The following is a 57,671-nucleotide window of genomic DNA, read 5'->3' as shown; positions in this document are numbered from 1 at the left end:
CGCACTGCCCGCGGCCCAGCTGGACCTCGGCTTCTCCAATGCCGACCGGCAGTGGGTGGTCACCGGATACGCGCTGGCCTTCGGCAGCCTGCTCCTGCTCGGCGGCCGGCTCAGTGACCTGTTCGGCAGACGAACCACATTCATCGTCGGCCTGGTCGGCTTCGCCGTCGCCTCGGCGGTGGGTGGTGCGGCCAACGGATTCGAGATGCTGGTCATCGCACGCGTCGCACAGGGCGTGTTCGGCGCATTGCTGGCCCCGGCTGCCCTGTCGCTGCTGACGGTCACCTTCACGCAGCCCTCGGAGCGGGCCAAGGCATTCGGCATCTTCGGTGCCGTGGCGGGTACCGGTGGCGCACTCGGCCTGCTGCTCGGCGGCGCGCTCACCGAATGGGCGTCCTGGCGCTGGGTGATGTACGTCAATCTGCTCTTCGCCGCCGTCGCTCTCATCGGCGCGGTCCTGCTGCTGGCCAAGCACACCGCCGACAAGCGGCCCAAGCTCGACATTCCTGGCACGCTGGCAGTCAGTGCCGCTCTGTTCGGCATCGTCTACGGCTTCTCGCACGCCGAATCGCACGGCTGGACCGACGGTCTGACCCTCACGTTCCTGATCGGTGGCGTGGTGCTGCTGGGTGTGTTCACCTGGCTGCAGACCCGCGTCGCGCATCCGCTGCTGCCGCTGCGCATCGTGCTCGACCGCACCCGCGCGGCGTCCTACATGACCGTGTTCGTCATGGGCATCGGAATGTTCGCGATCTTCCTGTTCCTCACCTACTACATGCAGCTCACGATGGGGTACTCGCCGATCATGACCGGCGTGGCCTTCCTGCCGATGATCGCGACCATGATCCTGTCGTCGACCACGGTGCCGTCGCTGGTGATGCCGAAGATCGGGCCGAAGATCACCGTCACCGCCGGATTCCTGGTGGCCGCGTTCGGTATGGCGTGGCTGACCCGGATCGGGCTCGACACCGGCTATGCCACCCACATCCTGCCGGCCCTGCTGCTGCTGGGCCTGGGTCTCGGTGGTGCCATGTCGACCGCGTTCCAGGGCTCGACCGCAGGCGTGAACCACGACGACGCGGGTGTGGCCTCGGCGATGGTCAACACCAGCCAGCAGGTCGGTGGTTCGATCGGTACCGCGCTGCTGAGCACCATCGCCTCCTCGGCGGCGGCGAACTACCTGTCGGGCCGTGCGCCCAGCGAGGTGGCGGTCGCGGAATCGCTGATCAAGAGCTACACCACCAGTTTCTGGTGGGCCGCAGCGATTTTCGTCGCCGGCGCGATCGCCGCGGCGGTGCTGATGCCCAGTACCGCACCGGCGCCCGCGGAAGGTGAACCGGTACTCGCGCACTGATCACGGCACGGCCAGTGGGTGAATAGTCCTGTATGGCCGATGAATACGGCACCTGTGCCCCGGACCACTGGTCCGGGGCACAGGTGTATCCGGGGCCTTGCCCGCGTGCCGGTGCCGTCGCGGGCCGATCGAGATATCGAGGACCGATCCGGATCGGCGCACCGATGACGGGGCGGCGCCGGTCGGCGGCGTGGGTCGACTGTCCGGTTCGGACACGCCGATGCCGTACGCGCAATGGATGATCGAGCGGGCGTGCGCGAATTCGATGTGGCGCGGTGTCGTATTCGAGCAAATGGTTAGCTAGCAGTGGTTGGTAGTCGCAGGGTGGGACCTGGTACGGGTGACGCCGTGCGGGGCCGGGACAACTCGCTGCACGGACCCGCCCGGTCCCGGACGACTTCCGGCCTGGACGGCGATTCGGGGTGTCGATGCCGCCCCGCGGCGGGATCGCTGACAGTTAGCATGACTCCACACATTCGGTCGGGCTGGGAGGTGTACCAGGTGGGTTCGCGATCCGGTGCCGCGGTGCTGCGAAGCCCGGCGGCACCGAACGAATTCCCGGCGAGTTTTTGCTCGTGGCAAGCGAATCCGATAGTCTGGACAGCTCTCTGTGGCACACGCGGCCGCTGGTCCGCCCTCCCGGCCGACGCTCTAGACTGCACGGATCGGGTGTGGCGCTCGGATGTCCGAGCAGACGGTGGTGACTTCGCGCAGCGCGGCAGATCGGACAACTGGTACGGCACGACGACAGGGGGCAGGCGATGAGCGAAGCAGCGGACGAGACCGCGATGCAGATCGTCACCGAAGCCGATGCGTGGCAGCCCGATCCACGCTGGCGGTCCGCGGCCCGGTTGACGGTGCTGCTGGGCGAGGACGACCACTTCAAGCACCGACCCCGCTATCACGAAATCGTGCGGCGCGCCCGGGATGCGGGTCTGGCCGGCGCCAGCGTGTGGCGCGGTGTCGAGGGCTACGGCGTGTCCTCGCGCATCCATACCACCCGCATGCTCGATCTGGCCGAGAACCTGCCGGTGATGGTGATGATCGTCGACGATTCGCAGCTGCTGCGCGATTTCGTCGTCGCCAACGGCGAACTCTTCGCGTCCGGCACCGTGACACTGTCCGCGGTCCAGGTGTGGCAGTCGGACGGCACGGTGTCGCCGTGATCGTGATGACGAGCCGGACACAGGCGACGAGGAAGGGAGGCCCGAGCATGGCCCACGATCGTGCCGGACGACCGGCGCGGGCCAGCGATCTCGAGGATCTCCCGCATCTGGTGACGGCCTACTACAGCCGCATTCCCGATCCGGCCGAACCCGCGCACCGGGTGGCCTTCGGTACCTCCGGTCACCGCGGTTCGAGTCTGGACTGCGCGTTCAACGAGGCGCACATCCTCGCGATCACACAGGCGATCGTGGAATACCGGGCCACTCGCGGTATCACCGGTCCGGTCTATCTGGCCCGCGATACGCACGCGCTGTCGGAGCCCGCCTGGACCACCGCGCTGGAGGTGCTGGCGGCCAACGATGTCACCGCGGTGATCGACACCCGCGGCCGCTACACGCCCACCCCGGCCCTGAGTCATGCGGTACTGCGCCACAATCGGGGCGGTACCCGCCATCAGGCCGACGGGATCGTGGTCACCCCCTCCCACAATCCGCCGCGGGACGGCGGCTTCAAATACAACCCGCCGCACGGCGGGCCGGCCGATACCGTCGCCACCGATGCCATCGCCGAGCGCGCCAACGAACTGCTGCGCGGCGGGCTGGCCGGTATCAAGCGCACGACGCTGCAACACGCGCTGGCCACCGGCGTACAGCGCTACGACTACCTCGACCACTACATCGCCGATCTGCCGAATGTGCTGAATCTGGACGCCATTCGCGGGGCCGGTATCCGGCTGGGCGCGGATCCGATGGGCGGGGCGAGTGTCGACTACTGGGAGGAGATCGGCCAGCGCTACGACCTCGAAATCGAGGTGGTCAATCCGTTCGTCGACCCCACCTGGCGGTTCATGACGCTCGACAGCGACGGCAAGATCCGCATGGATCCCTCCTCGCGCTATGCGATGGCCTCGCTGGTGGCCATCCGCGACGACTACGACATCTCCACCGGTAACGATGCCGACGCCGACCGGCACGGCATCGTCACTCCCGATGCGGGACTGATGAATCCGAACCACTTCCTGGCGGTGGCGATCGAATACCTGATCGCCAACCGGATGGGCTGGGATGCGCTGACCAAGATCGGCAAGACCGCGGTGACCTCCTCGATGATCGACCGGGTGGTCGGAGTGCTGGGCCGCCAGACCCACGAGGTGCCCGTCGGGTTCAAATGGTTCGTTCCCGGATTATTCAGCGGTTCACTGGCTTTCGGCGGTGAGGAGAGCGCCGGCGCGTCGTTCCTGCGGCACGACGGCACGGTCTGGACAACCGACAAGGACGGCATTCTGCTGGCCCTGCTGGCCGCCGAGATCACCGCGGTCACCGGGCAGAGTCCGTCCGCGCGCTACGCCGAACTCGAAAAGCGCTACGGCACCCCGGCATACGCACGCATCGACGCGGGGGCGAGTGCCGAGCAGAAGCGGCGGCTGGCGGCGCTGACCCCCGACGACATCGTCGTGGCCGAGGTCGCGGGTGAGTCGGTCCTCTCGGTACAGACCCGCGCCCGCGGCAACGGCGCGGCGCTGGGCGGGGTCAAGGTCACCACCGAGAACGCGTGGTTCGCCGCTCGCCCGTCGGGTACCGAGGACAAGTACAAGATCTACGCCGAATCCTTCGAAGGACCCGAGCACCTGGCCCAGGTGCAGGCCGCCGCCGAGGACGTGGTCGGGCGTGCACTGGGGATCGACGAGCCCGTGCTCGAGGACTGATTCGCGGCCCCTGGGCAGGGCACTCCTGCCTGGTGGGAGCATCGGGTTTCGTGCTCCGAACCGGCCCTATCCTGTGCGGATCTGTTGACCCCACCGATCGGAGAATGGCTGTGTTGGCTCGTCGAATGCGAAATCCGGTGCGGATCGGCGCCGGTCTGCTCGCAGTGGGATTACTCGCCGCCTGTTCCGGTACGGCCGACTCCGATCACCCCGCACCAGCGGGGGAACTGCTCACCTCGGCACCGCTGACCAGCGGCGCCGCACTACCCAGCGCGGCGAGTACCCGATTGATCACCTATCGGTCCGATGACGCGCAGGGCAGGCCCATCGTGGTCTCGGGCACGGTGGCGGTACCGAAATCGCCGCCGCCGAAGGACGGCTGGCCGGTGCTGAGCTGGGCGCACGGCACGACCGGCTACGCCGATACCTGCGCGCCGTCCGTGGATACCCCCGACGGCCTCGACCACGACTATCTCGGTCCGGTCGACAGCATTCTCGACACCTGGGTGGCCAAGGGGTACGCGGTCGTGCAGACCGATTACGAAGGTCTGGGCACACCCGGTGGCCACACCTACATCAACGGCACGAGTGAGGCGAACACGGTCACCGACATCGTTCGCGCGGCTCGCACCCTGGACACCTCCATCGGCAAGAACTGGGTGGTGGCCGGGCACAGCCAGGGTGGGCAAGCCACCCTGTTCACCGCGCAGAACGCCGCGCAACGGGCACCCGAACTCGACCTGAAGGGTGCGATATCGATCGCGCCGGGCGGGGTGGGACTCAGCAGCACCGTCGACTATGTGCGCGGCAACCGGCCCGGCGCGGCGGCCGCCGAGGCGTTCCTGCCGCTGATTCTGCTCGGTGCGCAGGCCGCGGATCCGGCCATCGACCCCGATCGATTGCTGACCGCGCAGGCGGCGCCGCTGCTCACCGCCGGGCGCACCGGCTGTCTCGCGCAGATCCGGGCCGTGCCGCCGGTCCCGCCGGAGCGAGTCTTCGCTCCCGACGCCGATGTCCGACCGCTGACCGAGTATCTGGACCGGCAGGACCCGTCACGGGTCGTGCCGTCGGTCCCCACGATGATCGCGCAGGGGACGGTTGATACGGCCGTGGCGAAGCCGGGAACCGATGCGTTGGTGAAAACCTTGTGCGACAAGGGAGTTCAGGTCGACTACCGGGTCTACGACGGGCAGGACCATCGCGGCAGCGTGCCCGCATCGTTAAGTGACGCACAGGATTTCGCCGATCAGGTGCTCTCCGGCCACGCTCCGGCGGTGACCTGCACGCGCTGATCACCACTGTGTCGCCCATCACCTCACCCCCGGCCCCGGCGCCGGGGGTGAGGCGTTCGTGGGTCACTTCCGATTGCGCCTATTTCGTGCACGCGTCGTGAAAAGTGCAGGTAGAAGCCCTTGATCCCGCTGAATGAGAGCGGCGAACAGTGCCGGTCCGTCCTGTGACATGTTGCACACGCATCTTTTTTGCACATCACCGATGCCCGGAGCGGCTCTGTTCTTCGTGTGTCGGTGACCTTCGAGAGGAGACCCGATGAGGGTTCAACGATGGGTATCCGCGGCCACACTCGCCGCCGCGGTCGTGACCGCCGGAACCGGCTTCGCGACGGCAGATCCGGCGACGGCAGCCGATCCGGAGGTGCATTACCACGCGAGCAATACCGGTGCGGCAGCGGTGATCACGACCGATTCGGGCACCATGGCGGTGGCGGACGGCGTCTTCGAGATCAAATCGGCATCCGGCAAGGTGCTCGCGGGAATCCCGCTGGCCTACCGCATCGATGACGTGACCTATCCCGTCGCCGCCAGGATCGATGGCAATACCGCGACGCTCACGCCGACCGCCATGCCGTTCCAGAACGAGGCACCGTGGCGTACCCGCTACGAGCGCGAGCAGGCGGCCTTCTCCCGGGCGGCCATGCAGATCACGACCGCCGCGGCCGGCGGGGCGGCGATGGGCACCGCGCTGGGCGGTGTCGCCGGATGTGTCGGTGGTGCGGTGGTCGGCACCGTCGTCACCGGGATACTCGCCGCGTTGTTCGGTGCGGGCCCGCTGGCGGGTTGTCTGGCCGGGATCGCGATCGGTGCCGGGATCGGTGCCTTCGCCGGCGCTCTGCTGGTCACCGCCCCGGTCGCGGTCGCCTCGGTGGTGCAGTACTTCGCGACGATCAATGAGCCCTTCGTGCCACCGGCGCCCGCCGGAAAGTAGTTGTGCCGGAACCGGATGCGCCGCGGTCGATACCGCGGCGCATCCGGTTCTACTCAGCGAATGGTGCCGGCGCCCGGAATCAGCGGCAGGTCCAGCGGGGTCACCCAGCCGGGTGGCAGCTCGTTGACCGCCGGGACCGCATTGAGGGCGCGCATCCCGGTCGCCAGACATCCCGCCACGGCGGGGGTGCGGCCGGAGCCGTCGGTGAACCGGAAGGCCGTCTCCTGTGAAATCGACGGGGAGCCCACGATATCCACCCGATAGACATCGTCGGTCGTACCCGCCGGCCAGTCCGGCGCCGCGTCGGTGCCGATCCGGTTCACATGTTCGAGCGTGATGACCTCCCGCCCCCGGTACACGCCGTTGATGGTGAACCGGATCGCCGCCACATCACCGGCCGAGATGACTCCCTTGGCCGACGGACGATCCACCGGGGTCACCCACTTCTCCCATGTCGTGGTGATGTCGTCGAGCTCGATGCCGACGGCACTCGCGATCATCGGCACGGTGGCGCCCCACGCCATGATCAGCAGGTCCGGCGTCTCGAGCATGGCCTGGAATTCCGGCGGGCGGCCGATGCCCATCTCGAACTCGTAGTCGCCTTCGTAATCGGCGTAATCGAGCAGTTCGCAGGCGCGCACCGACTCCACCTCGCCACACAGGCCGAGCAGTGTCATCGGGAACAGATCGTTCGCGAAACCCGGATCGATCCCGGTGGTGAAGCAGGACGCACCGCCCTCGGCGCAGGCCTGGGTGATCGGATCACGCCAGACCGCCGGTGTCTGCGCCATATCCGGCCACACCCACGGTGTCATCGCCGTGGAACACACATCGATCCCGGCGCGCAGGAACGATCCGATCACCCGGATGTTCTCGTCCGCCAACGCCGCGGTCGGTCCGTAATGGACCACCGCGTCCGGCCGCAGCGCGATCAATTCTTCGACCGAATTCGTTGCCCGGACGCCGGTTTCGCCCGCACCGCACAACTCGCCGGCATCGCGGCCCACCTTCTCGGGATTGCTGACCCCGACCCCCACCAGCTCGAACCGCGGATGGCCGATGATCTCGGCCAGCACCATGGACCCGACCACGCCGGTACCCCACAGGACGATTCGCTTCTTCTCGTTCGGCACCGGAACTCCTTGCTGCCGTGCGGATCTCGGATACATCTGTCAGTTGTGGTACTCGCCGCAGTCGACCGTGAGGATCTGCCCGGTCACCGCGGCGGCCAGATCGGTGGCCAGGAACAGCGCCGCGCGCGCCACCTCCTCGGGGGAGGCCAGTCGCTTGAGATCGGTGGGCTCGGCCTTGCGCCGGTAGATCTCCTCGTGGGTGACGCCGTCCTGTGCGGCCAGCCAGTCGAAGTAGGCCTTGTTCACGTCTTCGTAGATATAGGACGGCGCGACGCTGTTGACCCGGACACCGCGCGGTCCCAATTCGGTGGCCAGCGACGACGCCAGATGCGCCAGGGTGCCCTTCGACAGCTTGTAGCCGGAGTAGATCGGCTCGGAGTCGAAGCTCACGCACGAGTTGAGCATGATGATCGAGCCGTGCGATGCGGCCAGCGCATCCGCGAACAGCGTCGAAAGACGCAGTGGGGCATAGACATTCGTCTCGTTCGCGGTCCGCAGCGCGTCCAGGTCGATACCGGTGATCGGCTCCATCGGGGGGATGGCGAAGGCATTGTTGATCAGGCAGTCCACCCGGCCGAATTCGGCGAGGGCGCGGTCGACGAGGGCCTTGCGCTGCCCCTCGTCGGTGATGTCGGTGGGCACCACCAGCGCGCGGCGGCCGTAGGACCGGACCACCTCGGCCATCTTCTCCAGTCGCCGCTCGGTGCGGCTGACCAGCACCAGATCCGCGCCCATCCGGGCGGCCTCCGCGCCCAGGGCCCGGCCCAGTCCGGGGCCGACGCCGGACAGCACCACGACCTTGCCCTCGAGCAGGGGGAGAGGGCGGTAGGTATCCGCGGCGGCGATCTGCTGGTCGGTAGTGGACACGACAACTCCTCGAATCTGTCCGCCTCGGCGGGATCCGCCTCAGCGGTTACAGTGTGTAACGACTCAGATGTGACAGACTGTAACGACTGATGCACGCGCAGACAAGGACGGTTGCCCGGTGAATGTTCGCCGCCGGCTCGGGCCGCATCGCGATCCGGAGGTGGATCGCGCGGTGCTCGACGCGGCTCGCAGTCTGCTCACCGAGCGCGGCTACGCCGCCGCCTCGATCGATGCGATCGCCACTCGGGCGGGGGTGAGCCGGCCCGCCATCTACCGGCGCTGGCCGTCCAAGGCGCATCTGATCGCGCGAGCGGTTTTCCCGGATGTCGGCAGCGACGAGCGAGCCGGGAATCTGATCGAGGAGATTCGCAAGGTCATCCGCGGCACGATCCAGCTGTTCGGCGCCCGGGAGGCGCGAGCGGCGATGCCGGGCCTGATGACCGAGATGCGCGCCGATTCCGGTCTGTATCAGAAGCTTTCGGCCCGTTTGGACGCTCCTACCCGCCGCGAATTGGCGCAATATCTGGAATCCGGTGGTGGGCGCGGCGGCGTCGATTCGGACACGGTGCTGGATATGATCGCCGGCGCGGCATTGTTCGCCATGTGTATTCGCGATATCGACGATGTCGACGGTTTCGCGCGATCACTCGAGGATCTGGTGCTCTACGGCCTGGTCGGGGTGCCGCCTGAGCACGATCGCTGAATACGGCCGCCGGATTCCGGTGGCGGCCCGGCTTTGGCAGAGTGGACGCCGTGAATTCCTCCGGATCGAAATACACGCCGAAGCCGATGTCCAATCGCACCACCTACGGGCTGGGCGCGGTGGCGCTGGTGGTCGTCGCGGTGATCGTGTTCCTCGTCGTGCGCTGGAACAGCAATCACGGTTTGACGGTGCAGGAAGACGGATACGGTGCGGTGCACGATCCGGCGGTGACGGCCCTGTCGGATTCCGACGGCGCGATCGTGCTGGGGAAGACGTCCGCGCCGAAGACGATCGACATTTTCGAAGATCCGATGTGCCCGTCCTGTGGTTCGCTGGAGCACTACTTCGGGCAGCAGATCTCCAAGTACATCGACCAGGGCAAGTTCGCGGTGCGCTATCGGCTGGTGAACTTCCTGGACAGCAAATCCAGCAGTAAGGACTATTCGACGCGAGCGGTGGCGGCCAGTGAATGTGTGGCCGACGCGGGTGACGGGCCGGTGTTCTCGAAGTTCCACACGGCGTTGTTCACCACGAAGCAGCCCAGCGAAAGCGGAGGCAATCTCACCAACGACGAATTGGCGGCGATCGCCAAGGAAGCCGGGGCGTCGAATGAGGTGCAGCAGTGCATCGCCCGGGGGGATCGGGTGGATTCCGCACGCAACCACGCGCAGTCCGCGCTCGGCGCGTTGAAGGACGCGGTCGGTCAGGTGCAGACGCCCACCGTGCTCGATGGTGGTAAGGAAGTCGATGTGGAGCAGTCGGATTGGGTCACCAAGGTGGCGGGCTGAATGTCGTCCGGCCTGGGCGGTATCCCCATCCGCCCGGGCCGGAGTTCTTCGATCGGCGATCAGTTGGTCTCGTCATCGCCCAGAAGAACCTCGTAGATTCGATTGCGGGCGTCGGCGATCGCGTTCACGGTGTCGCGTAGCTGCCCGGCCATCGCGGCGTATCCGCTACCCGCGGCCGTTCGGTCGAGTTCGGATTCGAGGCGGATGCGGAGCAATTCGAGCGCGGCGATCCGCTCCCGTTCCACGCCGGCATCGATGATGGTCGGTGCGGGTGGACGATCCTGACAAGTCATGGCGTTCGCGGTGTCCTCCGATCACTCGTTGTTCTCGTCTGTCGAATAGCGTTCAGTAGCAGACACTTTCGTCCCCGGCGGTGCAGTCTTCGGGCGTCCCCTCCGTGAGCCGCCGATGGATCGGTGCGTGGACTCCGATCGGATATCCTGGATCCAGCGCGGAAACAGCCACTGCCACAATCGAAGTGGAGACTGGCGTCGGATCGATCACCGGCATGTCGGAATCGCGATACGGAAAAAGGTAATTCGCGTCTTCGTCGACGGTCATCCGTACATCCCCGGTTGGACTGGTCCACTCTACGCGATCGGCATCCAGCCATCGCACCTGCCAGCGTGTCTTTCCCCGAGCGATGAGCGATGCGAGTCGATGGTGATGTGTGCACAGCGAAAGTGATTGTGCCGCTGACAATTCGGGTGAATTTTCGCGGTCGCTCGACACCGGGAGATCGGCTGGCTCGGCGAGGGCCCACGGCGCCGGCACCGTCACCGCGGGCACGCGGCTCGACGCTCTGCTTCCACCATGCGGCGCCGCCGCTGCGACGACTGTTGTGCAGCCCGGAAACCGACAGGTGCGGTCGAGGATTTCCAGAGGTGCGCCGGACCGAGGTTGTCGCTGTTCGGCGTGATCGGCTCGATGTGTCCCACGGCCACGGTGCCGTTGCTCGGCCACCAGTACGAAATCCGCGCGCTCGGCGATCCGGCGCACGAGTTCCGCGTCGATGGGCCCATAGCCGTGCAACTGGCCGGGGTCGTCGCCCGTACCGGCCAGGGTGCGGGCGCTGACTCCGATCTGGATGAGTGGCCGCCGAGTGCCTGTCGTCGCGGAGCTCCTCGCTCCCGGTGCCGGAGCTATTGCGGTACAACGTTTTCCGCGACCGCACGCGCAGTGCAACCACCCGGTGCCGTCGGCGAGCGCGACCAGAGCGTCGGCACGCCGTTGCGGCATACTGCGCGGATCGTCTGCGCAGACCTGCAGCGCCATCTCCCGTAATCGCATCGCGACGGTCTGTGCGCCCTCGGCCGGCAGAAGTCCGGCGACCACCGCGGCGCCGTCCTGGACCGCGGTCAGGCGAATATCGCGGCAGTCCTCCCGCTGTTCGCGCCGGCGTTGTTCGCCCGGGCCGTCCAACCGGGTGAGCCAGCGCCGTGCCGTCTGCCGCAGCCGCGCCGGTGTCGTCCGTGCCGCGGCCTCCACCATCGGCTTCTCGAGATCGGCGAGCAGATCGCTCGACAGTCCCCGGGCACTGTCGACGATGACCTGCACCCGGGCCAGATCGATCCGCCCCGACCCGAACGCCTCCCGCGTGTGCGGTAGCCGCTCCAATGTCAGCCCGATATCGATCAGCGCCGCCGCGACCTGCTCGGATATCTGAACCGCCATCGAGATCTCCGCCGCAGCGAACTCGCCGGCCCGCACGCCACCGGGTCCGGGAGTTGCATTACCGGCTCGATGCCGGCGATACAGCTCCCGCACCGCCCGCACCTCCGCCGCCTGTGCGAAAGCCGCCGCCCCGTGTGCCCGCCGCAGCGCATCGACCAGCCCCGCATCGCTCATCGCCTGAAGCTCTCCGCCATCGAACATGCGTTCGAGTCTATCGTTCGAACATGTGTTCCACCAGCCTTTTGCGCAGGCGATTTGGTACCGCAACGAGGGGTGGTGTAACTTCTTTCAAGCACGCGGAGAACATCTCCGAGTGTGAAATCTGGGGCTATGGCGCAGCTGGTAGCGCACCACACTGGCAGTGTGGGGGTCAGGGGTTCGAGTCCCCTTAGCTCCACAGGAAAACGCAGGTCAGGACCGATATTGTATCGGTCCTGACCTGCTTTATTTGGTCCAGCCCTACGGAAACCCCGCGTTTTGGGTTTTGTAACGTCGTTTGCTTCGGGCGTGAATCTGGCTGACGTAGGGCTTGGGGTCTGATCCTGGGCTTCGACCTGCTGCCGCGGATCAAGCGGATCAACAAGTGCAAGCTGTACCGGCCCGCGGCCGGTGAGTCTGGGCTGTGGCCTGGTCTCGGACCGGCGATGACGCGCCCGATCAGGTGGGAGTTGATCGCCGGCAGCGTGCACCACCGGTGCGGTGGGGGGGCGCGGGGGCCGCACCATCCGCAGCGGAGGCGGCGCCTGTCAAGGCAACGCCGTCCGGGGAGTGGCAGTTCGAGTTCACTGCCATGCATTACGTGACGCTGTCGTGCTACTTCGAAAACCTGTACAGGACCGATGCCACGGGGCCTTTCAAGTACACAGGAAGCGGGAAGAACAAACCAGCGGCGGAGAAGGCAGCCTGGAACAAGGCGCAGGCGGCCGTTCCGCAAGGAAAGAGGGTGAAGCATTGCCGGACCGAGAAGGCATGGAAACGCTGACAAGCAAGGTTCCGATAGAAAACGACGAACACCAGGTGTGGGAGCTCGCAGTAGATCTCGGAGTGCCCGATCCCGCAGGACCCGGTTCCCTCGCTGGCGAGGGTATCCACCCCATTGCTCTGGCACTCGAAGACAGCGCGCACAAGATCCATGGAGCCAACCGGATTCCCTGTTTCACCGCATTCGGGCCGATCAGCGCGCTCGACGAGTTCGCCCAGCGCGCATGGGGTGATGGTTACGACCCGGCGGATGTCCCGGTCGAATGCCGTCTCACCGTGTACGTGACCGACGACGAGCTGGACCAGCTGGTGCAACTCATCGTGGAAGACCTTGGCATGGACAAGACCGGATACTCGACTGCAGCTGGCCGAAAGGTCACCGTGTGCCTTCGGCCCATCTCCTTGGCGGACCCAGAGAACGGCTTCTACCAGCACCTGGTTGATCAGTACCACAATCTGGACTCGGCGGACTGACAGCGTCGCCTGCAAATCAGGCCACCGCCGACCCGCATCTGCATTTTGCGGGGATGGGAGAGCGAGGGTGGTCGGTCGAGTTGAGCGCCCGGGTCGTTCTACTTCCAAGGAAGTGGAACGACCTATGCCGCGCGGAGCCAAGTTGACACTGGCGGTAGGCGACCTGGGTGAACCTGAACAACCTTCGTTCCAGAAGTCGTTCCACCAAGTTCGTTCCGGAAGGCCCGTACGCTGACGCACACCACCGGCCCCGACGGGTTGCTCATAGCTACCAGCCGTAGGCGGAAAAGGGCCGACTGTGTGCGATATGCGCCATGGCCTCGCGACAGTAGTCGATCATGTGTTCCGGCATTGTGTCGGCCGAAACCCATTGCAGCTCTGTGCATTTCTCCGGCTCTCGGTTCTCGGGATCACCCTGCCAGGCCCGCACTGTGAAGAAGAACGCCATGCGACCACCGGAGGACGAGTTGTGCATGATGTGGGCGAAGTGGACATCTTCGGGCTTGATGGTGATCCCGATTTCCTCCTCGGCCTCGCGAATCAGCGCGTGGATGACGGACTCGTCAGCTTCGAGATGTCCGCTTGGCAAGTGCCAAGCTCCATCCTCGAAGCCGGTGTTCTGGCGCTGACCGAACAGAACGTCGCTGCCGCGGCGCAGTACAAGATGCACATCTCCTGTCACCTTGTGGCGCTGGGATTTTGAGCTGTCGGTCTGTGGCGCAACAGTCTTGGTCATGAATATCCTTCCTTCAGGGTAGTTGACCTGTGGTTTTGCGATAAGACGAAAGCAAGCTGAGCTTATTCGCCGACCGCCCGTCGTCATATACACCCGGCGTATACCGACCAATGGGTTCGCGCATGGATATCGCCGCGCCTGCCATTCACCCTCGTTACCAGGCATTTTGGCCAACCAACGGAACGGAGATGGTGGGCATGCGCCGAGTACGCCACATCCACATCGAATCCGGCGCGTTGACGCTGGACTATCAGGCCAGCGCCGAACAGGTGCTACACGTCGCAGCTCAACTGGCCAGCGAGCGACTGGTCGGGCTGCAACTGGTCGTCAGTATCGACGACAACGTAACTGCCGATCTGCCTTCTCTGCCGTGTGCTGAGTTATGGGACTGAATCATGAAATATGCAGCACACCAAGATTTTTCAAGATTCATCCGCATCGAAGGGAAGCACCATCCCATGCCCGATGATCTCCCTGTCGCACCGTCTACCACGGCGTCGATCCCATACGGCTGGCGGCTTTCGCAGTGCCACCGGTGGAAGCGACGCCGGAACAACCATTGCCGGATGCGGGGCCGTTCCTACGGGTATGTGCGGGGGTGACAGGACGGCGGCGCTGACCTGGGCACTGTAGCCCGGGGCGGTGGTGCTGACGGCTGTGCTGAGTTACCGGGTCGGGGCACGGCGGGTGGTTGTCCGACAGCTTGGCCGCCATGGGTTCACGCCTGGGGTCAGCCCGAAGGTCACGAGACATTCTTCGAGAAGTACGAGTGGACGGTGCAATCTCAGCCGACCTTGGTGAAGCCTGATTATTCGCGGAGCATGGACGCAGACACCGAAATCCTCCCGCGGTTGCAAGACATCCGGCCTCCAATACGATCGACGCCGATTCGATGCCCACCGTGGCTCATGAGGAAGTAGGCGTAACCGTTGGGGCTGCTGCACGGGGAGGTGACACTGTGACCTGATCGTGCAGCGGCCCCCATCGGGTCGTCGCGCTCGGGGAATGGGTGGTCTCGATCCGGAGCTGTTCGCGAATGCCGATACGCGGCTGCTTCTTTCGCGAGAAGTGTGCGGTGCCAGGGAGACGGCACAATCAGGTATCGCGAGCGAAGGCATGAAGCAGGTACTCGGTGTTGTGTGTGTGGTCCTGGAATGCGCTGACTGTTCCAGCGATGTGCGCTGACAGGCTCTGCGCTGCTCTGGTCCGGTCGTTGCAGCCCTGCTGAGCTTTGGGCATTGCATCGGCCAGTGCCAGCAGCACGTTGATGGCCGAGCCCGCGGACTCGGCTGGAGCGGCAGCCAACAGGCGCTGCGCTTCGAGCAGTTGGTCGTGTCCGCGGCGGTCCAGATTCTGCGCCGCTTCCGTCCCGTCGGCCCAAGCGGACAAGCTGTCGGCGACGCCGTGGGCGTTGGGGGCGGGATCGGCGGTGTGCTGGGTGAGTGCCTGCATCACGCGGATGGCGCTCGCGGCCGGCTGTGCGGTCCAGTGCGCGGGCAGGTTCTGCTGTTCGGCCGTTGCCAGGCTCGCGAGTTGGTCCAGGATGTTCCGGCCTGCTGCGGATTCGGCGGTAGCTCGCTCTTGCAACGACTCGGGCGAGCTCGGCAGCAATCCGGGCACCAGCGCCTGTCTGATCGCGAGGGCGATTACCTTTTGTGCGGACAGCGGATGCTGGAGTGCGCTGTCGATCAGGTCCGTGGCCTCGTGCAGCTGCGTGATTCTGTCTTGCAGCGGATCCTCGCCGGTGGCTCGCGGCGTCGCCGTGCCCCCGGAGTCGGGGCTTTTCGTGTTGCCGGGTTGCTGCGGTTCCGCCGCGGGATTCTGCCGCGCGGCCTTGTTCTGTGGCGGATCTTGTCCGATTGCCGCGAGCTGGGGCAGGGCATTCGCCGCCTCGGAATGTTCCGCGGCCGCGGGTACCGCCGCCAGGTCCTGCGGGGCGGTCACACCCGGGTGCGACTGCGGGGCGGTCACACCCGGCTGCAGCGTGTGGCTCACGCCTGGTTGCGGCGCCACGGCGGTCACACCCGGTTGTGGGTTGGTAGGCGATACCTCCGACCGCTCCGGCACGGGGGACACCCCTGGCTGCGTCGTTTCGCTCTCGACCGGGTCTTCGCCCTGGTGTGCCTGAGCGAGCCTGGTATGCAGCGAATCCCAGCTCTCCGTCACCCGGCAATCCTCACTTCTGAAGCGGGTGTACGCCACATGCGATGGCCTCCGGCCGCACGATCGCTACCTGACCACTGCGGTGTTTCTCCGTGCGCATTAGGGGTACTCCGTTGTGCCAGTAAGGGTATGCGGGTCGAAGTCGTCAAGGAAAAGCCCGACTTTCACTGGCGGGGACTCACCCATGGCCGACGTGTCGCCGAGCGTGATGGGCGCCTTCGCCGAGTTCGACCGCGCGCTCATCCTCGAACGTCAACGCGAAAACATCGCCGCCGCCAAGACCCGGGGGTCGCACCGGCCGCGGTCACCGTCGGGTGAGGGGTACCTCGGCGGCGACGCGGGTCAGCTTTTCCGGATTGCGCACGTAGTAGAGACCGATGATTCGAGCGGCTTCGACATGAACAGCGATGACACCGTCGATGACGCCGTCGGCACGGACGATGAGCGCCGGGTTGCCGTTGACGACGGTTGTCTCACCGGTGAGCTCGACCCCATGCTTGCCCGGGCCGCCGATGATGTAGCGCACCACTTTCTCGGCTCCGGTGACCGGATGCAGAGCGGCCCGCTTGACGCCGCCGCCGTCGCTGACCAGGACGACGTGCGGTGCGAGCACGTCGAGCAGTCCCTGCGGATCTCCGGTTTCGATCGCCTGCCGGAACGATTCCAGTGCTGCCCGAGTCTGGCTCGGGGACACCACCTCGCGGGGCCGGCGGGCGTCGACGTGCTTGCGGGCCCGGTAGGCGATCTGGCGAACGGCCGTCGGCGTCTTGTCGACGGCGTCCGCGATCTCGGCATAGTCGAGATCGAAGACCTCGCGCAGGACGAAGACAGCGCGCTCGGTCGGCGTGAGTGTCTCGAGAACGAGCATCAGCGCCATCGACATGCTTTCGGCGAGTTCGACGTCGTCGGCCACATCGGGTGCGGTGAGCATCGGTTCGGGAAGCCACGGGCCGACGTAGGACTCCTTGCGGCGGCTGAGAGTTCGCAGCCGGTTGAGCGTTTGGCGAGTGGTCATCCGGACCAGGTACGCGCGCCGTTCGCGCACCTGATCGAGGTCCACCTCGACCCACCGCAACCAGACGTCCTGCAGGACGTCCTCGGCATCGGCGGCCGATCCGAGCATCTCGTAGGCGACGGTGAACAGCAGGTCTCGATGCGCGATGAAAATATCGGTCGCGACATCGGCGGCGCGGCCTCGGCTCGGGCCCGTCGGCCGATCGTCAGGGGTCACGTTCACAGGATCCTCTTCTGGTCGTCGCCGTCGGACCGCAGCACCGGCGGGAGCGCCCGTGACGATAACGGAACGGCGGGTACGCGGGCTGCCGACCACGCACGGCGCAGCATCGTGCACCAGCCAGGTCACCAGCACGATGGACTGTTCGGTCAGGTCATGGCCGGCGCCGATCGGGCCGGTGCCGGCCATGAGCGGCCGGGTGGTGGGCCGCGTCAGCGGCCGGTGAGTGCCTTGTCGCGCTTGGCCCGCAACTTCTCCTGTCGATGCGTCTCATCGGTGGGAAAAGTGTGCGAACCCGGCTTGCCCGCTTCCTTGATCAGATGATCGATCGAGCTCTTGCAGGCGAATTCCTTGAGCTTGGTGCCCGCCCGTCCACTCACCCGGATCCCGATCGCGGTGTCGTCCTTGTCGGCGAGCTGGAACACCCCCAGACCGCGCCCGACGCTGACACACATCGCGTTCATCTTCAGATCGCGTAGCGACTCGGGTTGTTCGCCGGCGATCCGGGCGAGGATGGTGTCGGCTGCCTGCGCGCCCAGGCAGCCGGCGTTGTATGCGCTCATCCGGAACGGCATATCCGACGGCGCCGACGAATCACCGGCTGCGAAAACGCGTGCGTCGTCCACACTCGTCAAGGTCTCGTCGGTCAGCAGCCGACCGGCGGCGTCGGTGGTCAGCCCGCTGCGAGCGGCCAGGTCCGGCACCCCGAACCCAGCGGTCCACGCGGTCACCGCGCTCGGCAGTGCGCGTCCATCAGCGAGCCGCACGGTATCGCGGGTCGCCTCCATCACTTTCGTCTCGCCGCCCTCGAGCACATTCACCCCGAGCTTCGCCAACCGCTTGGCGACCGAGCGACGCCCCTTGGGATGCAGGTACGGGCCGAGCACCCCACCACATGCCAATGTCACGGAACGGCCCTGCTCTGCCAGTTCCCCCGCAACCTCGATACCGCTCGGACCGGCACCGACGACGATCACCGGCGCGGTGATCGGGGTGCTGTCGAGTACCGACCGCAATCGCTGCGCATGTTCCAGTGTCGCAATCGGATACGCGAACTCGGTCGCTCCGGGCACCGACAGGTCGGAGTTCGCGCTGCCGACCGCATAGACCAGGTAGTCGTAGCCGAGCATGCCGCCGCCGGCCAGCTCGACGCGGCGTACGTTCGCGTCGATTCGTGCCACCGTGTCGACCATCAGCCGAACTCGCTCGCTCAGGACCCTGTCATATCCCGCGACGGCGTCGTAGCCGCCGACGGCTGCCTGATGCAAACGAAGTCGCTCGACGAAACCCGGACGCGGGTTGATCAGGGTCACGCTGATGTCATCGCGCTGAGTGAGGCGGTTGGCCGCCATCACTCCGGCATATCCGCCGCCGATCACGACCACATCGATGTTGCCGGTCATGGTGTCTCTCCTTCGTTCGAGGGTTCGGGCATGAGACACCGGGCAGCCGCCGACCATAACAAACGAGTGGTGCGGATCACTGTGGACGGCCCGACGATGGCGTGGTCGGCACGCCCAGAGATGGTCCGGGGCCGAATACCCGTTACGGCAATTGCCATTTCAATTCGGGCACCTCGAACCGCGGGCCGGTGTCGCCGTGCAACTGGCGGTCGAGCCACCCGTCGATCACCGCGCGGCATATCGCGGTCGCGCGGTCCGGTTCGATCGTGCCGCACAGTTCCGGTGCGCCGCCCAGGCCGCACAGGTCGGTGGCCGAATAGTGTGCCGCTCCGGCGAGCGTCACGGCATCCGCCGCGGGTTGCCGGCGCGCATCCGCAGGCCATGGGTCGGTCAGCTGCAGCGCCAGCACCGGCCGATCGGTCACGGCGGGGCCGGTGACGCCGGGCCATCCGGCGGACGAATCGACCATCACCGCGTCGCGGATCCGTGAGTCGGCGCTCATGGCGTGTGCCGCGGTGAGTCCGCCATAGCTGTGCCCGAGCATCGCGACCCGCTGCAGGTCGACCATCGGCCCGACGACCGGCAACATCGGCAGGCGGTCGAGCACGAGGCGGGTGTCGGCCAGCCGGTCCTCGAGGCGAGCGCGCATGTACCCCGCCTCGTCCGGTCGAGTGCCTTTTCCGACAACGATCCGGCCGTCGGGGAACTCCACGGCCGGACTCTCACCGGTGTGGTCGATGACGATCACGATGTGGCCGCGCGAGGCGATTTCCGCGGCCAGTCCGGACAGGATCCATCGCGGTGTACCGAGGCCTGGCGACATCACGACAACCGCGAGGTGGCCGAGCGACACGTCGATCGGCGCACCCTCGGTGGCAGCGACCGTCGCGGCCACCATTGTCACCGCGGCACTCGGCGTGTGCATCCACTGTGCGGCCAGGCCAGCGATCTCGACCGCGGCAATCGGTCCCGTCGCCGGAATGTAGGCGGCCGTGCCGACCACCGTGGTCGGGTACCAGGCCGACACCATGACATCGCGATCGCCGTCGTCGAGCTCGGCCTCGGCGCGGCCGACCGGGTGCGCGCCGGCGGGTGCGACGACAGGGGCGGGAAGCGGTGCGCACGGGCATCCGCCGGCCCCTCCGGCGCCCATGCACAACAGGGCGACGGTCGCGAGTCCGACGGCGATCAGGCGGCGGGTGATCACAGGACCCTCTCCCACGAGGCGCGGCCGACGACGCACCACACGCGGACGCGGCACGATTTGCCGCCGTATCGCAACGTGGGCAGTTCAGGCTGCCATCAAGATCTCCGCGACCGGCCGGCGTGCACGCAAGTGCGATGCCAGGGTGGCGCAAGAGCACGGTGTGAGGGTTGCCGGTATGACATGGGACAGCGGCGGTCGAGGCGACGGGAAGACCGTTCTGGTGACCGGCGCCAGCGCGGGTATTGGATATTTCGCCGCGGAGCAACTCGCGGCCGAGGGCGCCACCGTTGTGCTGAGCTGTCGCGACACCACCAAGGCCGATCTCGCGATACGCGCGATCCGCGCACGGGTTCCGGCGGCTCGACTGCTGTCGGTGCGCTCGGACCTCGCGGATCTGTCCTCACTGCCCGCGACGGTGGACGCCCTCGGCGTCGAATGCCTGGACGCGGTCGTGCTCAATGCCGGAGTACTGCTGTCGGAACCTGAACGCCGCGTGAATGCCCAGGGGCACGAATTGATGTTCGCGACAAACCATCTCGGGCACTTCGCGCTGGTCGCTCACCTGGCGCCGATGCTGACGGCCGCTCCGCACAGCCGGGTGATCACGGTCGGCAGCTTCGCCGCCCGGTCGGAACTGCTGGATCTCGGCGATCTGCAATCGGAGCGCGACTATCGGCCCAAGCGCACCTACGGGCGATCGAAACTGGCTCAGATGCTGTTCGGTTTCGAATTGAATCGCCGACTGGCCGCACAGGGTGCCGACATCGCCAGCATCGTCGTCCATCCTGGTGGCGCGCTGGATGCACTGACCCCGTCGCGTCCACCACTGTTCGTCCGCACCACCGCGCAACGTCTGCGCGGGTTACCGGCAGGCGTTGCGCTGCACGGCAAACACGCCGGCGCCGCCGGTATCGTCCGGGCAGTTCTGGACACCGAGGTCGCCGGTGGGCAACTGTGGGGGCCACGGATTTTCGGCCTCCGTGGCCGACCACACCGCGAAACACCGCACGCGCACATGACCGACCTCGAGGTCGCCGACCGGCTCTGGGCCGCCAGCGCCGACCTCACCGGCGTGGATCCGCTGCGGCGTCCGGCCCGCCGGGACCACCGCCGCTGACGCACCCGAATCGCGTCGTCGACGATGACATGGCGTCCATCGCCCGGGTGGAATTCGTGGCCGATGCTCGGGGCGATTGTGGTTGGATTTCTTTCGGCTGCGGGGACCGCGGTGACGATCGTTCGATGACCACATCGCGTGTGGCTGTCCGCAGTCCGCCCGGCTGGATCTCGCGCCGGGGGGAGTGCATGAGGAACCGTGCGCATCGAGCGCCCCGGTGGCAGTGCACCGAGTACCGAACGCGACCATGAGGAGAGCGGTATCAATGACCGAGCCCGAAATCGAACGCCGAGAAGCACCATCATCGGCCGGTCCGGTCGTCGGTGCGAGCGCCGCGGCCGAGCCCGGCAGCTGCGTGATCGATCCGCGGACCGCGCGATGAGCGTTCGGTCCGGGCGCTTCCACACGATCTACGACCCGAGCGTCGGCGAATCGCAACCTTGGTACATCAACGACCACACCATCGTTCGTGACGAATCGGGCCGCTGGCATCTGTTCGGCATCACCCACACCGAACCGGCGGATCCGTTCGACGAAATCGAATTCGCCCACGCCACCGCCGACGACCTGCACGGCCCGTGGACCAAACACCGTCCGGCGTTGACCGTGGACCGCGACTACGGCGAGACGCATCTGTGGGCGCCGTACGTGATCCGCGCGGACGGGCGTTACCACATGTTCTACGCGGGCGGCGGCGAGGACCGTACGGCGGCGTCGATCTGCGTGGCCACCTCCGGCGATCTGTTCGAGTGGACGCGTGAGCCGAACGGGCCGGTGTTCCGCGACGGGTACGACGCCCGCGATCCCATGGTTGCCTGGATCGACGACCGCTGGGTGATGTACTACGCGGCAACGAGTTCACCGACCGGCGGCAACTATGTGGTCGCGTACCGCACGAGCACCGATCTGCGCACCTGGAGCGAGCGGCGGATCGCGTTCACCGACCCCACCTCGGGAACGGAGGCGGGTAACACCGAGTCCCCGTTCGTCCTGTGCCACAACGGTTCCTGGTATCTGTTCATCGGTCCGCGCCCCGATTACGTCGGGACCGACGTGTTCCGAAGCGACAGCCCCTACCACTTCCGGATCGACGACCGTGCCGGCCACATCGCCGCTCACGCCGCCGAAGTGATCGACGACGGCGATCTGTGGATCACCAGTTGCGGCTGGGGACAGGGCGGAGTGTCGCTGGCAGCCCTCGAGATCGGGAGAACTCCACCGAGAACCGCGCCCTGAGTGATATGTCTAGGCGAGTAGTCCGACCGTTCGTCTCTTGGAGGGATCCGGCGTGGCACGTATCGGGGTTATCAGCATTTCCGACGGACGCGACTATGTGCACGACGGCATAGCCGAGTTCATCCGTACCAACGAAGACCGGCTCGTCGCCGAATTGAACTCCGCCGGACATGAGGTGGTGCGCGGCTCCGCGCCGGTCAGCACCAACACCCTCGCCGTCTCGGTGGCCCGCGAAGTCGCCTCGGCCGGAGTCGATCTCACGGTGCTGCATTACGCGGTGTGGGCGTTCCCGCACTTCACCATGCTCGTCCAGGGAGCGACGCCGGGAGCGCTACTGCTGCTGTCCAATATCGATCCGGTGCAGCCCGGAATGGTCGGGATGCTGGCGGCCGGGGGAGCGCTGGATCAGATCGGCCGCACGCACACCCGGCTGTGGGGCGATCCGGCCGATCCGGAGCTGATCGCGAAGATCGGCGTGCAGGCGGTGGCGGCGTCGGCGGTGTCGAGTTTGCGTGGCTCGACGTTCGGCCGGTTCGGTGGCCGGCCGATGGGGATGAACACCGCCGTCGCGAATACCGATCAGTGGCAACGCATTTTCGGCGTCGACGTCGAGGAGATCGACCAGTGGGAGATCGTGCGCCGCGCGGAGCTGGCCGACGCTGCCGAGGTCGCCAAGGCCCGGACATGGCTGGAGGAGACCACCGCGGGCGTGCATTACGACGGTGACAAACTCACTCCCGAGCTGCTGGAGCGCCAGATTCGTTCCTACCTCGCGGTACGCGAGCTGATCGACGAATGGAATATCGACTTCTCGGGCATCAAGGGGCAGCCCGAGCTCACCCAGTATTTCGCCACGATGGACATCACCGAGGCGTTCCTCAACGACCCGTACGACTGGAACGGTCCGAAGCCGACCCATGTGTGCGCGACCGAGGCGGACATGGACGGCGCGCTGACCATGCAACTGCTCAAGCAGATCTCGAAAACGCCGGTGCTGTTCGCCGATGTCCGCCACTACCACGCGGACCGCGACATCTGGGATCTGTGCAACTCCGGCCAGCACGCCACCTGGTTCGCCGCTCGCAGCGACGATCCGGCGGAGAACCTGTCCCGGGTGCATCTGTTCCCCGAGGTGTTCTTCTTCCCGGCCGGTGGCGCTTCCGTGCACCATCTCGCGGCACCGGGGCAGATGACTTTCGGACGGCTCACCCGCAACGACGGCAACTATCGAATGCAGTTGATGCTCGGTGATTTCGAGACCTACGACGAGGCCACCAACGACGAGCTGATGCGCCAGTCGACCCGCGAATGGCCGCACGCGTTCGCGCGACTGGACGCTCGTGCCGAGGATTTCCTGTCCCGGTTCGGCGCCAACCACATCCACGCGGTGCCCGGCGACCATCGCGGGACCGTGCGTGCCGCCTGTGATCTGCTGGGTGTCACCGTGGACGAATTCACGCGCTGAGCCATGTTCATCGGAATCGACATCGGCACGTCGGGTTCCAAGGGCGTGCTCACCGACACCGACGGCGCGGTCCTCGCGCGGGCCGAGCGTCCGCACGAGGTGTCGGCGCCGCGACCGGGCTGGGTCGAACACGACGCGGAAACCGTGTGGTGGGCCGACTTCGTCGCCATCGCTCGCGAACTCGTCGATGCCGCCGCCGGCGCGCGGCTGGACGGGCTCGGCATCAGCGGTATCGGCCCGTGCCTGCTGCCCGCCGACGCGCAGGGAAATCCGTTACGACCGGCGATCCTGTACGGCGTCGACACCCGGGCAGGAGTCGAAATAGCCGAGCTGACAGCCGAATTGGGCGCGGCAGCGGTGCTCGAACGGGCCGGATCGCCGCTCACCAGCCAGGCCGTCGGACCGAAGTTGCGCTGGCTGGCGCGGCACGAGCCACAGGTATACGAGCGAACCCGCATGCTGCTCATGGCGAGTTCCTTCCTCGTGTACCGGTTGACCGGGCGATACGTGCTCGACCATCAGTCGGCGAGCCAGTGCGTGCCCATGTACGACCTGCGCGGGAGGCAATGGGCACGCGACTGGGCCGAGCAGTGCGCTCCGGGCCTGGCCCTGCCCGAACTCGCCTGGCCCACCGAGATTGTCGGCCGGGTGAACGCGGAAGGTGCGGCCGCGACCGGCCTTCCGGAGGGACTGCCGGTCACCACCGGCACCGTCGACGCGTGGGCCGAGGCCGCCAGCGTCGGCGTGCGCGCTCCCGGTGATGCGATGGTCATGTACGGCACCACGATGTTCCTGGTCCAGATCCTCACCGAACCGCGTCCACATCCCGGCCTGTGGGGCACCTGCGGCGCATGGCCGGACACCTATTCGCTCGCGGCGGGAATGGCGACATCCGGTGCGGTCACCGATTGGCTGCGCCGTCTGGTCGGGGGAGATTTCGGCGACCTGGTCGTCGAGGCGGGCACGGTCCCGGCGGGTAGTCGGGGCCTGCTGATGCTGCCGTACTTCGCCGGTGAGCGAACCCCGCTGTTCGATCCCGATGCCCGGGGCACGGTCGCCGGTCTCACCACGAGCCACGGCCGCGGCGAGCTGTATCGCGCCGCGCTGGAAGGAACCGCGTACGGGGTGCGGCACAATCTGGAGGCCATGTCCGACGCCGGAGGTCGTGCTCGTCGGCTGGTCGCGGTCGGGGGTGGTACCAAAGGTGGCCTGTGGACCCGGATCGTGTCCGATGTGACAGGGCTGGCGCAGGAACTACCGGCGGAAACCGTCGGCGCCTGCCTCGGCGACGCCATGCTGGCCGCCACGGCCTCCGGAGTCGACACCTCCGAGTGGAACCCGGTGACCTCGATCGTCGAGCCGGACGCCGAGCGGCAGGCGATCTACGACCGGTACTACCGGCGCTATCGCGAACTCTACGAATCGACGGTGGATATCGCGCATTTCCTTGCCGCGGAACAACACAGGACGGCGGATCATGGCTGAACTCTGGCGACTCGACCAGGCACGCACCCGCTCGATCAGCCCGGAGAACCCGACCGGCGCCCCGGGAGCGGGCGGTCGAGCCGACACCGGCACCGGCTCGCAGGCGGCACGCGATCTCGGTGTGGGGTGGAAGGTGTCACCGTCGATCGATCTGGCGGCCGGTACCACCGCGACCCTGGCCGACGTGTCCGGACCGGGAGTGATCCGGCACTTCTGGCTGACCACCGACCGCACCGTGCTACGCCGGTTGATCCTGAACTTCACCTGGGACGACGATTCGCAGCCGTCGATCGACGTGCCGCTGGGCGACTTCTTCTGCAACGGCTGGGACGAGCTGGCGCTGGTCAGCTCGGAGATGGTGGTGGTCGCGCCCGCGGGCGGCCTGAACAGCTACTGGCCCATGCCTTTTCGGCAGCGAGCCCGCGTCACGTTGCACAACCCGACCGACCTGTCGGTGCCGGTCTACTACCAGCTCACCTACGACGAGACCGAAGTGGGGCAGGACGCCGGCTACCTGCACTGCCAACGGCGACAGAGCAATCCGCTGGGCACCCCGGCGGTGCACACCATCGTCGACGAGGTGCGCGGCCGTGGGCACTACGTCGGCACCTATCTCGCGATCGCACCGAACGCGCCGGGCTGGTGGGGCGAGGGCGAGGTCAAGTTCCATCTCGATGACGACGACGAGTTCCCGACGATCTGTGGCACCGGCACCGAGGACTATTTCGGCGGCGCCTGGAACTTCGACCTCGACGGCGCCTACCGCGACTACTCCAGCCCCTATCTCGGCCTGCACCAGGTACTTCCGCACGACGAGATCTACACGCCGAAACAACGGTTCGGCATGTACCGCTGGCACGTCCGCGACCCGATCCGCTTCCACCGGGAGCTGCGCGTCACGCTACAAGCGCTCGGCTGGCAGGACGAGGATACGAACGCACGGTATCTGCCATTGGCCGACGCCGATGTCGCCACCACCGCGTGGTGGTACCAGGAAAGGGGACTGTGAATGCGCGCGTTGGTGATCGAGAAACCCGGCGAGTACTCGGTGCAGACCATTCCCGATCCGACGCCCGGCCCGGGCGAGGTGGTCGTTCAGGTTGCGGCGGTGGGGATCTGCGGGACCGACATCCACATCGTCGAAGGCGAATTCCCGCCCACGCCGTACCCGATAGTCCCCGGCCACGAGTTCTGCGGCGTGATCGCCGACGGTCCGAGGAGCGGGGCGAAGGTGGCCGTGGACCCGTCGCTGTTCTGCGGTGCCTGCCACTACTGCCGGATCGGCCGAGGCAACCTGTGCCAGCGATGGGGCGCGATCGGTGACACGGTGAATGGCGCCATGGCCGAATACGTCTCGGTCCCGGAGGCCAACTGCTACCCGCTGCCCGACGATCTGCCCGCCTCGCACGGCGCGCTGGTGGAACCGCTGTCGTGCGCGGTACACGGATTCGATGGGCTACCAAGAACATTGGGCGCGCATCATCTGATCTACGGCGCGGGCACCATGGGGCTGATGATGCTGCAACTCGCGGTGACCGCGGGCGCGACCTCGGTATCGGTGGTGGACCTCAACACCGACCGGTTGCAGGTCGCCCGCACACTCGGCGCCGACGCGGTCGCCACCAACGCCGACGAATTCGACCGCCCACAAGGCTGGGAAGTCGTCATCGACTGCACCGGAGCGATCCCCGCGATCGAAGACGGCCTGACCCGCGTCCGTCGCGGCGGCACCTACCAACAGTTCGGTGTCGCCCCCGGCGACGCGACGGCCTCCTTCTCACCCTTCCGCATCTACAACGACGAAATCACCGTCGTCGGCTCGATGGCAGTGGTCCACAGCTTCGGCCGCGCCGTCGACCTCATGTGCAAGGGCGCGATCGACGCCGACACCATGGTCACCCACACCTTCGGCCTCGGCCAGTTCTCGGAAGCGTTGCAGGCGTTCCGCGACGGGATCGGCCGCAAGATCCAGATCGCCCCGCGCGGATAGATGGCGACCGTCGCCGGAGTGGACAGCTCCACCCAATCCTGCAAGGTCGTGGTCTGCGACGCGGACAGCGGTGCGGTGTTGGCCCGGGGGCAGGCACCGCACCCGGACGGCACCGAGGTGCCGCCCGAGGCATGGTGGACCGCGTTGCAGCAGGCGGGGGAGGGGTTGCTCGACCATGTCGAGGCGGTGTCGATCGCCGGCCAGCAGCACGGACTGGTGGCACTCGACGACTCGCACCGCCCGGTGCGAGATGCCCTGCTGTGGAATGATATCCGGTCCGCCGGGGCGGCCGACGACCTCGTCGCTGAGCTGGGCGGGCCGCAGGCATGGCTGGACGCGGTGGGGAGTGTCCCGGTCGCCGCGTTCACCGCCGCGAAGCTGCGCTGGATGGCCGACCACGAGCCCGGGCTCGCCGACCGGGTCACCCGAGTGATGCTGCCGCACGACTACCTCACCTGGCGGCTGCGTGGCGGTGATGATGTCCTGCCGACCACCGATCGCAGTGATGCCTCGGGCACCGGATACTGGTCGGCGGTGGAGGACAGGTATCGAGAAGACCTGCTGACCAATGCCTTTCGAGGTCGAAGCCCGGAGCTTCCGACGGTGCTGGCTCCGTCCGAGAGTGCCGGACGGACCGCATCGGGCGCGCTCGTCGCCGCAGGCGCGGGGGACAACGCGGCAGCGGCACTCGGACTCGGGATCGGCGACGGTGACGTGGTGATCTCCCTGGGCACCAGCGGCACCGCGTTCGCACGGACATCCCAGCTGCACACCGACCCGTTCGTCAACGGATTCGCCGACGCCACAGGACAATTCCTGCCACTGGTGTGCACACTCAACGCCGCCCGCGTACTCGAGGCAGCGGCCACAGCCCTGGGAATCCCGCTGAGCGAACTCGACATGCTGGCCCGCCAGGCCCCACCAGGCGCCGACGGCCTCGTACTGCTGCCATACCTGTCCGGCGAACGCACCCCGAACCTCCCGCATGCGACAGGCAGTCTGCACGGATTGCGCGCGGAGACAATGCGACCCGCCCACCTGGCCCGGGCCGCAGTGGAAGGAATGCTGTGCAATATGGCCGACGCGCTCGACCGACTCCGGGTGGGCAGCGCGACGCCCCGACGAGTGCTGCTGATCGGGGGCGCGTCGCGTTCGGCGTTCGTCGCCGAGACCGCCGCACAGATCTTCGCCGCGGCGGTGACCGTGCCGGAGCCGGAGGAGTACGTCGCACTCGGTGCGGCGCGGCAGGCCGCGTGGGCGCTGCGTGGCGGCACCGAACCACCGCGGTGGCCTGGCGTCGCGACCATCGATGTTCCGGCGACCGATGACGGTACTGTGAGCGCAGGGATCCGCAGCGTTTATGCGCAGGCCCGAGAGTCTTTGTACGGCAGCTGAACCCATGCCGCCGACCGCCGAGGCGGAGTTCGCCACCGAGCATGGCCGAAGATGCTGCCACCAGCAGACACCGAAATCATCGGTCGCATAAGACCTCTCAGCGCGAAATCGCTCAGATCCCCGGCGCTACCGGTGTCTCCTCACGATCACGCACGCCGTGGCGGGGCAGGAACATGGCCGGGATGATGATCACCGCCGTGAGGCCGAACGCGACCCAGAACGCGAACCCGAATGAGTCGGCGAGCAATGGTCCGACCACCGGCATCAATTGGGGTGGGATCGAGCTGATTTGACCGGAACCTCCACCGCTGGAAGGTATTCCGTGCTCGGTCAGCTGTCCCGAGAGGTGCTGCGTCAGCGCTGTCACCAACAAGGCGCTGCCGAGTGACGCGCCGACCTGTTGAATGGCCGAGAGTGTGGGCGCCGCGCGTGTCACGGCGTCCCTGCCCAGTCCCGTGTACGCGGCGGAAATGGTCGGCATCATCACCGCGCCGAGGCCCATACCGCGCACGAACAGGGCCACACAGAGCCAGAGGTAGGAGGTGTCGGTGCCCACGTGCGTGAACGGGAAGGTGCCGATCAGGGCGAGTACGACGCCGACGGGAACCACATAGCCCGCGCCGATGCGGTCGGTGAGCCGGCCACCGATCACCATCGCCACGACCGCGCCCAAACCCTGGGGTGCGAGCAGCAGACCGGCGTCGAGCGGGCCCTGTCCGCGCACGGTCTGGTAGTACAGCGGAAGCAGTAGCATGCCGCCGAACAATCCGATGGCGACGAGAAAGACCGCGATGGTTCCGCTGGCGAACAGGCGGTTGGTGAGCAGGCGGACGTCGACGATCGAGTCGGCTCCCTTGCGCAGGCTGTGCCAGGTGTAGAGGGCCAGGCCCGCGACGCCGCCGATGAGCCAGCCCAGCACGCCCCACCCGCTGAATCCGCCATGTGAGCTGGCCTCGGAGAGCCCGTAGAGCAGACAGACGAGGCTGCCGGAGAGCAGGATCAGCCCCCGCACGTCGAGACGGCCGTGCTCGGGCAGGGTGTCGCCGTGTGGGAGCTTCCAGATCGCGAGCGCGAGGGCGAGGGCGCCGACGGGGACGTTGACGAGGAAGATCCAGTGCCAGCTCGCGTACTGGACCAGCAGGCCACCGATCACCGGGCCGAATACCGGTCCCAGCAGCATGGGGACGCCGAGGATGGCCATGGCCCTGCCGAGGCGTTCCGGGCCCGCGGCGCGGGTGATGATCGCCTGCCCGGCAGGCAGCAGCATGCCGCCGCCGAGTCCCTGCAGGATGCGGAAGGCGATCAGGCTTTCGATGGACCAGGCGGCCGCGCACAGCGCCGAGCCCGCCACGAACAGAGTCACCGCGGTGAGCCAGACCGGTTTGGGCCCGAACCGGTCCATCGCCCATCCGGTGACCGGGATGACCAGCGCCACCGCCAGCAGATAACCGGTCACCACCCACTGGGTCGTTGACAGGGTCGCGCCGAGTTCGGTGCTCAGCGAATCCAGGGCGACGTTCACGATGGTGGTGTCGAGCACCACCATGATCAGGCCGGACACGACGACGAGCCCGGTGACGATGACGCCGCGGTCGAGTTTGCCCGACTGCCGCGCGGTGGAGGGTTCCATATCAGCTCCCTCGTTGAAGGTGCCAAGACTCGACCGGACGACAACTACCCGCGAACCAGCGGTCGGTGCGGCCGACCATCGCGGTGCTGTCATCCACAGATTGTCACGAACCTTGCCATCGAGGGCGAGATCGGACGTGTCGGGGTGGGGGAAATCTCCGCGGACCGGCGACGATGAACGCGATCCTCCGGTGGTATGAGGATGGCGCGGGCCGCCCGGCAGAGCCGGACAGAGCGCGCCCGGGAGGCACTGCCGGGCGCCGCGAGCATGAGCGGACACACCGACGAGCACCCGACGGCGTCACCCGGAGGATTCGAATTTCAGCCGGAAAGGCGGGCGCGTGAGCAGTCGCCGTCGCGGGGTGCGATCTCGGCCGCGGGCACTCGGTGACCGGAGGGCGGCGTCAGATGTGGTCGTGGCCGGAGAGGCGCTCGTGGTCGATTTCGGCGTCGCGTTCGCGGTCGCGCTCATAGTCGGATTTGGCGTTCACGTTCCACGAGATCGGGTGTGCGCCGGGGCCGCAGTCCTGGCTGAACTTGATTGTCGATTCGGGGCGGATCCGTACTTCCTGGACCAGCGGGCGGAGGTCGCTGCACATGACGAATACGCCGGCGGTCGCCGGACCCACATCGGTATTGGTGCATTCGATATCGAGACGGCTGTCGACCGGCGCCGACGAGCAGAACGCATCACGGGGCGGCAGCGCTCGAGCGGATCCCGCGCCGACGGTCGTCGACACCGTCACGGCCGCGAGACCGGATATCGCCGCGCCCACGATCGACAGCCGACGGGCGCTTCTCTTGGGAATAAACACCGAGTTTCCCTCTTTCACTGCACTACAGAGCAATTCCCGCAATCGTATGCACACCGGGGTCTATTTTCCAATGGAAGGAATTCCCCCGCGGCGCTCCTCGTTGCCGCTCGGACCGAGGTTCAGCCCGAACGATCCGCCGAATCACGCACATCACAAAGCTTTCGAACCGTTGTCCACCGGCCTGCCCGCGGTGTGCGAACAGCGCTTCGGCACGGCGTCGGCGTCGATCAGATCGAGGGGAGATACTTGGCCAGCGCGGTCGCCACGCGGGTCACCTCGACGCAGGAATCCCCGTGCCCGCTTGTGGCCGTTCCCGCGTCGAGATTCGGGCCGACGGCGAAAAGGGCACTTCCGCCCGGAATCGCGAACAGGATGTCGCACTCGCCGGCAATCGTGTTGTTGCGCATCCGCACCGCCCGACGGTCCCCGATGGCGAGGTTCTCCCGGTCGGTGTACTTGTCGTTGTTCAGCTCGTGATCGTATGCGATGCCACCGGCACCGATCTCGGCCAGATACCAACCGCCGCCCCAGTCGCAGAGGTGATACGTCGTGAACTGCACGACGCCTTTCTCTTTGGACTTCGGATCCAGTCCGGCCGCCGTGATGGCGTCGTCCGGGAGATCCTTACTTTCGCACGGATTCCACAGGCTCGGTGCCACATTCGAGGTCTGGATGGTGGCCGGAGTCGACGTGTTCGAGGATTGCGAACATGCCGTCAACCCCAAGACCGACATGGCCGCCATCAGTCCGACCCGTCTGCAAGACACGCCCATCATGTTCCTCCCCGCGCCGAGGGCCGGCGCATGATGTATCCCCGGCATTGCCGCCGATCCAGATCCTAGCGCGCATCGACCTGCCGGGAACGTCCCGCGACGCACCGGCAGGGGCCACCGGGCTCACTTGTCGGCATCGGTTGGGGGCGGGCTTCTTTCGTCGATGAGCCCGCGGATGGCCGCTCGGGTCGGATCGGAACACCCGACGTCGATCCATGGAGCCCCGCGCCGCACCGACTCAGGCGTCGTCCATCGGTGCCGTGTGCCCGAGTGTGATGGTGTGCACGGTGTCGTCCGAGCTGATCGTGACATGACTGGTCGCCGGGGGATAACCGGTGGTGACCACGGTGTAGTCGCCGCTGTGCAGCCCGGGGATCGTGTAGCGGCCGTCGCCGTCGGTGCGGGTGTGCGCGATCGGTGTGCCGGTGCCGTCCAGCACGCTCACCTGTGCGTTCGCTACCACGCCCGCATCGGCGCAGACCCGGCCGGTGACTGTCGCCATCGATGTCATCTCGATGTCGTGGTGCAGGCGGCCGCTGTCGGGAACGGTGAGAGTTGTTGCGACCGGGCACATGTGGTGCGCGTTGGCGACCAAGGTGTAGCGGCCGGGCAGCAGACCGGGGCACGCATAGGTCCCGGCGGCGGTGGTGATCGCGGCGCCGACCACGTCGCCGCCGAGGTCGGTGAGCGTCACCGTGGCCTCGGCGACCGGGGCTCCGTTTCCGGTGCGGCGGACCGTTCCGGACAGCTCGCCCGCTGTCGGCAGTGTGATGTCGTGATGCTGCGAGCCCGATCCGGAATTCAGGGTGAGGGCGGCCGGTCCGTACCCGTTCGCCGACACGATCAGGACCTGAGTGCCCGTCGCGGGCGCCGCGATTCGGTAGCTTCCGTCGTCGCTGCCGGTGGTCCGCGAAACCTGATGTCCGCGTTGATCGATCAGGGTCAGGACCGCGCCTGGTACGGGGCCGCCGGTCTCCCCGCGGACACGACCGCCGATCCATCGGCTACCACCGGATATCGGCGAATCGTCGATCGGCGAGCTCGGCAGCGGGGTGGCCGCGACCGAGCCACGGTGCCCGCCGCCGACCGGGACAGGTCGCCGCACCGTCACCAATTGTGCGTGCAGAGCGAACAATTCGCTGCTGACCGCTCGCGACCCGCTGGCGTAGTCACTGCCCTGTACGGGGATGCCGAGCCGGGCGGCGAGGTCGGCCAGGAGGTCGTCCAGATATCCGAGGTAGTGCAGGGCGTGCTGCAGGTGCACATTCTCCGGCGTGACCGATACGACCCGCTGTAGTCGCCGGATATCGTCGGCGCCCCGGACCCACACGTCGAATGCGGGCGTGTCGGTGGCGTTTTCGCCCTCGACGATCTCGGCCATCGTGTCGATCGAATCGGCAAGACCGGCGGTGATCGTCAGCAACCGCTCGCGCTGATCGGTGGTCAGTACCGCCTCGCCACTGCCGACCGACATCTCCCGGGCGCAGACGGCCGCCGCGCGCAGAGTGGCGCGGATATCCTCGGTGCGCTCGTGGTCACCGCCGGGCAGGCGAATGAGTGAGCTGCTGAAGCGGTCCAGCTCGTGCGCGGCCTGGTCCACCGCCCGCGCTTGTTCCCGGGTGCCGTCGGCGCCGGCGAACCCGCTCCACACCTCACCGGACTCCCGCACGAAAGTGGCCAGTGAGCGCACATGGGTGACCTGGGCGTGGCGCAGCAGCGTGCGAGTCGCGATGGGTAACACCACCAGACCGACCACGGTGGTGATCACCGCGCCGATGGCGTTCTCGCCCGCGCGCAGCACCACGATCGAATCCTCGTATCCGCCTGTGAAGGCGTAGAGCTGGATGAGCGCGAAGGCCAGTGCGCCGGCCCACACCGAGTAGTAGGCGCTGATCGCATAAGCCCCCACCGTCATTGCGACACAGAGCAATACGACGGTCGCGAACGGATGTTGCACCCCGACCACGTGGGCGACACCGACCCCGATGAAGCCTCCGACGAGTGTGCCGACGACGCGTTTGACGGTCTTGCGCATGCGGTCGTGCGGTGAGTGCGTGCCGCCCATGACGATCAGCACGCCGATCAGCGCCCAGTAGTACCGGTAACCGTTGAGCGCATCGCCCAGCGGGATGACGATGAACAACGCGATCAGCGTCTGCGCGGCGACCCGGAGCTCGGGTTTGGGGTTGGCCCAGATGTTCCACGGCGGCCGCATTCCTCCGGAGGCGAGGACGCGTCCGGCCAGCAGACCCGCGCCGGGCAGTTTGCCCTTGTCCAATTCGACCGGGGTGGTGAACGGTTCGTGGTCCGCATCGTCGGGCAGGTCACCGGCGCCGGTGAGCCAGGCCTCGTTGGCTCGATGTAGATCGCCGAGTATCGCGACGAACCGGTACAGCCTGGAGATGAGGTGCTCGTGTTCGGGATCCCGGGAGTCGTCTTCGTGCCGGGCCAGCCAATCCAGCAGTGCGGGTATGGATGTCGCGGGCGCCGCGCCGCGGTCGAGATCGGCGAGGGTGGCGAGCAGTTGCGTGCGCACTTCGTCCGGTAACGGGCCCGCGCAGAGCTGGATCGTGGTCCGGCCCAGGGCGTGTGCGGCGCGTTCGGTGTCGAAGACCAGCCGATGGATGCGCACCGCCGCCGGCCCGGGGAGCCCGGAACTGGTCAGATACCCGTCCACCAGCATGGCCGCGTCGTTGAGGTGGTTCATTTCGGTGCGCAGTGCGCGGACCGCGCGAGTGCTGCCGTCCGATGTCGCGAGCAGGCGGGTCGCCCGCCGGACGACATACCGGGTGCGGGCCAGAAACCCTCGTTCGACGTGGACGAAACCGGTTTCCGGGCGCATCCGGCACAACAGCACCTGAACGACCGCTGCGGCGACGGCGGCCACCGCGACGATCGGGGCGATGTACTTCATCTGTTCCACCGGGATGGGTACCAGTAGCCCACTGAGGAATCCGGCGAACAACATCACGCCCGCGTCGTGCCCGAACTCACCGAGGAATGCGGGGGCCGCGACCTGGATGACGACCGCCGCGGCCGCCAGGATCAACGCCGCGATCCGGTAGGGCTCGACCTCGATCGCGCAGAACAACGCGAGCAGGAACGCCGGCACACCCCAGACACAACGGACTGCCAATCGGCCCGCCTTGGGGCCGGCGACCGTCAAACCGACCAGCAGTCCGACCATGCCGCCGTAGGTGAGACCGAAAATGACCGGATGCCCCAGGGCCCGCGCCATTCCGTAGCCCACCGCCAGGGTTGTCGCGAAGACCGCCAGCATCCGCCATCCCGAGCGCAGTCTGGCCAGGGCCGGGTCGGTGGCCTGCAGATGATCACGCAGGCGTACGGGCCACGACGGCCGTCCGGTCGGGCATCTATCGCCACTGCCGAACACGCGTGACAACAAGCTGTTCTCCTGACTCCCCGATGACCGGCGGATCCGATGAACCGGTCCGCCGCGCACGCCGTCGTTGCCGTGCCCCCACGCCAAATTACTTAGCTATGCTAAATTATTGGCTACAGTCATGCAAGTATGCAGTACTGCAAAAATGCTAGGATCATCCTTGTGAGCAGCGTAAATACGGGGACGGGCCTCCGGGAGCGCAAGAAGCAGCAGACCCGCGAGGCGCTGCATCGTGCCGCCATGCGCCTCTACGCGGAGCGGGGTTCGGACTCGGTCACCGTCAACGACATCTGCGCGGCCGCCGATGTCTCACCGCGCACCTTCTTCAACTACTTCGAATCCAAGGACGGCGCGGTCCTGGATTGGTACGAGGAACAGGCCGGCGGATCGCTGGCCGATCGGATCGCCGCCCGTCCGGCCGATGAGGAACCGTTGCTCGCCATCTACGAGGCGATCAAGGCGGGGATCCGGCGCCTGCAGCAGAGCCCGACATGGCGGGAGTATCAGCAACTGATGCGACAGAACCCCCGCTTGGTGCCGGACTCGATCGCCGACAGCCGCCGCTCCCAGGCCCTCATGTGCGAAGGAGTGGCCCGGCGGACCGGGCACACCACCGACGACCTCTACCCCCGCGCGCTCGCCGCGGCCGCCCACGCGATCACGCGGGCGGCCCTGGCGCAGTGGGATCCCACGGATCCGGACTCCGACCTGCCGGCCATCCTGGATGCGTCGTTCAGCATGCTCGCGTCGGGGTTTCCGTTGCCGTCCGCATAGGAATTCATCGGCCCCGGGATGTCGCGCCGCCGGCGTGGGCGGCCCCACGTCGCGGAATCGAAAATGCCTGCGCCTCAAGCATTGCCCGATACCGCATCGAGCAGACGCGCGCGTTCCCCCTTCGATTTCTCGGTTCCGGATACCGGCTCCGCGAGCACACACAGCAGCAGCGCCACGCCCACCGCCCCCGGGTCGGGATGGCCGACGGCGCGCTCGCCGAGGTAACTCGCGCGACCGCGACGGGCCCGCAGGGCCGCGGTGGACAGTGCTCCGGCCACCGCGGCGCTCACCATCGCGTCGACATGGTCGCCATCGGCACCGAGCGCTTCGACGGCGGGAGCCAGTGCGTCGACCATGGTGCGGTCGCCGACTTCCGCCTCGCCGACGCGCTGGATGGCGGCGAGACCGTCGCTGATGCCGCCCCTGAGGGCGTCGACATAGGAATCCGACCGTGCCGCCCGGGTGCCGAGTGATTGGAACAGCAGGCCGAACAGCGGGCCGCTCGTGCCGCCGACCTCGTCGAGGAAAACGGCTCGCACCGTATCCCACGGTGCGGGGGCGTCCGGTCCGGCGAGGCGGTCGGCGACCTCGGAGAAACCCTCGCGCAGATTGACGCCGAAATCTCCGTCCCCGGTGATCTCGTCCAGCGTCGTCAGCGCCGGCTCGGCCGCGGAGAACACCTCCTGCAGCCGGGCAACCGTGCCGTCGAGCGTCGTCATCGCCTCACTGGTCATCGTGCGGCGTCCTTCCAGGCGGGTGCGCCGGTCGGGGCATGCCAGAGATCGAGCCAGCCGTCGGCGAGTCGGGTGAGGGTGATCGAGAAGCCACTCATGTCCAGTGCCGCAACGAATGTGCCGACCTGGACCGCCGCGATGTCGTGGCCTCGGGCGGTGAGTGTGCGCGCCGCGAGTTCGAGTACCGTACAGAGCTCGAGTTCCGTCGTCGCCCCGAGGCCATTGACCAACAGCAACAACGGATGTCGATCATCGCCGGGCAGCGATGCGAGGATATCGGTGAGCATCCGGTCGACAAGTTTGGCGAGCGGTGGCCTGATGATCGAGGTCGAGGCGCGTTCGCCGTGAATTCCCACCCCGTATTCGAGCTGATCGGGTTCGAGTTCGAAGGCGCGCGTCCCGGTATTCGGCGAGGTGAGCGCCTCGGTGGCCACCGCGATACTGCGGCTGTGCGCGGCCACCTCGCGGCCGAGGGTGGCCAGTGCGGCGAGGGTGTCGCCGCGGTCCGCGGCGGCGCCGAGGATCTTCTCGACGACGATCGTCGCGGCTGTCCCGCGCCGTCCGGTCGCCGTCTCGTCGGATTCGGTGGCGACATCGTCGTCGACGAGTACCCGATCGACCTCGATACCGTCGGCGGCGAGCCGTTCCGCGGCGATACCGAAATTGATCTTGTCACCGGTGTAGTTCTTGACGATGTGCAGCACCCCGCCGTCCCGCGCGACGGTCCTGCTCGCCTCGTAGACCTGGCGATTGTGCGGCGAGGCGAAGATCTTGCCCGGTACGGCCGCGTCGAGCATCCCCGTGCCGACGAATCCGATGTGCATCGGCTCGTGGCCGGAACCGCCGCCGGAGACGAGGGCGACCCGCCGGGTCGGCGCACCGCGATCGTGGTGCACGAACAGCGGGTCGGTCGTGAGCCGGACCCACGGGTTGCGGCGCACGAAGCCTTGCAGCGCCACCTCCGGACCCTGGCCTGGTTCGAGTAAGAACAGTGCGGGCACAGATATCCTCCTCGTCGATCGACTGCGTGATCTCGAGTATCACGGAGCCGGGGTGCTGCCCGAGCGCATATTCCCGATCTTCGTGCGCCGCAGGCGGAATGAGCAGGTGGGCGCCGAGTGCGCGATTCGCCGAGCCCGGACATGGCGCGGGCTCGGACGCACGACAACCGCGCGAACGCCTGGATCGCCGGCGGTGTCGGCGGATACGGCCGACGTCACGAAGCGGTCCGATGTGGTCGTGGACCGTGCTTGCTCCGGGGGGTGCCCCAGTACGTCGCTGCGCGCAGCACCCACTCGACAGGGCCCTGGTGAAACACGCGGAGCCACTGCCGGCTCGCGAGGACCAGGGCCGCGTAACTCGTAATCCCCAGGGCGATGACCACTGGCCCGGTCGGCGTGAGTGCCAAACCGTATCCGCTGTAGAGAACCATCATGAGAAGCGATTGCCCGATGTAGTTGCTTGCGGACATGCGCCCGGCCGAGGCCATCCAGCGGGCGACGTGTGCGCCGCGGCGCATACGGGCGAACTCGAGTATCAGGTACGCGTAGGCAATGGTGATGAAGGGGTTGACCAGTTCTTGAACGCCTGGCCAAAAGCTCGGCGCCGCCGTGATTCCAGCAGTGTCGGCGAATGTCATGGTGGAAACAGGAATACCGATGACCAGTCCGGTCCATACCGGCAACGAAGTCCAATTCGGGAGCCTGGCCGGATCGTGGAGCAACTTGGCCTTGCCCGCGGCGAAGCCCACCAACACCATTGCGAAGCTGGGAATCCCCTGGCCGGCCCACGTCATGACCGTGAAACGGACAGCGACATCCGTTTGGATCGCGAAGGTATCCAACGGAGTTCCGGCGTAGCCGGTGCGCAGTCGATCGACCAACAACCACGAGTCCCAGTCTCCGCCTCCACCCGAATGGAAGGCGAGCAAGCTGAATGCCAGGTAGAGAGCTGCGCCGGAGCACAGCGCCGTCGCTGGGCGAATCTTGCGGAGACACAGCAGGATCGGGCAGAAGACTGCATACAGGGTCAGAATGTCGCCGAACCACAGCAGTACGGCGTGTATCGACCCGATGAGGCCGAGTGCCGCGCCACGACGCAGGACACGGATTCGCGTCGGGGTGCCGGAGCCACGGGAACTGTCCAGTTGCAGAATGAACGAATAGCCGAACAAAAAGGCGAACAGGAGATAGAACCGTCCTTGAAAGAACGCTGCTATCACGGCATCGGCAATTCGATCGGCAGTGCCGAAGTGCACCCAGAGTTGTAGCGGGGTCGCCGGGCCATCGGATGTGAGTATGCCGGTGAGTACGGCTGCGTTGGCGAGCAGGATGCCGAACAACGCAAATCCCCGCAGAACGTCGACAGTGCCGATCCGTTCTTCAGAATTCTCGCTGCTCCGTATCGCGCTGGACGGCAAGTTCACTCGGGCACGTTCACTGCGATTTCCCCGCCGAGGTGGTAGCCGTCGGCGAGATGCAGATTGTCGCCACTCCAAAACCGGCCCGGGTCATACCAATTCGGACGCTTCTCCGGCAGCAGACCCATCGCCTGGTAGGTCATGGCGACGATCTCCGCGCAGTACGCGTTCTCCAGACCCGCCTCGGTTTCGCGGTTCTTCGAACGCTTCGGCAGCGGTATCCGGCCCCGGAACCACCGGCCCGCCAGTGCGCTCGTAGAGGGGAAGGGCATGCCGTCCAGGCGTGCCACCGTCCGCAGCGCCGCGTCCTCCATCTCGCGTGTCACCGGCCGATCCAGCTGGCGCACCCAGGCTTGCTGTCCGTACTCGTTGGACCAGCGCAGGACCGCGGCCTGCAGGTCGTGCAGCTGGGCGCCGCGATGGTGGTTGCCCGACCAGATATCCGGCAGTGCCCGGCCGAGCTCGGCATGCCAGATCAGGGCCGGCAGGTCATCGACGACCACCGCCATGCCGACGTGGTTGACCGGGCTGTTGGTCAGCCCGCGGATCGCGCGGTCGGCGCCGGAATGTCCACGGAACAGCCATAAGTCGCCCGTCCGCGTGAGTTCCACCGCTTCATCCAAACCGATATTCGAGGGCGCTTCGCGTGGCACGACGACTAGCCTAGGCGTATGCGGTGGTGGAAAGTAGTGGGCTTGGCAGGTGCCGCCGGTGTGGCGGCGACCGGAGTGGTCATCGTGCGGTCCGAGCGCAAACGCCGGGCGTACACCCCGGATCAGGTCCGGGACCGGCTACACGCCCGCCTCGGGGATCAATCCGGCACCAACGGTGACGGCAAGCACTGACCCGGTCCATGAAGCGCTGGCGCACAACAGCGTTCGATGCCGCCGGTGCTCAACGGCAGATGTGGGTTCCTCGACGTGTCGACGCGTCCGGAGTAGTGGACGCGGCGTCGTCGACCTGAAATCGGCCGGATCCGCTCCGGCACCTCGACGAGGTGGCCCGCGGATCCACTGCCTCGGCACACGAAGCCGCTCGGCCGGCGCCGGCCGGATCGCGCTCACCGATGTGGTCGTCCATGGCCGGGATCTGGCACGAGCCCTCGACCGGCCGTTCGCACCCCTGGACCGCGGAGTCGTCGTTACCGCGGTGCACGAGGCTCGGTGGAGGTTGCCTTCCGGCAACGGCTGCCCGTCCCGGAGCTCGTCCGGGTCGTGACCGGCCGTCCTCATCCGAAGAAGTCCGGGGCGTTCGTCAGTAGTTTCCGCCGGGCGGGTATTCGGAGAAGAACTGTTGTAGCAGGGGAGTGGCGGCGTCGAATCCCCACCGGACCACACCGAGAATGGCATTACCCGTATTGATGACCACGAACCCGATGACGTCGCGATTTTGTTCAGCGAGTTGCTGGAGTGGCTCGATGATATTCGTGAACATGATGTGTCCTTCGCATCCGAGCGGATGGATAGCTTCAAGATTGCCACAATGGTCGAGAGGTGGCCAGACATGGAGAAGGGGCTGATCCGATTTCTCGGATCAGCCCCTCGCCGCGGCAGTGGTCTACTCGGTGTCGTTCTTGCTGTAGTAGACGGTGATCGACGGCCAGTCACCGTCTGCGGTGACCTCGTTGTGCAGGATCAGGTCCGCTACCGTTACCGTGCCGAGGCCTTCGATCGTGGACGCGATGGTGCGCAACAGCTTCGGTACATCCGCCTGGCCGGGACCAGCAGGGTTCGCCTGGGCGAAGTGCAGCGTCTCGTACTCGGTTGATGTCATGAAAGTTCCCCTCTGGTTCGACTCGAACTACTTGCGCCCGCGCTTCTGCTTATTGCGGTCACCATTGTACTTTTCGGCCTGCTTGATCTTCTGCATAGCGCGTTTGTAGGCAGCCGGATCGTACGGCCGGCCCGCGTTCTTGTTGTCGATCGCCGCTTGCTCCTCGGCCGACAGCTGCGCGCCTTTCGGTGCCTTCTGGGCCACCACGACGCTCGCGGGTGCGGCGGCGGCCGTCTGTGCTTCGACTGCGGACCCGATCGAGACCGCGGCGAGCGCGGCGAGCGCGACGACGGCAGACTTTGCGGAGTTCTTCACTGTGATTCCCACCCTTCGATATCAGCCGATGCGGAATGAGCCTCATCGGAGTTGCGGCGCCATCAATTCCCCTGTGCCGCTACTGGATTAGAGGGCCGGCCCGGCTCGACGGTTCCATCCGCTTTCTGTGTGCTGCATCACAGCTGCGGGGCCCCGGTCGAATTCGGCCGAATCAGCGCCCACCCATCCCCGACAACGCGATCCCCCGTACGAACGACTTCTGCGCGAAGGCGTAGACCAGAAGCATCGGCGCCACCATCAGGATGGAGACCGCCATGAGGACCGGCCAGTTGGTCTCGTACTGGCCCTGGAGCCGCACCAATCCCAGTGTCAGCGTGGAGATCTCGTCGCGCTGGATCATCACCAGCGGCCACAGGAAATCGTTCCACACCGTGACCCAGGTGAGTACGGCGAGCACCATCACCGCCGGTCGGGCATGTGGCAGCAGGACCCGCCAGTACGTCTGCCACACCGAGCAGCCGTCGAGGATGGCCGCCTCCTCCAGCTCGACCGGCAGGGTGAGGAAGAACTGCCGCATCAGGTAGGTGCCGAAAGCGCTGCCGAACAGGCCGGGCACGATCATCGCCAGCGGACTGTCCACCCAGCCGAAGCTGCGCATGAGGATGAACTGCGGGATGACCGTGACGGTCGCCGGAACCATCAGGGTGGCGAGATAGGCGACGAACAGGACGTCGCGTCCCTTGAACGGCAGGCGGGCGAAGGCATATCCGGCCAGCGAACAGAAGAACACCTGGCCCGCGGTGACGCAGCCGGCGTAGAGCACGGTGTTGAAGAAGATCCGCCCGAACGGCATCAAATCGAAGATGTCACGGTAGTTCGACCAGGCCGGGTGGCGCGCGACGATGCTGGTGTCGGAGATGTTGCCCTGCTTCTTCAACGAACTCGACAGCGCCCACAGCAGCGGAAACAGCGCGCACCACGCCATCGCGACGAGCGTCAGGTACAGCAGTGCGCCGCGCCCGGTACGGCGGAGAACGGCACGATTCGCGATCGCTGTCGCCACCTATGCCTCGCTTTCGTGGGCGTTGCGCCGGGTGAATCGCAATTGGGCCAGCGTCAGCACGAGCAGGATCGCGAAGATCACCCAGGCCAGGGCGCAGGCGTAGCCGATGTCGTCGAAGGTGAAGGCGTTCTGGTACAGCATGATTCCGAGCACATACGTGCCGGTTTCGGGACCGCCCTTGCCGCCGGTGAGGACGTAGGCCTGATCGAACACCTGGAACGAGTTGATGATCGTGATGACGAACGTGAACGCCAGTGCCGGCCGGATCAGCGGCACGGTGATCGAGCCGAACCGGCGCAACGCACCGGCGCCGTCGATACGGGCGGCTTCGTAGACGTCGTCCGGTATGCCCTGCATGGCGGCGAGCAGGACGATGGTGGCGAACGGGACGCTCTTCCACACACTGACCAGACACAGCGAGACCATCGACCAGGCGGGGTCGGTGAGCCACGGGACCGGGCCCACGCCGATCCAGCCGAGGGCGGTGTTGAGTACCCCGTAGTCGGTGCTGAAGGTGAGTCGCCACACCACCGCCATCGCCACCGTCGAGGCGACCAGCGGCATGAACATGATGCTGCGAAAGATGCCGATACCCTTCAATTTCCGGTTCAGGGCCGCCGCGACGGCCAGGCCGATGACGATGGTCGGGATCAGCGTGCCGACGGTGAAGATCAGCGTATTGCGCAATGCCACCCAGAACAGCGGGTCGTGCGCGAAGAGCCTGCGGAAGTTGTCGATGCCGATGAACTTCGGCGAACTGAACAGATCCCACCGATACAGGCTCAGATACAGGGTGAACACCAACGGGAACGCCATGAACACCGCAACCGCGATCAGATTGGGTGCGATGAACACGCGGCCCGCGGCGGCCTTGCGCCGGCGCAGTGCGGAGCGCCGTGGGGTTGTCATGGCGACACCCGGTCGGCACCGCGATTGTCGCTCACTGTGCCTCCAGCAGGTCGTTGATTTGTCCGGCGAGGCCCTGTTTGAACCAGTCCGCGGAGGCGGCGCCGCGGAACACGTGGTCGTAGCCCTGTTCGATGACCGCTTCGACGCGTGGCCAGGCGGGCGTGACCGGCAGGTTGTTGGCGTGATCGCCACCGGAGAACACCTCGAGGTTGTGCACCTTCGCATGTGCGTGCGCGAATCCGTCCGAGGCGAGCGCCGAGGACAACGCGGGAACGAACAGTCCCGATTTCGCGATCACCGCCTGACCGACCGGTCCGGTGGCGAACTTGACGAATTCCCAGGCCTGTTCCTTGCGGGGGCTGTCGGCCGCGATGGACAGGCCGGTGGTGCCGATATCGGACCGGGCGGCGGTGCCGCGCGGACCGACCGGTAGCACCGTGACATCGAAGTCGAGGTCCTCCCGGCTGGTGAAGGTGCTGTACATCCAGTGCCCGGACAGTGCCATCGCGGCCTTGCCCTGGGCGAACATGTCCGCCGACGAGAGTGACTGCTGGAATTCGATTTTCGGCATCACCCGGTGCCGGGTGGACAGGTCGGTGTAGAACTGGACGCCCTCGATGAAGGCATCGTTGTCGATATTGGTGCGGGTCGGGTCGATGGACGGCGTGAACCACTCGACGCCGTTGTTCATGCCGAAGCAACTGGCGGAGTAGTACGTGGACCAGGGATCCACGAATCCCCACTGGGTGACATCGCCGGAGCTGTCCCGCATGGTCAATGCGCGTGCGGTATCGAGGAATTCGTCGAAACTCCAGGCGTCCTCCCACCGGGCGGGCGGTGGCGGCAGTTTGGCGTCGGCGAACAGCTTCTTGTTGTAGTAGAGGAAGATTCCGGCCCACTGCTCGGGCAGCGCGTACTGCGCGTTCCGGTAACGGAACGTGTTGTACAGGGCGGTCGAACTGTCCTTCTTCAGCTCGGCCGCGTACGCGGGCTCCTTCTCCAGGATCGTGTCGAGGTTCGCGAAGATGCCGCGTTCGGCGAGGAAGGAATACGACAGATCCCACGACATCAACACGTCCGGGCATTTGCCGCCCGCGCAGTAGGTCAGGATCTGGGTCTGCGGGTCGGGGCCGGACATCTGCGTCCGGATCTTGATGTCCGGGTGCAGCTTACGGAACTCGTCGATGATCTTCAGCCGGACCTTCGCCTCATCCGGTTTGGCCTGGAAGAAGAAGGTCAGCGCATCGTCGTCGGCACCGCAGCCGGTGACCGAGGACGCGGCCGCCGTCGCCGCGACCGCCGCCGCACCCCGCAGGAGCGTGCGCCGGTCGAACCTCCGAGACGATGGCAACGGCGCTCCCGTTCGACTACGACAAGCGGACTTCTGCAGACGAACGTAATACCGCGGTGGCGGATTCGTCCGGGAAACGCACATCGCGACGACACCGGCGAACGCGGCCGGGCGAGATCGCTGTCCTGCGACCTCCCGGCGTGCTCGACCCGATGTGCGGCGCTCAGACCGCCACGAACGCGTCGCCCGCTCGCTTGCGGACCTCCGCACAGCGGAGGTCGAGTTCTTCGGCACTGTCGGCGGTGACGAAGACCAGTCCCAGCGCGACCGAATCCATCATCGATCGGGTCGCCGGATGGATGTCGCCGACTCCGGCCGCGATGCGGGCCTCCACGACGCCGGGCAGTGGCAGCAGGTCGGCTTCGGCACCGCCCCGGTACCGCGACGGGCGATCGATACTGAGCAGGACGAGGGCGCCGTGCCGGGTCAGCGAATACCCGGCGGGACGGTGATCGGCCGGGGGGCGAAGTCCGAACTGTTCGGCGATGAACGCACATTCGCGGTGGATCTGCGAATCGCCGGTGAGCAGATGGGTCTGTTGCGGGTGGCCGATGCCGTGCGCCCGGGCACCGAAATCGATCAGCCGGGGACCGAGTGGCCCGGACATGATTTCCATGTGCGCGGGGCCGACGCGCACCCCGAGGGCATCGAGCACCCGGTGCACGTATGCGGTCAGTTCCGCCACCACCGGTTCGCTGTGCCCGAGCCAGCGGCCGCGCTCGTAGACGAAATCGCCGCTGCCCGAAACCCATTTGTCGTAGACGCTCACACACAACAGGTCGTGCCGGCCGTGCGCGGAGAAGGTGTCGACGGCGTATTCGACGCGAGGAGCGGGATACATGTCCTGGATCAGGGCGGCGGGGCTACCACCGAACAATCCGGCGTTGCCGGTGATGGCGGCGACCGCCTCGGTCAATTCGCTCGTGGTCTCGACCAGCCGGACATCCACCGAGGCCGCGCCGCGGGCGGGCTTCACCACCAGCTTGCCGCCGGCCCGCAACTGCCTGATCGCCTCGGCGGGAACGGTTTCGGGGTCGGTGACGGCGCGCGTGGTCAGGCTCGGCACGCCGGCCGCCGCCAGTGCTTCGAACATGTACTGCTTGTCCCACCTCCGCATCGGCAGGACCGCGTCGTTGGCGCAAACATTCGCGAGCTCGCCACGCACGTATTCGGCCAATTCCACCCCCGGCTCGGATCCGGCGATCACGTAGCCCACCGAGCGCTGTGCGCACATGGCCACCAGCCGGTCACGTGAACCACCGAGATCCGCCTCGAAGTTCACGGCCCCGGGGGTGCCCGAGTTGCGGAAACCCGACACCCGGGCAGAGTCGGTGTCCAGCAGGATCGTTTCGATTCCGTAATCGGCGAGCAGTGCGGGATACAACTTGCCCGAGCTCACCGGATCCACGATCAGGGCCGCCCTATCCGATTCGAACCGCACGTCTTTTCCTCTCGTTACCTGCGATGAAGGCGACCGCAGCGGCGATCGACGAAATCCCCACGACCACAAACCAATACAGCGTCGGGCTGTGCAGTACTCCGAAAGCGCCGACACCCGGCCCGATCGCGAAACCGATCGACTGGGCCGCCGACAGATATCCCTGATATCTCGCGTTGTCCGCCGGGGCGGCCAGCGTCGCGATCGATGCGCTCGCCTGGGGGAGGAAAATCGCCTCCCCGAGGGAGAACACCACGAATCCGGTGACGCACACCGCCCAGCCCGATGCCAGTCCGCTCACGGCGAGCCCGGTTCCGGCCAGGGCTATCCCGAGTCCGAGGGCGATATTCCACCGCAGCCGTGCGGTCAGGTAACTCAGTGGCAATTCGAATGCGATCACGAAAATCGAATTCAGCACGATCAGAGCGCCGTACAACTGCCCGTCGGCAGATATTCGCTGCACCGACAACGGGATGGCGCTGGTGCTCTGGCAATACACGGCCATCGCGGTGCCGAACACGACGACGATCGCCCACAACCGCATCGGATGGCGCCCTGGACTTTCGCGCGGCGGGGACCCGTCGGCCGGGACACCGCGCGCCGCATGTGATGCCGCGGTGAGCAGCCGGGCGCGCTCGCTCACCAAGAGCAGCGCGGTCGCCAGGGAACCGAGTGCGGACAACGCGAACAGCAGCGCGAAGTCGTCCTGGCCGACGACGGCGACGGCCATGGGTGCGACCGTGACGCCGCTGCTGAGAAAGATCCGGTGGAACGCGACCACGGTGACCGTGTTGCCGGTGTAACTCGAACCGGTGACCAGTGTCGCAGCCGGTCCGGAGAACGACTGTGTGACAGCGATACTCGCCGAGGCGACCGCCACTGCCGCGATCGGCCGATCGGTGAGCGTGGCGAGCAGCGACAGTAGGGGGACATTGAGTACGGAGCCCGCGATGAGCACATCGGCCGGACCGAATCGCGAGGCCGACCAGCCACCCGCGACCGATCCGAGCACTCCGGCGGCACCGCCCGCGAGCAGCGCGAGCGACAGCGCCGAGGCGCTCAATCCCATCGACGCGTAGAACACCGTCGAGAACAGTGCGAGAAATCCGACGGAACGATTGAGAAACGTAGTGACAGAAACAATCCAGACTTCCGGCGGGAAGGCGACGAGTTTGCGTCTGTCCGCTATCGCGACGGCCGGCATTCGCACCGCCCACCGGTCGTGACCGTCGATGCCCTCGACAGGGCAAAAACAGTGTTGCGCACCCGATCCTCCTTGCGATCCGACGCCGGCACGCCGCCGAATTCACGGCACAGCGGACGCTACTTGCCGCCCTTTCGCGCCATGTGTCCTCACGCGCAATGCTCTTGTCCGTACGCGCAAAGTTCCGTGTCGGTGCCGCCGCAGGTGTTGCGGCCGTGATGAATTCACAGGACACGAGGCGCCGCGAAGGCATCCGCGCCGGGCGCGCTCCCAGGCGCCGAGGCCGACGCATCGCACTCGGCAGCCGTGCCGCATCCCGGCATCGTCACCGAAACCATCGAGAAGGCGCCCGCGTGACGCGATGAAATCCCCTGTGGGTGTATTCGGCGGCAGCTGGTCAGGTGCGATTTCGCACCGCGCGAATATCTCCGCGTTTCGACATCGGATCACCGGCGGAGTGGAATTGTTCTCCCGTCGTTCACTATTGGCGATCGCTTTTCGAATCGACCGGTGCATTCGCCCCCGATCGTGGAAATGGGATGAATGAGCGGTGCCAATTGTGTCGACAGGCGGCGAACCCGCGCCGGCACGTCCGGCGCGTGCGGTCCATCATCGCCGAGTGCCCGACGATCGCGTTATGGCGTGTTTCGGCCAGCGGTGCCGGTATCCTTCCCGCTCCGCCGGAATTGCCGCAAACACGTCCGGTTTTTCGGCCGGCCGGATCTGCTCCCGCACCGCGGGGGTGCGGACCGGCGCCTCGGGCGTCTCCGCCGCGGCAGCCGGTATTCCCATCCCTGGGATCTCCAGTGCCACAGCGTCGTTGACAGCAGTCGGGGCGATGAAGTAATTTCTGGGCTATTCCAGCTGACAGAGAATTCCAGCTGAAGAAAACGGTTAATCCCGGAGTGCAGATCTGCTGTTGCCGTGATTCGCTGATTGTTTCGCGGATTGCAGTCGACAGTTGTATCCGAAATAGCCCTCAACCCTCTTTGTTCATCCGACCTGTCCATCCGCAGACCTGATCCGGCATCGGAATCCAGCACACGGTACAGGCGGTGATGCGAGCAGGAAAGCAACCGCCGAAGCCGACCTCAGCACGGCGGAGCTGTCATGAGCTCCAGCCCGAAATCGCTGGGACCGCCCGAACACAGGAGCAGGAGTAGATGTCCCGACCGCAGACGTCGATCGTCGACAGTCCGTATCAGCAGTCCATCGCCGAATACTGGAATGCCGAGAAGAACCCGGTCAATTTGCGCCTCGGTGAGGTGGATGGTCTCTACCACCACCACTACGGGATCGGTGCGGTGGACTGGTCGGTCCTCGATGCGCCACCGGAGGTTCGTGACCAGCGAATCATCGAGGAACTGCATCGGCTGGAGACCGCTCAAGCCGACGTCCTCCTGGACAATCTCGGTCTCGTCGCCGCCGAGGATCGCCTCCTGGACTCGGGATGCGGACGCGGCGGCAGCAGCGTGATGGCACACCAGCGTTTCGACTGCCAGGTGGATGGAGTGTCCATCTCCCAGAAGCAAGTCGACTTCGCCAACGGGCGGGCCGACGAACTGGGCATCGCCGGCAATGTGCGGTATCACCTGCGGAACATGCTGGAGACCGGCTTCGATACCGGTGCGTTCCAAGGCATTTGGAACAACGAGAGCACCATGTATGTGGACCTGTCGGTGCTGTTCGAGGAGTACCGGCGCCTGTTGCGCCGCGGCGGCAGGTACGTGTGCATCACCGGGTGCTACAACGACACCTACGGTCTGCCCTCGCGGGCGGTGAGCACGATCAACGCCCACTACATCTGTGACATCCACCCGCGCAGCACGTACTTCAGGGAACTGGCGGCGAACAGGATGGTGCCGGTCAGCGTCATCGATCTCACCGCGGCGACGATTCCGTATTGGGAGTTGCGCGCGAAGTCGGCACTGGCCACCGGTATCGAGCAGGCGTTCCTGGACGCCTACCGGGATGGCAGTTTCCAGTATCTGCTGATCGCGGCCGACCGCATCTGACCACCGGCGACAGATAACCCGATTCGGTATACACAGACAGGATTCGCCATGACAACATTCACACGATCTCGCCTCTTCATCGGCGGGACGTGGGTCGAGCCGTCGTCGCCGCGACAGTTGAACGGCATCAATTCGACGACCGAAGAGGTCCTCGGCACGATTCCCGAGGCCACCGCGGCCGATGGTGACCGCGCGGTGGCCGCGGCCCGGGAGGCGTTCGACCAATCGGACTGGGCGACAGCGGATCCGGCCGAGCGAGCCAAGGTGATGCGAAGCTTTGCCGACGCCATCGATCGACGTCAAGAAGAGATCGCACGCCTGGTGACCCAGCAGGTCGGGATGCCCCTCGAACTGAGTCGTCTGTTCGAGACGTCCTTTCCGCCCACCCTTTTGCGGTACTACGCGGAGCTGGCGGCGTCGACGAGTTTCGAGGAGCGCCGTCCGTCTCCGATGGGCTTCGACTCGCTGGTGTGCCGGGCGCCGGTGGGTGTCGTCGCCGCGATCACGCCGTGGAACTTCCCGGTCATCGCCTCGATGATGAAGATCGCCCCGGCGCTGGCCGCCGGTTGCACCATGGTTGTCAAGCCTTCCCCGGACGCCGCGCTGGATTCCTTCCTGCTGGCCGAGGCCGCCGAGGAGGCCGGGCTGCCGGCGGGTGTCCTCAACTGGGTACCGGGCGGGTCGGAGTTGGGCGCCCACCTCGTGAGCCATCCCGACGTCGACAAGGTCGCGTTCACCGGATCGTCGGCCATCGGCCGGATCGTCGGTGAAGCGTGTGGCCGGCTGTTGCGGCCGGTGTCGCTCGAGCTCGGCGGGAAGTCGGCAGGTCTGGTCCTCGACGACGCCGACCTCGACGACGTCCTGCGTGATCTGCCGCTGATGTCGATGGCCAACGGCGGACAGGCATGCGCCGCGATCACCCGAATCCTGGCCCCGCGCAGTCGTTATGACGAGGTGGTCGATGCCATCGCGGGGTGGGCGACCTCGCGAGTCATCGGCGACCCGCTCGATGCCGGCACCCAGATCGGCCCGGTCGCGACGGCCAGGCATCGGGACCGGATCGAAGGTCATATCGCCAAGGGCAAGGCCGAAGGTGCCCGGGTCGTCGCCGGTGGCGGCCGACCGGCGTCGCGGCCACGCGGGTGGTTCGTCGAGCCGACCGTGTTCGCCGATGTCGACGAGAACGCCACCATCGCCCAGGAAGAAATCTTCGGGCCCGTCGTGGCGATCCTGCCCTACGACGGGGATGACGAGGCGGTCCGCATCGCGAACAACTCCGAGTACGGCCTCGGCGGTGCCGTGTGGTCCGCCGACTCCGAGCGCAGGCTGGCTGTCGCCCGGCGGATGCGCACCGGGACCGTGAGCCTCAACGGCACACTCATCGATCTGAATGCTCCGTTCGGTGGGTGGAAGGCCAGCGGTCTCGGACGTGAATTGGGTCCCGAGGGCATGGACAACTACTTGCAGTCCAAGTCCATCTTCCTGCCCTGATACCGCGGGGCGCGGGCCGGCGCCCGCGCCCCGGAGGGCAGCCTCCGTCATCCCTCTCATACCTGGAGGACCAACCTGTGGACACCTCACTGTCGCCGACCTCCGGCCGAGGTGAGCAATCAGGCTCGATCGCGAGTCCGCCGCAACCGGATGATTTCGTGCCGGTGGCCTATCGCCGGGCAGGCGACGTGCCGTTCGATCCCGCGCCGGAGTTGCTGCGGCTGAGAAGTGCGGACACCATCACCCAGCAGCGCGCTCCCAATGGCGACCCGGTGTGGGTGGTGGTCCGGCCCGCGGATGTCCGTCAGGTGTTGAGTGACCCGCGTTTCAGCACGGCGCGCACCCCGCGCACCGTCACCCGTCCCAGGGCGACAGGACAAGCGTCGATCGCGAGTCCGACCCGGCAGCCGGGGGCGATCGCGGGACTCGATCCGCCCGAGCACACCAAGTTTCGCCGCATGGTCAACGCCGCCTTCTCACCTCGTCGCACGGCACTGATGCAGGCCAGGGTCGCCGCGATCGTGGAGCAGCGGCTGGATGCGATCGAACGAATGGCCTCCCCGGTGGACCTCGTCTCGGCCTACGCGCAGCCGATCGCCTCACAGACGGTCTGTGAACTGGTCGGACTCGGCGAGCAGGATCAGGAACTGTTCGAGGAACTGGCCAACCAGGCTTTCGATCGAACGCTGAGCCGGGAGAAGATGGCGGGCATCTTCACCACGATGTGGGAACGCCTCGCGGATCTTGTCGCACAACAACGGAAGTCGCCCGATGACACGCTGCTGGGCGCTCTCGTCCGCGATCACAGCGACGAGGTGACCGATGCGGAATTGATCGGCCTGATCAACGCGGTACTGATCGCCGGCCACGACACGACGGCGAGCATGCTCGGCCTGAGCACGCTGCTGCTGCTTCGGCATCCGCACGACCTGGTCAAGATCAGGGACGATCCGAGCAGTGTGCCCGGTGTCGTCGAAGAGATGCTCCGATACCTGTCCGTGGTGCAAACCGGGCTGGTTCGAACTGCCACCGAAGATGTTGTCCTCGGCGGCGTGGAGATCAAATCCGGGGACTATGTGATGACGTCCCTGGTCGTCGCCAACCGCGACCACGGCGTGGGCGCAGACCCCGATCGGTTCGACACCACCCGAGAGCCTGTGAACCACTTGGCATTCGGTCACGGGACCCACTTCTGCCTGGGGGCCGTACTGGCCCGGCATCAGCTGGGCATCGCGCTGCCCGCCCTCTTCCGGCGCTTCCGGCACCTCGAGCTCGCGGTCCCCTTCGAAAGCCTGGAATTCCGCACGTTCTCCACGGTGTATGCCGTGCAGGCATTGCCGGTGACGACAACGATCCCCGATGGAGAAGAATGACCGAGGCGCTACGAACCGAAAAGTGGTTCTACCCGGATGAGTTGCACGTCGATCTCGAGCCCTACGGGGTTCGACGCGAGAAGATCGCGGAGATCATCACGCAGTCCTGGGAGTTGAACCGGTGCATCATTCCGGAGTTCTCCAACTGGGATCGCTATATGGCGCTGACGCGCCTCGGGGTCATCGCCTACGTGGCCGACTACACGGGGCACGCCATCGATGTCGTCGACGGCGGCCCCTGGATCGGGTACGACATCGACGCGGAATTCGACATCCTGTTCGGCGGCTCGACGATCCGCGACGAGATGGCGCGCGAATTCCGCTCGGCCGTGCTGGTGATGACCGAAAAGTCCAGTGAGCGACGCTCTTCGGCGCTGTATCGGCGCTACGCCGACGCGCTCGCGCATTCCGCCGCCGACTATTTCCGGCTGCGTGACTGCGACGGGATGATCCGGTTCTACCTGAACGCGGCCATCGCCTGCAATGACAGCGACCGCTGGTTGACCGAAGCCGAGAACACCATCATGGCGGAGATCGCGGTCACCCTCTTCGATGCGATCTCCTTCTACAAGCACCGTGCGGAGGGGGAGATATGCAACTTGTTCGCCTACGCCGATCCCGAACTCCGTGCCACGGCCTACAAGGCATGTCGCGAAACTCTGTGGGCCCTCGATCCGGAGTGGTCGCGGACGGCCGACCGGCGATGCATCCTCAATTACTGCCGATATCTCGGTGGCCCGGTGCACATGTTGATGCGCAGGTACCGCTACGTCGAGGAGGGGATGACCCTCGGAATGCCGGAATCGGAGTCCGTCGTCGACGACGCCCGGCGCAACGTGAAGCTCTGGTACCGCAATGATCCGGTGCCGGTGACGGCTGTCGACCAGCGCTATGCGGCGGTCCTCGCCCGGCCGCAGCTGCTCTTCGACGGGCTTGCCGACATGCTCGATCGGCCGTCGGAAGAAAAATGCCGGACATGCGAGCGCAGAGAGTCCTACGGCATCGGCGATGTCGGCAAATTCTCCGGAGTCGGTCTGTGCGGGCAGTGCGGTGAGAACTGGCGGGCCTACCTGGAGGCCTTCCCCGATCGCGTGCGCGAGATCCTCCCGCTGGCAACGCCCAAACTCGTGTGAGAAATGGCCCCATGACCGATCTCGATTCCACACAACCGGCGGATGCCGGCGGTCCCGGCGCCCGCACGCCGCTCGGTGCATTCGGCGGATCCGCGGAAGCTCGAATCTGGCCGCTCGGACTGTATGCCCCCGCACCGGTGCGCGACGACGAACGACTCGGTGCGGAAGTCGATGAACGCCTGGTCGAGTGGTGCCGGGAAGTCGGAATCTACACCGAGAACCTGGACTACCTCCGCTCGTGTCGGTTCGGCAGGCTCGTCATGCTCACCTGTCCGTTCACCGATGATCCGGACCGGTTGCTGCTCATCGCGCGCTGGATGGTGGCGTTGTTCGCCACCGACGACTATGTGGCCGACGATGAGCGATTCGGCGCGGTCAACGAGCTCGTGGCCGAACGCCTGACCTTCGCCATGTCGGTGATGGACCCGCCGCACCACGTGGGCGAGTACGCGGGCGAGATCGAGGCGCATCTGCACGACCACCCGGTCTTCGGCGCGCTGTCCTCGAGTCTCGGGCACATCGCCCGATATGCGACGCCCTCCCAGCTGGCAAGGATCCGGCACGAGACCCTTGCGCTGTTCTTCACCTGGACCGCCGAGGCGATGTGGCGAATTTCCGGACGGACGCCGGCACTGTGGGAATTCCTGGCGGAACGACAGCACAACAGCTTCCTGGCGGCGATGTCGGCCATCGATGTCGTGTACGGATACGAGCTGCCGGCCAACGTCTATTCCCATCCTGAGGTCCGGCGGGCTGTTCGGCTCGCGGCCGACGCGGCCACTCTCGTCAACGACATCTACTCCGTGCCCAAGGAATCCGAAACCGCGATCGGAGACTTCAACCTTCCGACGATCATCGCCCACGAGCGGGGCTGCTCGCTGCCGGAGGCGATCGAACGCAGCGTCGCCCACGACAACACCATCGTCCGCGCATTCGAAACCGCCTGCCGGGAACTGGAACCCGGTGCCTCACCCGAACTGAAACGTTTCCTGAACGAATTGTGGGCATGGATGGGCGGCAACCGGGAATGGCACAGCAGCAGTGCCCGATACCGCGTTGCGACGGACCCGGAGCAGGCCTGACCCGGCAGCGGTGATTCCCGGCCCCGGCCGGCTGCCCCGTCGGAGCAGCCGGCCGGTCGCGGTCAGCTCCGCGTTCCCAGCTGTGCGGCCAGTGCGGTGGCGGTGCCGGGGAACCGCTCGAGCAGGGCGGTGAGCTCGGGGTTCGCGGACGGCCCGGCCGTCTGCCAGTCGCCCTCGATGCCCAGCAGGGCCGCCAGTGCGTCGCAGGTGGCGGGGTGTGCGGCCACCAGCCCGTCGACCGGTCCGCTCGGCGCTGCCACCACCGGGCTCGTGGCCGTGGCGGATTCGCGCGACCAGGGTGCGACGAAGGCGTCCACGGCCGGCAGGGCGCCGGGGAAGGTGCGGCCCGCCTCGCGGACCAGACCCGGGATCAGCTCACCTGCCTGGTCCTTCAGGGTGGTGATGAGTTTCGGCAGCCACGGCAGCAGTACCGCATCCGGCAGGGTGCCGAATGCCTTCGACAACAACTCCACCACAAAGGGTTTCAGTGCCGGTGCCGGGTCGATGGCTTGCACGAAACCGCTCACGTACTGCGGCACGGTCGGCAGCACCAGTGGATTGACGAGCATCCCGTCACAGCGCTCGCGCAGCTCGGACATGGTGAGCAGACCGAGCTGGAACCGCGCCGCCCACAACAGGGCCACCTTGGCCGGTGCTTCCGGATGTGATTGCAGCACAGCCAATTCCAGCTGGGTGTGATCACAGCCCAGCGACAATGCCAGATTCTCCATGCCGAACAGGAAGCCCAGCATGGCCGCCACCTGCGGCGGTTCGGTCTCCTCGGCGGCGAACGCGGTCGGCAGCAGGGTGCAGTAGTGCGCGTAACCGGCCGTCACGAACCGCTCGCACCAGGTCGGCAGGCCGGCCTCGGTGGAGCGGAAATAGTTGAGCAGCACCCGGATACGCCGCAACACGACGGGAGCGTCGTCCACGGTGCGTTCGGTGGCGAGGAGTTCGACCGCGCGCGTGCCCAGCTCATCGGCCAGCCGGACCGAACCCAGATGGACCAGCGCGTCCTCGACCGCGGCCAGTGCCACGGCGGCGGTCGCATCCGCTGCGGCGACCGCGGTGCGCAGGCGCTGCTCGAGCACCTGCTCCACCGACACCCCCTCGTAGCCCAGCTCCACCAGCGAGCGTTGATGCCTGCCGAGTGCGATGTCCCAGCTCTCCTGGATCGAGGTCTCCCCCAATCCACGTGAGCCCATGATCGGCCGCAGCGCATCGTGTGGCAGCAGTCTGCGCAGCAGCCACAGCAGATCCGAACACGGGCGGAGGTCCGGATCCGCCTTCAGGTCCAGCAGTGCGCGTTGCAGTGTCCGTCCGGACAGATCCAGCCCCAATGGTTCCAGCCGGTCCAGCACATCGCGGGCCAGCGGCGGCAATGCCTCGTATCCGACCTGGCCGATCCGGTCGCCACCCAGCAGGATCTCGCACAGTCGCCGCACATCACGCCGTCCCGGCACCCGATCCTTCTCGATACAGGTGACGGCCGCGTCCTGGAAGTCGTAGGGCGTCGGGCGGGCGCGGTTGCGCAACCCCGCCAGCAGGATCGAGGTCTCGAAGATGGCGATGGCGTCGGCGGTGCTCGCCAGGTAACCGTTGCGGCGGGCGAGCCGGACGATATCCACCGACCACTCGAGCAGTTCGGCCTCGTCGAGCGGGTCCAATACCGGCGGCCGCGACAGGAATCCCGAAAGCCGGTCGTTCACCTCGCCTTCCGGCCGCGCCGGTGGCAGCGGCTTCTTCGCGCGCTTCTTCGTCCCCCGCTGGCCCGCCAGCTGGAACGACTGCAGTGTGCCGCGCCGCACGCCCTTCGCCCAGGTCGCCGCGGCGATCGACACCGCGCCGCCGACCAGCCCGAACTGTGCCTCGATCGCGGAGTGGCTGGAGGGAATCAGCCCGTAGTGCCAGGTGGTGGCCGAACGCGGTGAGATCTCGAAGGCGACGTCGGAATCCACTCCGAACTCGTCGACCGGGCTGGCCGCATGAGCCGCACCGCACACGTACAGTGCCTTCGCCGGATCGATGTCGCCCTGGGCCAGATGTTCCCGCATGCGGGTCCACATGTACCGTTCCCGGTCCTCGTCCTCGACGGTGCTGCCGCGCCGCAGCCGCCGGAACAGGCTGCCGATCATCACCATGACCTGGCGGTAGGTGTCGTAGTCCGCATCCGCGAGAGGCTGTTCCACATACTGGTCCCACCACTCCGACCAGTGCCGGACCTTGCCGTGGTGCAGTAGATGTTGTTCCAGTTCGGCGAAACGCGGTCGCAGATCACCGATTTCGAGGCCGACCGCGCCGCCGTGCAGGCCGTCGTCCTCGGACTGCTCGGCGTCCTCGGGTGTCGGCGCCGCCTTCGTCTCGGGCGCCCACTGGAAGACGTGGTCGGTGGACCGATCCACCAGCACCAGTTCGACACCCGGCGTATCCAGCGCGTAGGCGATGGCCTGATACTCCGCCGACGATTCGGTGATCGGCGCGACCACCGACAGCGGCGCCCATTTCGCGGGAAATCCCTCGATCCGAGTGGCGAAGGCCTGCAACGCAACCGGCAAGCGGCAGTTGCGCAGCTCGTCGAGCAGCGGCCGCATGTCCTCGCACAGTTCCAGATAGATGACGCTCGGCTGTTTTTCGCGCAGCCGGCGCACCATGGCCAGACCGGAGGCGGGGGAGTGATGGCAGACCGGGAAGATCTCCAGCCGTTCCGACAGTGCCCGGTCGACATCGTCGACGATGCCCGCCAGGATGTCACCCGCCGCCCCGGGCGCGCCCGCGAACGCGACGGCTGCCGCTGCGAGCTGATCCCGAAGCGCGGCAAAGGTATTGGATCCGGTGCCACGGGGCCGGGCCGGGGCTGCGCTCACCCGTTCGCTCACGAGAGCCTCGCAATCGCCGCGCGGCCACCCTCCAGGAACTCACCCCAGGCGGCCTCGCCCTTGTTGTCCTTGGTACGTGGCTCGACCACACCGTGCAGGTACTTGTTCAGGATGGCGAGGTCTTCGGGGGTGCGCCGGGCCAGGGACCCGACCAGTGATCCGGCCAGGGTCTCGGCGCGCAGCTGTTTGGCGCCGAAGAACTGGCTGTGCAGGATGGCGTCCTCGAGGACGCCGATCTGCTCGGCGGTGGACAGTGCCGACTCGAGCTTGTCGTCGTCGCTGGTGGCGGCGGCAGCGGCGGCCCGCAGATCGGCGAAGCTCTCGAGCAGGATGTCCAGCAGCGTGGGCGGCAGCTCCAGTTCGATCGAATGGCGGCGCAGCAGTTCCGCGGTGCGGAAGCGCACGATCTCCGCCTCGCTCTTCTTGTTGGACACGACCGGGATGCGTACGAAGTTGAAGCGTCGCTTCAGCGCCGACGACAGATCGTTCACCCCGCGATCGCGACTGTTGGCGGTGGCGATGATGGAGAAGCCCGGCTGCGCGAACACCACATTGTCGTCGTCGAGTTCGGGAATCGAGACGTACTTCTCCGACAGGATGGAGATCAGCGCGTCCTGCACATCGCTGGTGGAACGGGTGA

51 protein-coding genes, 1 tRNA gene and 1 pseudogene (2 of these 53 cut by a window edge) are annotated in these 57,671 nt (G+C 66.6%); 26 read left to right on the top strand and 27 right to left on the bottom strand.

Translation table 11 applies throughout. The features are described from left to right. The 5 genes from AB0L57_RS16310 to AB0L57_RS16290 all read left to right on the top strand — a co-directional run. Positions 1-1,354: the 3' portion of an MFS transporter gene (locus AB0L57_RS16310; RefSeq protein WP_364962440.1), read on the top strand. 74 nt of this gene lie to the left of the window's left edge; only the last 1,354 of its 1,428 coding nucleotides appear in the window; its start codon lies off the left edge, out of view; its stop codon occupies positions 1,352-1,354. A 761-nt stretch (positions 1,355-2,115) separates the two neighbouring features. Continuing rightward, positions 2,116-2,520, top strand: coding sequence for a DUF190 domain-containing protein (locus AB0L57_RS16305; RefSeq protein WP_364962137.1), 405 nt, complete (start codon positions 2,116-2,118; stop codon positions 2,518-2,520). Positions 2,521-2,567: 47 nt separating this feature from the next. Beyond that, positions 2,568-4,226, top strand: a complete 1,659-nt coding sequence (gene pgm, locus AB0L57_RS16300; RefSeq protein WP_364962135.1) for a phosphoglucomutase (alpha-D-glucose-1,6-bisphosphate-dependent) — start codon at positions 2,568-2,570, stop codon at positions 4,224-4,226. Positions 4,227-4,351: 125 nt separating this feature from the next. Next, positions 4,352-5,518 carry a lipase family protein gene (locus tag AB0L57_RS16295; protein ID WP_364962132.1) on the top strand — a complete coding sequence of 389 codons (1,167 nt, stop codon included), beginning with the start codon at positions 4,352-4,354 and terminating at the stop codon, positions 5,516-5,518. A 256-nt stretch (positions 5,519-5,774) separates the two neighbouring features. Further along, on the top strand, positions 5,775-6,449 hold the full coding sequence (locus tag AB0L57_RS16290) for a hypothetical protein (RefSeq protein WP_364962128.1): 675 nt from the start codon (positions 5,775-5,777) through the stop codon (positions 6,447-6,449). A 53-nt stretch (positions 6,450-6,502) separates the two neighbouring features. Here AB0L57_RS16290 and AB0L57_RS16285 read toward each other — a convergent pair whose 3' ends face one another. Beyond that, on the bottom strand, positions 6,503-7,618 hold the full coding sequence (locus tag AB0L57_RS16285; protein ID WP_364962125.1) for a dihydrodipicolinate reductase: 1,116 nt from the start codon (positions 7,616-7,618) through the stop codon (positions 6,503-6,505). 3 nt (positions 7,619-7,621) lie between these two features. Further along, positions 7,622-8,449, bottom strand: coding sequence for an SDR family oxidoreductase (locus AB0L57_RS16280; RefSeq protein WP_364962123.1), 828 nt, complete (start codon positions 8,447-8,449; stop codon positions 7,622-7,624). 118 nt (positions 8,450-8,567) lie between these two features. Here AB0L57_RS16280 and AB0L57_RS16275 point away from each other — a divergent pair, with 118 nt between their 5' ends. Both AB0L57_RS16275 and AB0L57_RS16270 read left to right on the top strand, forming a co-directional pair. Beyond that, positions 8,568-9,152 carry a TetR/AcrR family transcriptional regulator gene (locus AB0L57_RS16275; RefSeq protein WP_364962120.1) on the top strand — a complete coding sequence of 195 codons (585 nt, stop codon included), beginning with the start codon at positions 8,568-8,570 and terminating at the stop codon, positions 9,150-9,152. A 50-nt stretch (positions 9,153-9,202) separates the two neighbouring features. Further along, positions 9,203-9,940, top strand: a complete 738-nt coding sequence (locus tag AB0L57_RS16270; protein WP_364962118.1) for a thioredoxin domain-containing protein — start codon at positions 9,203-9,205, stop codon at positions 9,938-9,940. Between the two features lie 59 nt (positions 9,941-9,999). On the opposite strand, the gene AB0L57_RS16265 is transcribed toward AB0L57_RS16270, so the two are convergent. Both AB0L57_RS16265 and AB0L57_RS16260 read right to left on the bottom strand, forming a co-directional pair. Next, positions 10,000-10,233: a hypothetical protein gene (locus AB0L57_RS16265; RefSeq protein WP_364962116.1), complete on the bottom strand. Its 234-nt coding sequence runs from the start codon at positions 10,231-10,233 to the stop codon at positions 10,000-10,002. Positions 10,234-10,285: 52 nt separating this feature from the next. Then, entirely contained in the window at positions 10,286-11,881 is a 1,596-nt protein-coding gene (locus AB0L57_RS16260; RefSeq protein ID WP_364962115.1) for a DUF222 domain-containing protein, read from the bottom strand. A 57-nt stretch (positions 11,882-11,938) separates the two neighbouring features. Between AB0L57_RS16260 and AB0L57_RS16255 the strand changes: the two genes are divergently transcribed. From AB0L57_RS16255 to AB0L57_RS16245, 3 genes are all read left to right on the top strand, one after another. Next, positions 11,939-12,011, top strand: a tRNA-Ala gene (locus AB0L57_RS16255). A gap of 139 nt (positions 12,012-12,150) precedes the next feature. After that, positions 12,151-12,417 (top strand): Tn3 family transposase, encoded by a 267-nt coding sequence (locus AB0L57_RS16250; RefSeq protein ID WP_364962438.1) that lies wholly within the window; start codon positions 12,151-12,153, stop codon positions 12,415-12,417. A 166-nt stretch (positions 12,418-12,583) separates the two neighbouring features. Continuing rightward, on the top strand, positions 12,584-13,069 hold the full coding sequence (locus AB0L57_RS16245) for a hypothetical protein (RefSeq protein WP_364962112.1): 486 nt from the start codon (positions 12,584-12,586) through the stop codon (positions 13,067-13,069). Positions 13,070-13,337: 268 nt separating this feature from the next. On the opposite strand, the gene AB0L57_RS16240 is transcribed toward AB0L57_RS16245, so the two are convergent. After that, a complete protein-coding gene (locus tag AB0L57_RS16240) occupies positions 13,338-13,805 on the bottom strand; it encodes an NUDIX domain-containing protein (RefSeq protein WP_364962110.1) in 468 nt (155 codons plus the stop codon). 122 nt (positions 13,806-13,927) lie between these two features. On the opposite strand from AB0L57_RS16240, the gene AB0L57_RS16235 reads away from it, so the two are divergent. Then, complete coding sequence (locus AB0L57_RS16235) at positions 13,928-14,197, top strand: hypothetical protein (RefSeq protein ID WP_364962107.1); 270 nt, start codon at positions 13,928-13,930, stop codon at positions 14,195-14,197. Positions 14,198-14,900: 703 nt separating this feature from the next. Here AB0L57_RS16235 and AB0L57_RS16230 read toward each other — a convergent pair. Beyond that, on the bottom strand, positions 14,901-15,971 hold the full coding sequence (locus AB0L57_RS16230) for a hypothetical protein (RefSeq protein ID WP_364962104.1): 1,071 nt from the start codon (positions 15,969-15,971) through the stop codon (positions 14,901-14,903). Between the two features lie 120 nt (positions 15,972-16,091). Between AB0L57_RS16230 and AB0L57_RS16225 the strand changes: the two are divergent. Beyond that, positions 16,092-16,272, top strand: a pseudogene (locus AB0L57_RS16225) (recombinase family protein); the annotation flags it as partial. Here the strand turns inward: AB0L57_RS16225 and AB0L57_RS16220 are convergent. From AB0L57_RS16220 to AB0L57_RS16210, 3 genes are all read right to left on the bottom strand, one after another. Beyond that, entirely contained in the window at positions 16,273-17,199 is a 927-nt protein-coding gene (locus AB0L57_RS16220; RefSeq protein ID WP_364962102.1) for an RNA polymerase sigma-70 factor, read from the bottom strand. 215 nt (positions 17,200-17,414) lie between these two features. After that, on the bottom strand, positions 17,415-18,605 hold the full coding sequence (locus AB0L57_RS16215) for an FAD-dependent oxidoreductase (RefSeq protein ID WP_364962100.1): 1,191 nt from the start codon (positions 18,603-18,605) through the stop codon (positions 17,415-17,417). A 142-nt stretch (positions 18,606-18,747) separates the two neighbouring features. Next, positions 18,748-19,812 carry a hypothetical protein gene (locus AB0L57_RS16210; RefSeq protein ID WP_364962097.1) on the bottom strand — a complete coding sequence of 355 codons (1,065 nt, stop codon included), beginning with the start codon at positions 19,810-19,812 and terminating at the stop codon, positions 18,748-18,750. A gap of 175 nt (positions 19,813-19,987) precedes the next feature. Between AB0L57_RS16210 and AB0L57_RS16205 the strand changes: the two genes are divergently transcribed. From AB0L57_RS16205 to xylB, 7 genes are all read left to right on the top strand, one after another. Then, a complete protein-coding gene (locus tag AB0L57_RS16205) occupies positions 19,988-20,929 on the top strand; it encodes an SDR family NAD(P)-dependent oxidoreductase (protein WP_364962095.1) in 942 nt (313 codons plus the stop codon). Positions 20,930-21,307: 378 nt separating this feature from the next. Beyond that, entirely contained in the window at positions 21,308-22,165 is an 858-nt protein-coding gene (locus AB0L57_RS16200) for a family 43 glycosylhydrolase (protein WP_364962093.1), read from the top strand. Positions 22,166-22,217: 52 nt separating this feature from the next. Continuing rightward, positions 22,218-23,630: an L-fucose/L-arabinose isomerase family protein gene (locus tag AB0L57_RS16195; protein WP_364962090.1), complete on the top strand. Its 1,413-nt coding sequence runs from the start codon at positions 22,218-22,220 to the stop codon at positions 23,628-23,630. Positions 23,631-23,633: 3 nt separating this feature from the next. After that, positions 23,634-25,115, top strand: coding sequence for an FGGY-family carbohydrate kinase (locus tag AB0L57_RS16190; protein ID WP_364962087.1), 1,482 nt, complete (start codon positions 23,634-23,636; stop codon positions 25,113-25,115). Continuing rightward, positions 25,108-26,124, top strand: coding sequence for a glycoside hydrolase family 172 protein (locus AB0L57_RS16185; protein ID WP_364962083.1), 1,017 nt, complete (start codon positions 25,108-25,110; stop codon positions 26,122-26,124). The genes AB0L57_RS16190 and AB0L57_RS16185 overlap by 8 nt, the downstream gene beginning before the upstream one ends. After that, positions 26,125-27,105, top strand: a complete 981-nt coding sequence (locus AB0L57_RS16180) for a zinc-dependent alcohol dehydrogenase family protein (RefSeq protein WP_364962081.1) — start codon at positions 26,125-26,127, stop codon at positions 27,103-27,105. After that, entirely contained in the window at positions 27,106-28,500 is a 1,395-nt protein-coding gene (xylB, locus tag AB0L57_RS16175) for a xylulokinase (protein WP_364962078.1), read from the top strand. Between the two features lie 112 nt (positions 28,501-28,612). Here the strand turns inward: xylB and AB0L57_RS16170 are convergent, their stop codons facing one another. The 4 genes from AB0L57_RS16170 to AB0L57_RS16155 all read right to left on the bottom strand — a co-directional run bounded on the left by AB0L57_RS16170 (position 28,613) and on the right by AB0L57_RS16155 (position 35,123). Then, positions 28,613-30,130, bottom strand: coding sequence for a DHA2 family efflux MFS transporter permease subunit (locus AB0L57_RS16170; RefSeq protein WP_364962075.1), 1,518 nt, complete (start codon positions 30,128-30,130; stop codon positions 28,613-28,615). A gap of 403 nt (positions 30,131-30,533) precedes the next feature. Beyond that, positions 30,534-30,962: a hypothetical protein gene (locus AB0L57_RS16165; RefSeq protein ID WP_364962073.1), complete on the bottom strand. Its 429-nt coding sequence runs from the start codon at positions 30,960-30,962 to the stop codon at positions 30,534-30,536. 209 nt (positions 30,963-31,171) lie between these two features. Beyond that, the gene (locus AB0L57_RS16160) at positions 31,172-31,711 is read right to left on the bottom strand and encodes a DUF3558 domain-containing protein (protein WP_364962070.1); all 540 of its coding nucleotides are present in this window, start codon (positions 31,709-31,711) and stop codon (positions 31,172-31,174) included. A gap of 244 nt (positions 31,712-31,955) precedes the next feature. Then, the gene (locus AB0L57_RS16155) at positions 31,956-35,123 is read right to left on the bottom strand and encodes a carboxypeptidase regulatory-like domain-containing protein (RefSeq protein ID WP_364962068.1); all 3,168 of its coding nucleotides are present in this window, start codon (positions 35,121-35,123) and stop codon (positions 31,956-31,958) included. Between the two features lie 159 nt (positions 35,124-35,282). Here AB0L57_RS16155 and AB0L57_RS16150 point away from each other — a divergent pair, with 159 nt between their 5' ends. Continuing rightward, positions 35,283-35,894 carry a TetR/AcrR family transcriptional regulator gene (locus AB0L57_RS16150; RefSeq protein WP_364962065.1) on the top strand — a complete coding sequence of 204 codons (612 nt, stop codon included), beginning with the start codon at positions 35,283-35,285 and terminating at the stop codon, positions 35,892-35,894. A gap of 74 nt (positions 35,895-35,968) precedes the next feature. Here AB0L57_RS16150 and dhaL read toward each other — a convergent pair whose 3' ends face one another. From dhaL to AB0L57_RS16130, 4 genes are all read right to left on the bottom strand, one after another. Further along, complete coding sequence (dhaL, locus tag AB0L57_RS16145; protein WP_364962062.1) at positions 35,969-36,628, bottom strand: dihydroxyacetone kinase subunit DhaL; 660 nt, start codon at positions 36,626-36,628, stop codon at positions 35,969-35,971. Further along, positions 36,625-37,629, bottom strand: coding sequence for a dihydroxyacetone kinase subunit DhaK (locus tag AB0L57_RS16140; protein ID WP_364962060.1), 1,005 nt, complete (start codon positions 37,627-37,629; stop codon positions 36,625-36,627). The genes dhaL and AB0L57_RS16140 overlap by 4 nt, the downstream gene beginning before the upstream one ends. A gap of 215 nt (positions 37,630-37,844) precedes the next feature. Further along, complete coding sequence (locus AB0L57_RS16135) at positions 37,845-39,053, bottom strand: DUF418 domain-containing protein (RefSeq protein WP_364962057.1); 1,209 nt, start codon at positions 39,051-39,053, stop codon at positions 37,845-37,847. After that, the gene (locus tag AB0L57_RS16130) at positions 39,050-39,700 is read right to left on the bottom strand and encodes a hypothetical protein (protein ID WP_364962054.1); all 651 of its coding nucleotides are present in this window, start codon (positions 39,698-39,700) and stop codon (positions 39,050-39,052) included. Before AB0L57_RS16130 ends, AB0L57_RS16135 begins: the two co-directional genes overlap by 4 nt. 18 nt (positions 39,701-39,718) lie before the next feature. On the opposite strand from AB0L57_RS16130, the gene AB0L57_RS16125 reads away from it, so the two are divergent. Beyond that, entirely contained in the window at positions 39,719-39,892 is a 174-nt protein-coding gene (locus AB0L57_RS16125; protein WP_364962052.1) for a hypothetical protein, read from the top strand. A gap of 409 nt (positions 39,893-40,301) precedes the next feature. Here the strand turns inward: AB0L57_RS16125 and AB0L57_RS16120 are convergent, their stop codons facing one another. From AB0L57_RS16120 to AB0L57_RS16085, 8 genes are all read right to left on the bottom strand, one after another. Continuing rightward, complete coding sequence (locus AB0L57_RS16120) at positions 40,302-40,481, bottom strand: hypothetical protein (protein ID WP_364962049.1); 180 nt, start codon at positions 40,479-40,481, stop codon at positions 40,302-40,304. A 123-nt stretch (positions 40,482-40,604) separates the two neighbouring features. Continuing rightward, complete coding sequence (locus AB0L57_RS16115) at positions 40,605-40,820, bottom strand: hypothetical protein (RefSeq protein WP_364962046.1); 216 nt, start codon at positions 40,818-40,820, stop codon at positions 40,605-40,607. A gap of 27 nt (positions 40,821-40,847) precedes the next feature. Next, positions 40,848-41,135: a hypothetical protein gene (locus AB0L57_RS16110; protein ID WP_364962044.1), complete on the bottom strand. Its 288-nt coding sequence runs from the start codon at positions 41,133-41,135 to the stop codon at positions 40,848-40,850. A 172-nt stretch (positions 41,136-41,307) separates the two neighbouring features. Next, complete coding sequence (locus AB0L57_RS16105) at positions 41,308-42,159, bottom strand: carbohydrate ABC transporter permease (RefSeq protein WP_364962042.1); 852 nt, start codon at positions 42,157-42,159, stop codon at positions 41,308-41,310. Beyond that, complete coding sequence (locus AB0L57_RS16100) at positions 42,160-43,068, bottom strand: sugar ABC transporter permease (protein WP_364962039.1); 909 nt, start codon at positions 43,066-43,068, stop codon at positions 42,160-42,162. Between the two features lie 31 nt (positions 43,069-43,099). Beyond that, positions 43,100-44,419: a sugar ABC transporter substrate-binding protein gene (locus AB0L57_RS16095; protein WP_364962036.1), complete on the bottom strand. Its 1,320-nt coding sequence runs from the start codon at positions 44,417-44,419 to the stop codon at positions 43,100-43,102. 163 nt (positions 44,420-44,582) lie between these two features. Next, positions 44,583-45,860, bottom strand: coding sequence for a hypothetical protein (locus AB0L57_RS16090; RefSeq protein ID WP_364962033.1), 1,278 nt, complete (start codon positions 45,858-45,860; stop codon positions 44,583-44,585). Then, on the bottom strand, positions 45,841-46,941 hold the full coding sequence (locus tag AB0L57_RS16085; RefSeq protein ID WP_364962030.1) for an MFS transporter: 1,101 nt from the start codon (positions 46,939-46,941) through the stop codon (positions 45,841-45,843). The genes AB0L57_RS16090 and AB0L57_RS16085 overlap by 20 nt, the downstream gene beginning before the upstream one ends. A 1,283-nt stretch (positions 46,942-48,224) precedes the next feature. On the opposite strand from AB0L57_RS16085, the gene AB0L57_RS16080 reads away from it, so the two are divergent. From AB0L57_RS16080 to AB0L57_RS16060, 5 genes are all read left to right on the top strand, one after another. Beyond that, the gene (locus tag AB0L57_RS16080) at positions 48,225-49,076 is read left to right on the top strand and encodes a geranyl diphosphate 2-C-methyltransferase (RefSeq protein WP_364962027.1); all 852 of its coding nucleotides are present in this window, start codon (positions 48,225-48,227) and stop codon (positions 49,074-49,076) included. 48 nt (positions 49,077-49,124) lie between these two features. Next, positions 49,125-50,567 (top strand): aldehyde dehydrogenase, encoded by a 1,443-nt coding sequence (locus AB0L57_RS16075; RefSeq protein ID WP_364962025.1) that lies wholly within the window; start codon positions 49,125-49,127, stop codon positions 50,565-50,567. Positions 50,568-50,644: 77 nt separating this feature from the next. Further along, a complete protein-coding gene (locus AB0L57_RS16070) occupies positions 50,645-51,940 on the top strand; it encodes a cytochrome P450 (RefSeq protein WP_364962022.1) in 1,296 nt (431 codons plus the stop codon). Continuing rightward, on the top strand, positions 51,937-53,073 hold the full coding sequence (locus tag AB0L57_RS16065; RefSeq protein ID WP_364962020.1) for a hypothetical protein: 1,137 nt from the start codon (positions 51,937-51,939) through the stop codon (positions 53,071-53,073). Before AB0L57_RS16070 ends, AB0L57_RS16065 begins: the two co-directional genes overlap by 4 nt. An 11-nt stretch (positions 53,074-53,084) precedes the next feature. Then, a complete protein-coding gene (locus tag AB0L57_RS16060) occupies positions 53,085-54,155 on the top strand; it encodes a terpene synthase (protein ID WP_364962017.1) in 1,071 nt (356 codons plus the stop codon). 62 nt (positions 54,156-54,217) lie between these two features. On the opposite strand, the gene AB0L57_RS16055 is transcribed toward AB0L57_RS16060, so the two are convergent. Then, complete coding sequence (locus AB0L57_RS16055) at positions 54,218-57,019, bottom strand: DUF5682 family protein (RefSeq protein ID WP_364962015.1); 2,802 nt, start codon at positions 57,017-57,019, stop codon at positions 54,218-54,220. An 8-nt stretch (positions 57,020-57,027) separates the two neighbouring features. Continuing rightward, on the bottom strand, positions 57,028-57,671 hold the 3' portion of the coding sequence (locus AB0L57_RS16050; protein WP_364962013.1) for an AAA family ATPase. It continues 475 nt past the right edge of the window; only the last 644 of its 1,119 coding nucleotides appear in the window; its start codon lies beyond the right edge, outside the window — the gene reads right to left on this strand; it ends in the stop codon at positions 57,028-57,030.

Origin of the sequence: Nocardia sp. NPDC052254, assembly GCF_040679495.1 — a bacterium.
Classification (GTDB): Bacteria; Actinomycetota; Actinomycetes; order Mycobacteriales; family Mycobacteriaceae; genus Nocardia.
Note: the sequence above shows the minus strand (reverse complement) of the source record. Positions and strands in the feature narration are given on the sequence as shown.

What these genes read in the sequence shown, in the direction of transcription:
- AB0L57_RS16305 (WP_364962137.1), top strand. Translation starts at nt 2,116, where the DNA reads ATGAGCGAAGCAGCGGACGAGACCGCGATGCAGATCGTCACCGAAGCC.
- pgm (WP_364962135.1), top strand. Translation starts at nt 2,568, where the DNA reads ATGGCCCACGATCGTGCCGGACGACCGGCGCGGGCCAGCGATCTCGAG.
- AB0L57_RS16295 (WP_364962132.1), top strand. Translation starts at nt 4,352, where the DNA reads ATGCGAAATCCGGTGCGGATCGGCGCCGGTCTGCTCGCAGTGGGATTA.
- AB0L57_RS16290 (WP_364962128.1), top strand. Translation starts at nt 5,775, where the DNA reads ATGAGGGTTCAACGATGGGTATCCGCGGCCACACTCGCCGCCGCGGTC.
- AB0L57_RS16285 (WP_364962125.1), bottom strand. Translation starts at nt 7,618, where the DNA reads ATGTATCCGAGATCCGCACGGCAGCAAGGAGTTCCGGTGCCGAACGAG.
- AB0L57_RS16265 (WP_364962116.1), bottom strand. Translation starts at nt 10,233, where the DNA reads ATGACTTGTCAGGATCGTCCACCCGCACCGACCATCATCGATGCCGGC.
- AB0L57_RS16245 (WP_364962112.1), top strand. Translation starts at nt 12,584, where the DNA reads ATGGAAACGCTGACAAGCAAGGTTCCGATAGAAAACGACGAACACCAG.
- AB0L57_RS16240 (WP_364962110.1), bottom strand. Translation starts at nt 13,805, where the DNA reads ATGACCAAGACTGTTGCGCCACAGACCGACAGCTCAAAATCCCAGCGC.
- AB0L57_RS16235 (WP_364962107.1), top strand. Translation starts at nt 13,928, where the DNA reads ATGGATATCGCCGCGCCTGCCATTCACCCTCGTTACCAGGCATTTTGG.
- AB0L57_RS16215 (WP_364962100.1), bottom strand. Translation starts at nt 18,605, where the DNA reads ATGACCGGCAACATCGATGTGGTCGTGATCGGCGGCGGATATGCCGGA.
- AB0L57_RS16205 (WP_364962095.1), top strand. Translation starts at nt 19,988, where the DNA reads ATGACATGGGACAGCGGCGGTCGAGGCGACGGGAAGACCGTTCTGGTG.
- AB0L57_RS16200 (WP_364962093.1), top strand. Translation starts at nt 21,308, where the DNA reads ATGAGCGTTCGGTCCGGGCGCTTCCACACGATCTACGACCCGAGCGTC.
- AB0L57_RS16190 (WP_364962087.1), top strand. Translation starts at nt 23,634, where the DNA reads ATGTTCATCGGAATCGACATCGGCACGTCGGGTTCCAAGGGCGTGCTC.
- AB0L57_RS16185 (WP_364962083.1), top strand. Translation starts at nt 25,108, where the DNA reads ATGGCTGAACTCTGGCGACTCGACCAGGCACGCACCCGCTCGATCAGC.
- AB0L57_RS16180 (WP_364962081.1), top strand. Translation starts at nt 26,125, where the DNA reads ATGCGCGCGTTGGTGATCGAGAAACCCGGCGAGTACTCGGTGCAGACC.
- xylB (WP_364962078.1), top strand. Translation starts at nt 27,106, where the DNA reads ATGGCGACCGTCGCCGGAGTGGACAGCTCCACCCAATCCTGCAAGGTC.
- AB0L57_RS16170 (WP_364962075.1), bottom strand. Translation starts at nt 30,130, where the DNA reads ATGGAACCCTCCACCGCGCGGCAGTCGGGCAAACTCGACCGCGGCGTC.
- dhaL (WP_364962062.1), bottom strand. Translation starts at nt 36,628, where the DNA reads ATGACCAGTGAGGCGATGACGACGCTCGACGGCACGGTTGCCCGGCTG.
- AB0L57_RS16125 (WP_364962052.1), top strand. Translation starts at nt 39,719, where the DNA reads ATGCGGTGGTGGAAAGTAGTGGGCTTGGCAGGTGCCGCCGGTGTGGCG.
- AB0L57_RS16120 (WP_364962049.1), bottom strand. Translation starts at nt 40,481, where the DNA reads ATGTTCACGAATATCATCGAGCCACTCCAGCAACTCGCTGAACAAAAT.
- AB0L57_RS16115 (WP_364962046.1), bottom strand. Translation starts at nt 40,820, where the DNA reads ATGACATCAACCGAGTACGAGACGCTGCACTTCGCCCAGGCGAACCCT.
- AB0L57_RS16100 (WP_364962039.1), bottom strand. Translation starts at nt 43,068, where the DNA reads ATGACAACCCCACGGCGCTCCGCACTGCGCCGGCGCAAGGCCGCCGCG.
- AB0L57_RS16080 (WP_364962027.1), top strand. Translation starts at nt 48,225, where the DNA reads ATGTCCCGACCGCAGACGTCGATCGTCGACAGTCCGTATCAGCAGTCC.
- AB0L57_RS16075 (WP_364962025.1), top strand. Translation starts at nt 49,125, where the DNA reads ATGACAACATTCACACGATCTCGCCTCTTCATCGGCGGGACGTGGGTC.
- AB0L57_RS16065 (WP_364962020.1), top strand. Translation starts at nt 51,937, where the DNA reads ATGACCGAGGCGCTACGAACCGAAAAGTGGTTCTACCCGGATGAGTTG.
- AB0L57_RS16060 (WP_364962017.1), top strand. Translation starts at nt 53,085, where the DNA reads ATGACCGATCTCGATTCCACACAACCGGCGGATGCCGGCGGTCCCGGC.